Here is a 57,671-nt window from a genome sequence, read left to right as displayed (position 1 = left end):
GCGATGATGCGGTTTTTGATATGACGCTCGAAGACTTCCGACAGCGCCTGAACGCGCGCTTCGTTCGGCGTATTGCCTGCAGACATCCCGTTAGAGACATACAGGTTGCCGACGATATTCATCGGGATATAGACGGTTTCGCCATCGGACTGACGGGTGAACGGCAGGCCGCAAACGCCGCGTTGGTCATTGCCTGACTGCAGATCGACCAGCATGCTGGCGGTCAACTGATCGTCAGGATCGTAAAATGCGCGCAGACGAGGATCCAGCAGACCTTCCGGCACCTCGTCATCGTCGGTCAGCGGGAACCATTTCTCATTGGGGTAGTGGACGAACGCTCCGTTAGCGAGGGTATCGCCCAACCAAAAGTCAGCAAAAAAGTAGTTGGTGGACAGACGCTCGAAATATTCGCCAAGCGCGGAGGCCAGCGCCGCTTTTTTGGTCGCCCCTTTGCCGTTGGTGAAACACAGCGAGCACGCTTTATCACGGATATGTACTGACCATACGTGCGGTACGGGATTCAGCCATGAGGCCTCTTCAATATCAAATCCGAGGTCGAGCAATTTCTGCTGGAAGCGAGCGATGGAATCTTCCAGGGCGGCATCTTTGCCGGGAATAAATGTTTGAGTCATGGCGATCACTTTTATCGTACGTAAAGCGCGCAATGATACGGCTTTTAGATGACCGGCGCTATCTTCATCGTCTGGCTATCCGTACTGACCTCTGATAACTGTGCAGGCGTTAACCATGCAGGCATTTGACTGGCATCGTATGGCGCTGCGGATAACGGTGTTGAACAGCCGGGACAGGTCCGGTTGGTTATGCCGGAAACCCACGGGCAAATCATTCTCTACGATGATCGGACCCGGACGCCAAAGCCGGTCTGGCCATTTTCCCGCCGCCCCACAACGCAAGCTCGTCACCCTTGTGCGCGACGATAAATATGCCGGCGTAGGTTGTAGCGCAGTTCTTAAGCTCCGCGCCGGGGATAAACAATTATCTCCACGCTGCGCAACTGCAGAATGGTCGCGGGCCAGCAGGGCGAAAAGCGTCACCTGACAGCAATTATGTCGGTTTTATGACGTCAAGCTGGCAGATTCTTTTGTGTGAGCGAGGCCGCATTTTCCCGACGCTCAGTTTTAGCCATTGCGGTGCGTGTCACTGAATGATAAAACCGATAGCCACAGGAATAACTTATGCCCGCGACGGTTCGCGGGTAAATAACATAGCAAGTGGTGAGGGGAAATGGCTCAGGTCTATAACTTCAGTTCAGGCCCGGCAATGCTGCCGGCGGAAGTACTCAAACTGGCGCAAAAGGAACTGTGCGACTGGAACGGTTTGGGGACGTCGGTGATGGAAATCAGCCACCGTGGTAAAGAGTTCATTAAGGTGGCTGAAGAAGCGGAACAGGATTTTCGCTCCCTGCTCAATATTCCTTCCAATTATAAAGTTTTATTCTGCCACGGCGGCGGTCGCGGACAGTTTGCCGGTATCCCGCTGAACCTGCTTGGCGATAAAACCGTTGCCGACTACGTCGATGCGGGCTACTGGGCGGCCAGTGCGGTAAAAGAAGCGCATAAATACTGCACGCCGAACGTGATCGACGCCAAAATCACCGTTGACGGCCTGCGCGCGGTTAAGCCGATGAGCGAATGGCAGCTGACTCCGGGGGCTGCCTACCTGCACTACTGCCCGAACGAAACCATTGACGGTATTGCCATTGAAGAAGCGCCAAACTTTGGCGACGATGTGGTCGTCACGGCGGATTTGTCATCGACGATTTTATCCCGTGAAATTGATGTTAGCCGCTATGGCGTGATCTACGCGGGCGCGCAGAAAAACATCGGTCCTGCTGGCCTGACGCTGATTATTGTGCGCGAAGATCTGCTGGGTAAAGCCAGCGTAGCCTGCCCATCGATTCTGGATTACTCCATTCTGTCCGCCAATGACTCCATGTTTAACACGCCGCCGACATTTGCCTGGTACCTGTCAGGTCTGGTGTTTAAATGGCTGAAAGAGCAGGGCGGGGTTGCCGCTATGGATAAAATCAACCAGCAGAAAGCCGACCTGCTCTATAGCACCATCGATAACAGCGCTTTCTATCGCAATGATGTCGCTGCGGCGAACCGCTCGCGCATGAACGTCCCGTTCCAGTTGGCCGATAGCGCGCTGGATAAACTGTTCCTTGAAGAGTCCTTTGCCGCCGGTCTGCATGCGCTGAAAGGCCACCGCGTAGTGGGCGGCATGCGTGCCTCTATCTATAACGCGATGCCGCTGGCGGGCGTGCAGGCACTGACCGACTTTATGCAGGATTTTGAACGCCGCCACGGCTAATCACCCTCCTGCTTTTCATCCCCGCAGCGGGTCTGCGGGGTTTTTATTCTGTTTGTTTGAGAGTTTAGTTTGATGGAATCCCTGACGTTACAACCCATTGCGCGAGTCGATGGCACCGTGAACCTGCCTGGGTCAAAAAGTGTCTCTAACCGCGCTTTGCTGCTGGCGGCTTTGGCCCGTGGCACCACGGTGCTGACCAACCTGCTGGACAGCGACGATGTACGCCATATGCTGAATGCCCTGAGCGCCCTGGGAGTTCATTACGTTCTGTCTGCTGACCGTACCCGCTGTGAAGTGACCGGCAACGGTGGGCCGCTGCTGGTCGGTAGCGCGTTGGAGCTGTTCCTGGGTAACGCAGGGACCGCCATGCGTCCGCTGGCGGCCGCGCTGTGTCTGGGTAGCAACGATATCGTGCTGACCGGCGAACCGCGAATGAAAGAGCGCCCGATTGGCCATCTGGTCGACGCCCTGCGCCAGGGCGGCGCGCAGATTGATTATCTGGAGCAGGAAAATTATCCGCCTCTGCGCCTGCGCGGCGGCTTTACCGGCGGCGAAGTGGAAGTGGACGGCAGCGTCTCCAGCCAGTTCCTCACCGCGCTGCTGATGGCTGCGCCGCTGGCACCGCAGGACACGACCATCGCCATTAAAGGCGAGCTGGTGTCTAAACCCTATATCGACATCACGCTCCATCTGATGAAAACCTTTGGCGTTGATGTTGAAAACCACAACTACCAACGCTTTGTCGTCCGCGGCAATCAGCAGTACCAGTCGCCGGGCGATTACCTGGTGGAAGGCGATGCTTCCTCAGCCTCTTATTTCCTTGCCGCCGGCGCCATCAAAGGTGGGACGGTCAAAGTCACCGGTATCGGCCGCAACAGCGTACAGGGCGATATCCGTTTTGCCGACGTACTGGAAAAAATGGGCGCAACCGTCACCTGGGGCGAGGATTTCATTGCCTGCACGCATGGCGAACTGAACGCTATCGATATGGATATGAACCATATTCCGGATGCGGCGATGACTATCGCCACCGCGGCTCTGTTTGCAAAAGGCACCACCACGCTGCGCAACATTTATAACTGGCGCGTGAAAGAGACCGACCGTCTGTTTGCTATGGCGACGGAGCTGCGTAAAGTGGGAGCAGAGGTTGAAGAGGGGGAGGATTACATTCGCATCACCCCGCCTGCGAAGCTCCGCTTTGCTGAAATCGGCACCTATAACGATCACCGTATGGCAATGTGCTTCTCGCTGGTGGCGCTTTCCGACACGCCGGTAACCATTCTCGACCCGAAATGTACGGCGAAAACTTTCCCGGATTACTTCGAGCAGCTGGCGCGGATCAGCACGCTGGCGTAACGTTCGCCTGCGCATAAAAGTAAAACGAAAAAGTAAAATATTGTCATCTTCCGGGCTGACGTTCCGTCAGCCCGCTATAATTGCGCAATTCTTCTGCGTTTCATTTCTGGTAGTCCGTAATTTGCAAGCAATGCTCACTTTCCGGCGTAGAGATGCGTATAATGCGCGGCGTTTACATTCTATGCGCCTTGCTGAAGGAGAAAAAGATGACGGCAAATATTCCGGTAATCACCATTGATGGGCCTGGCGGTGCAGGTAAAGGCACCTTGTGCAAGGCAATGGCGGAAGCGCTGGGCTGGCATCTGCTGGATTCCGGGGCCATCTATCGCGTTCTGGCTCTTGCGGCGCTGCATCATCATGTTGATGTCGGATCGGAAGAGGCGCTGGTACCGCTAGCGGCGCACCTGGACGTGCGTTTTATCTCCACCGACGGCAGTCTGGAAATCATTCTTGAAGGCGAAGACGTCAGCGCCGCCATTCGTACCCAGGAAGTGGCCAATACCGCATCGAAAGTCGCCGCGTTTCCCCGCGTGCGTGAAGCGTTGCTGCGTCGCCAGCGTGGATTCCGTGAAGTCCCGGGTCTGATCGCCGACGGACGCGATATGGGAACCGTCGTCTTCCCGGATGCCCCCGTCAAAATTTTCCTTGACGCCTCTTCGGAAGAACGTGCTCAGCGTCGCATGCTTCAGTTGCAGGAGAAGGGGTTTAGTGTTAACTTTGATCGCCTTTTATCCGAGATAAAAGAGCGCGATGACCGCGATCGTAACCGCGCCGTCGCCCCACTTGTTCCCGCAGAAGATGCATTAGTTCTGGATTCAACCAGTTTAACTATTGAGCAAGTGATTGAAAAAGCGCTACAATATGCGCGCCAAAAACTGGCACTCGCGTAATCGCGACCGATTTAGCAGTACCCCCGCAGCAATGGAGTGTTAGCGGGTATGTTAAACAACCCCATCCGGCACGGAGCCAGGTGGACGTTAAATATGAAACCTGAAGATTAAACATGACTGAATCTTTTGCTCAACTATTTGAAGAATCCTTAAAAACAATCGAAACCCGTCCGGGTTCCATCGTTCGTGGTGTTGTTGTTGCTATCGACAAAGATATCGTACTGGTTGACGCCGGTCTGAAATCTGAGTCCGCCATTCCGGCAGAGCAGTTCAAAAACGCCCAGGGCGAGCTGGAAATCCAGGTTGGTGACGAAGTTGACGTTGCTCTGGATGCAGTAGAAGACGGCTTCGGTGAAACCCTGCTGTCCCGTGAAAAAGCTAAACGTCACGAAGCTTGGATCACGCTGGAAAAAGCTTACGAAGAAGCTGAAACTGTAGTCGGTGTTATCAACGGCAAAGTTAAAGGTGGCTTCACTGTTGAGCTGAATGGTATTCGCGCGTTCCTGCCAGGTTCCCTGGTTGACGTTCGTCCGGTTCGCGACACTCTGCACCTGGAAGGCAAAGAGCTTGAGTTCAAAGTTATCAAGCTTGACCAGAAGCGTAACAACGTTGTTGTATCCCGTCGTGCCGTTATCGAATCCGAAAACAGCGCAGAACGCGATCAGCTGCTGGAAAACCTGCAGGAAGGCATGGAAGTCAAAGGTATCGTTAAGAACCTCACTGACTACGGCGCATTCGTTGATCTGGGCGGCGTTGACGGCCTGCTGCACATCACCGACATGGCGTGGAAACGCGTTAAGCACCCGAGCGAAATCGTAAACGTTGGCGACGAAATCACTGTTAAAGTGCTGAAGTTCGACCGCGAGCGTACTCGTGTATCTCTGGGCCTGAAACAGCTGGGCGAAGATCCGTGGGTAGCTATCGCTAAGCGTTATCCGGAAGGTACCAAACTGACCGGTCGCGTGACCAACCTGACCGACTACGGCTGCTTCGTTGAAATCGAAGAAGGCGTTGAAGGCCTGGTTCACGTTTCCGAAATGGACTGGACCAACAAAAACATCCACCCGTCCAAAGTTGTTAACGTTGGCGACGTAGTGGAAGTGATGGTTCTGGATATCGACGAAGAACGTCGTCGTATCTCCCTGGGTCTGAAGCAGTGCAAAAACAACCCGTGGCAGCAGTTTGCGGAAACCCACAACAAGGGCGACCGTGTTGAAGGTAAAATCAAGTCTATCACTGACTTCGGTATCTTCATCGGCCTGGACGGCGGCATCGACGGCCTGGTTCACCTGTCTGACATCTCCTGGAACGTTGCAGGCGAAGAAGCAGTTCGTGAATACAAAAAAGGCGACGAAATCGCAGCAGTTGTTCTGCAGGTTGACGCAGAGCGTGAGCGTATCTCTCTGGGCGTTAAACAGCTCGCAGAAGATCCGTTCAACAACTGGGTTGCACTGAACAAGAAAGGCGCAATCGTAAACGGTAAAGTCACTGCAGTTGACGCTAAAGGCGCAACCGTAGAACTGGCTGACGGCGTTGAAGGTTACCTGCGCGCTTCTGAAGCTTCCCGTGACCGCGTTGAAGATGCGACTCTGGTTCTGAGCGTTGGCGACGACGTTGAAGCTAAATTCACCGGCGTTGATCGTAAAAACCGCGCAATCAGCCTGTCTGTTCGTGCTAAAGACGAAGCTGATGAGAAAGATGCCATCGCAACTGTTAACAAACAGGAAGATGCAAACTTCTCTAACAACGCAATGGCTGAAGCTTTCAAAGCAGCTAAAGGCGAGTAATCTTAGTCATTCAGGTTACAACAACCTGAATTACGACGAGTTTACTTGACAGATTGCAGGATTCGTCCTGTAATCAAGCACAAAGGGCGGCTACGGCCGCCCTTGTTTAAAGCAGTTAGCTAATTTTGCCTTGAAGGAAACCGGAGGAATAATGACCAAGTCAGAATTGATAGAAAGACTTGCCAGCCAGCAATCTCACATTCCCGCGAAAGCGGTCGAAGATGCTGTTAAAGAAATGCTGGAACATATGGCCTCAACGCTTGCTCAAGGTGAGCGCATTGAAATCCGCGGTTTCGGCAGTTTCTCTTTGCATTATCGAGCTCCTCGCACCGGGCGTAACCCGAAGACTGGCGATAAAGTTGAGCTGGAAGGTAAGTACGTTCCGCACTTTAAGCCTGGGAAAGAATTACGCGACCGCGCCAATATTTACGAAGAGTAAGTTGCGCAGAGCCGCGACAACGTACTCCGATGATAAAAAAAGCACCTCTGCGGTGCTTTTTTTATGCCCCCAGTTTGCCCTGCCTCGCAGTAGCGCCCCCGTTTTGCAGCAACATCGCAGGTTTTGCGCAAGCCGCAATCCACATCTGCCCGCCGACCGCTGACGACCTTTCGCTTTCGCGCAATACTCTCCGTCAACAGGGAGGGGGACATGCGTTTATCACAGCTTGCCGGGTGCGCGGTTATCGGGATCTGCCCACTGCTGTTGTTACCCGACCTGCCCACGCTGCCCGCCGTTCAGATGATTATCGCTGGCGCGATCCTGATAGCGTTTTACCGCTGGAGTCCATCACGTTACCTGGCGTTGACCATGCTGTTTTTTGCCTGGGGTGTGCTGAGCGCGCGTCAGGTGCTGTGGCCGATGCAGGTGCTACCCGGCGGTAACCGGCAGGTTGAAATCCAGTTGACGGCAGTCGAAGGAGAGATGACCTATCAGGGAAATATTCTCCGTTTAAACGGGCAGAGACTATGGCCGGCACCAGCGGTGACTCTGTACGGTAATGCGCTGCCCGACCCGCCATGTGCCGGGCAGCGCTGGAAGATGACCGCTCGTCTTCGCCCGGTCCATAGTCAGCTCAACGAAGGGGGCTTTGACGGCCAGCGTTTTGCCCTGGCACAACATCGTGCGTTAACCGGGCGCTTTACGTCGGCTGAAGCGCTGGACCCGACGTGCAGTTACCGCGCACGCTATCTGGCATCGCTGGCGCGCACTCTTGACGCTTTTTCCTGGCAATCGGTGATACTCGGGCTCGGCATGGGAGAGAGGCTGGTTGTCCCGGGGGATATCAAACGGCTGATGCAGGAAACCGGCACATCGCATCTGATGGCGATCTCGGGGTTGCATATTGCGTTAGGCGCCATACTCGGCGGACTGGTGGTTCGCGGCCTGCAATTCTTTTTCCCGTGCCGGTGGATTGGCTGGAGAATGCCGCTACTTGTCGGTCTGGCCTGCGCGCTATTTTACGCCTGGCTGACCGGTATGCAGCCGCCTGCGCTGCGGACCTGCGTGGCCCTGATCTGCGTGGCGGGCCTACGGCTGTCAGCCAAACGCTGGTCGTCCTGGCAGATCTGGCTCTGTTGTATTGGCGCTATCTTATTCGCCGATCCGCTGGCGGTGTTGTCTGATAGTCTGTGGCTGTCTATCTTTGCCGTCGCGACGTTGATTTTCTGGTACCAGATGGCACCGTTGCAGCTGCGCGCCAGCTGGCCATGGCGCGAAGTGCTCGCGTTAGGCCATCTGCAGCTTGGGCTGATGTTTCTGCTATTGCCGATTCAGATTCTCCTTTTCCACGGCATCAGCCTGACTTCCTGGGGGGCAAACCTGATTGCCGTGCCGTTGGTCACCTTCGCAGTGGTTCCCTTGATCCTGCTGGCGATGCTGCTGCATCTCAGCGGGCCTGCGGTGGTTGAAATGGCGGTGTGGTGGCTGGCGGACCGTCTGCTGGCGGCATTATTCTGGTTTTTGCGTCTGCTGCCGCAGGGGTGGCTCAGCCTGGATTTTCGCTGGGCGGCGTTAAGCGTATTGCCCTGGCTGCTACTCCTGGTGTGGCGTTTTCACGCCTGGCGTTCGCTACCGGCACTTTGTCTCAGCAGCACGGTGCTGCTGAGCTGGCCTTTCTGGCGCCACGAAGTGAAAGATGAATGGCGGGTCACGATGCTGGACGTCGGACAGGGGCTGGCCATGGTCATCGAACGGGAGGGGGCGGCAATCTTGTATGATACGGGACTGGCCTGGTCCGATGGCGATAGCGGTCAGCAGATTATTATTCCCTGGCTACGCTGGCATAACCTGCGCCCGGAGGGCGTGTTGTTGAGCCATGAGCACCTTGACCACCGCGGTGGCCTCAATTCGCTGCTGAAGGCCTGGCCCGGGCTCTGGATCCGCAGCCCGCTGGGCTGGCAGGGGCATCTTCCCTGTCAGCGAGGTGAAAGCTGGCAATGGCGTGGATTGACTTTTCGCGTGCTCTGGCCGCTGGTGGGCTCCAGCATGACCGGTAATAATCGCTCCTGCGTGGTCCGTATTGATGACGGAAAACAGAGCGTTCTGTTGACCGGAGATATTGAAATTCCGGCGGAAAGGGCAATGATGAGCCGCTACTGGCAGCATCTTGCGTCTACACTTATCCAGGTTCCGCACCACGGGAGTCAGACCTCTTCTTCGGTTGCATTATTGCAGCGGGTCGGCGGCGCGGCGGCGCTGGCTTCAGCCTCGCGATATAATGTCTGGCGGATGCCGGCGGCTAAAGTGGCGCTGCGCTACCGACAGCAGGGCTATCGGTGGTTTGATACGCCGCATCAGGGGCAAGTTACGGTTATTTTTTCTCCAGAAGGTTGGCAAATCCAAAGCTTACGAGATCAACTTTTACCGCGTTGGTATCATCAGTGGTTTGGCGAGACCGTGGATAACGGGTAGAATATGCGGCTATTTCAACATAAGCTGGTTTATTGAATGCAGAATGATAAAGATCTCTCCACGTGGCAGACCTTCCGCCGCCTCTGGCCGCTTATTGCGCCATTTAAAACCGGACTGATCGTCGCGGCCGTTGCGTTAGTCTTTAACGCCGCTAGTGATACCTTCATGCTATCGCTTCTTAAACCGTTACTGGATGATGGTTTTGGTAAAACGGATCGCTCAGTGCTGCTATGGATGCCGCTGGTGGTGATTGGGCTGATGTTGCTGCGTGGCGTCACCAGCTATATTTCGAGCTACTGTATCTCGTGGGTTTCAGGCAAAGTCGTCATGACCATGCGCCGCCGACTGTTCAGCCACATGATGGGGATGCCCGTCTCCTTCTTCGATAAACAGTCCACGGGTACCTTGCTGTCACGCATTACCTATGATTCCGAACAGGTTGCGTCATCCTCTTCCAGCGCGCTGATTACCGTTGTACGCGAAGGCGCTTCGATCATCGGCCTGTTTGTGATGATGTTCTACTACAGCTGGCAGTTGTCGCTGATTCTGATAGTCCTGGCCCCCATCGTCTCCGTGGCGATTCGCGTGGTATCGAAGCGTTTTCGTAATATCAGCAAGAATATGCAGAACACCATGGGTCAGGTGACCACCAGCGCAGAGCAAATGCTGAAAGGGCATAAAGAAGTGCTGATGTTTGGCGGCCAGGAGGTAGAAACCAAACGTTTTGATAAGGTCAGCAACAAAATGCGCTTGCAGGGGATGAAAATGGTCTCCGCGTCGTCTATTTCTGACCCGGTTATTCAGCTGATTGCGTCACTGGCGCTGGCATTTGTCCTCTATGCCGCCAGCTTCCCGAGCGTCATGGAAACGTTGACTGCCGGTACCATCACCGTGGTCTTCTCTTCGATGATTGCGTTGATGCGTCCGCTGAAATCGCTGACTAACGTCAATGCTCAGTTCCAGCGCGGGATGGCCGCCTGCCAGACGCTGTTTGCGATTCTTGATTCCGAACAGGAAAAAGACGAAGGCAGGCTGGTTCTCGATCGCGCGAAGGGCAACCTGGAATTTAAAGACGTCACCTTTACCTATCCGGGCCGCGAAACGCCGGCGTTGCGAAATATCAACCTCCACATCCAGGAAGGCAAAACGGTCGCCCTGGTCGGACGTTCGGGGTCGGGTAAATCGACCATCGCCAGCCTGATTACGCGCTTTTATGATATCGATAATGGCCAGATTCTGCTCGATGGCCACGAGCTGCGTGAATACACCCTGGCATCGCTGCGCAACCAGGTCGCGCTGGTATCGCAAAACGTTCATCTGTTCAACGATACTGTGGCGAATAATATTGCCTATGCGCGCGAGGAAGAGTACAGCCGCGAGCAGATCGAAGAGGCGGCGCGTATGGCCTATGCGATGGACTTTATCAGCAAAATGGATAATGGCCTCGATACCGTTATCGGTGAGAACGGCGTACTGCTCTCCGGCGGACAGCGTCAGCGTATTGCCATCGCGCGTGCGCTGCTGCGTAACAGCCCGATTCTGATTCTGGATGAAGCGACATCGGCGCTGGATACCGAGTCGGAACGCGCTATCCAGGCGGCCCTCGACGAGCTACAGAAAAACCGGACTTCGCTGGTTATTGCCCACCGTTTGTCCACCATCGAACAAGCCGATGAAATTGTGGTTGTGGAAGATGGCCATATTGTCGAGCGCGGTAGCCATGCCGACCTGCTGGAACACCGCGGCGTGTACGCTCAGCTACATAAAATGCAGTTTGGCCAATGATTGCGCGTATCTGGTCCGGTGAGTCGCCGGTATGGCGGCTCTTGCTGCCGCTCTCCTGGCTTTATGGCCTGGTGAGCGGGCTGATTCGCCTCAGCTATCGGCTGGGGCTGAAGAAAGCCTGGCGAGCACCGGTTCCGGTGGCGGTAGTGGGCAACCTCACCGCCGGAGGCAACGGCAAAACGCCGGTGGTCATCTGGCTGGTGGAGCAGCTCCGGCAGCGCGGTATTCGCGTTGGCGTTGTCTCCCGCGGTTATGGAGGGAAAGTGGCGAGCTATCCATTATTGCTCAGCAAGCAGACCAGTACGGCGGAAGCCGGCGATGAACCGGTACTTATTTTTCAACGAACCGGCGCGCCGGTTGCGGTTTCGCCGGAGCGCCGTGAGGCGGTACAGGCACTGCTTCATGCGCATGATTTGCAGCTCATCATCACCGATGATGGTCTGCAGCACTACAAACTGGCACGGGACAAAGAAATTGTCGTGATTGATGGCGAGCGCCGTTTTGGCAATGGCTGGTGGCTCCCGGCCGGGCCGATGCGTGAACGCGCGTCGCGTTTACGCAGCGTCGATGCCATCATTGTGAACGGCGGCGTCGCGCAGGCCGGGGAAATCCCTATGCGCCTGCAGCCTGGACTGGCGATAAATTTACGCAGCGGCGAACGGCGAGACGTGGCCTCTTTCGACAATGTCGTTGCCATGGCCGGAATCGGCCATCCCCCGCGCTTTTTCGCCACCCTCGAAAGCTGCGGCGTCCTGCCGGTAAAAACCGTCGCGCTTGCCGATCACCAGGCATTAACGCAGGCAAGCGTTTCCGCCCTTGCAAACCCGCAGCAAACGCTGCTGATGACCGAGAAAGACGCGGTGAAATGTCGTGGGTTTGCCGAAGCAAACTGGTGGTATTTACCTGTCGACGCCATAATGACGGATGAACGCGCACAGCAGCTGCTGACGGAACTGGTGACGCTGGCGCAACGTTAGTTCTGCCACGCTCGCTTCAATAACGCGGTGCCGGAGTCCTTGACGGAGAACCTGCATGTCGGTATTACAACTTTCGCTTAAAGAAGCCCGCCATCTCCATCTTGCGGCGCAGGGATTGCTGAAGAAGCCCCGGCGTCGTGCCCGCGCCAGCGATATTCTGCAAACTATTCAGCAGATGTCATTGCTACAAATCGATACCATTAACGTCGTTGCCCGCAGCCCCTATCTTGTGCTTTTTAGCCGGCTTGGCCGCTATCCGCAAAGCTGGCTGGAGGAGGCCCTGCGCAGCGGGGAGCTGATGGAATACTGGGCCCATGAAGCTTGCTTCCTGCCCCGCAGCGACTTTGCCCTGGTACGCCACCGCATGCTGACGCCCGATAAGATGGGCTGGAAATATCACAAAGCGTGGATGACTGAACACGCTGATGATATTCAGCTGCTGTTGGAGCATATCGCGCAGAATGGTCCGGTTCGTTCGGCCGACTTTGAACATCCGCGCAAAGGCGCCAGCGGCTGGTGGGAATGGAAGCCGCACAAGCGCCATCTGGAAGGCTTGTTTACCGCCGGCAAAGTGATGGTGGTGGAGCGGCGCAATTTTCAGCGGGTGTACGATCTGACGCATCGCGTCATGCCGCACTGGGACGACGGGCGCGATGCGCTGACGCAGTCGCAGGCGGAAGCGTTAATGCTGCGCAACAGCGCCCGGAGTCTCGGCATTTTTCGCCCTCAGTGGCTGGCGGATTACTATCGGCTCCGCCAGCCCGCTTTACCGGCGCTGCTGGCGAGCTGGCAGGAGGAGGGCGTGGTGGTCCCGGTGCAGGTCGAGGAGCTGGGCGAAATGTGGCTCCACCGCGAGGCGCTCGGGCAGCTGGAGGCGGCGCCCGGCGGTAAACTCGCCGCCAGCCACAGCGCGGTGCTTTCGCCTTTTGACCCGGTAGTCTGGGACCGTAAGCGCGCTGAGCAACTATTCAGTTTCAGCTATCGCCTCGAGTGCTACACGCCCGCGCCGAAGCGTCAGTATGGCTACTTTGTCCTGCCGCTGCTGCACCAGGGAAGACTGGTGGGCAGAATGGACAGCAAGGTGCATCGGAAAACCGGGGTTCTGGAGGTCTTTTCGCTGTGGCTTGAAGAGGGGGTCAAGGTTACCCCGGGGCTGGAGAGAGGGCTGCATCAGGCGATAGAAGAGTTTGCTATCTGGCAGTCGGTACAGCGCATAACCTTCGGTCGTCTGCCGCCGGGGCTTTTCACCGACCGTCAGCAGGGCTGGGAGATTTCCCCGGTCTGAACAACGTCACCCCCGCTCAGCCTTTGCCGCAAACGGATCCCTGAGTTTGCCATCATGTGATATGCTGCTGCGGAATCTATTCGGTCCATCAGGAGGAATCATGGATCACCGTTTACTAGAAATCATCGCCTGTCCTGTCTGCAACGGTAAACTCTACTACAGCCAGGATAAGCAAGAGCTGATTTGCAAAATTGACAGTCTGGCCTTTCCTTTCCGTGAAGGCATTCCCGTCTTGCTGGAGACCGAAGCCCGCGCATTAGCCGTGGGAGAGAGCCATTCATGAGTTTCGTGGTCATCATTCCTGCCCGTTTTGCTTCCACGCGTTTGCCGGGCAAGCCCCTACAGGATATTAACGGTAAGTCGATGATCGTTCATGTTCTGGAGCGCGCGCGCGAATCCGGGGCAGAGCGCATTATTGTCGCGACGGATCATGATGATGTTGCGCGTGCGGTAGAAGCTGCCGGCGGTGAAGTGTGTATGACGCGTGCGGACCATCAATCCGGGACCGAGCGTCTGGCCGAAGTTGTTGAAAAATGCGGCTTCAGTGATGACACGATCATCGTCAATATCCAGGGCGATGAGCCGATGATTCCGCCGGCGATCGTCCGCCAGGTGGCTGAAAATCTGGCGGCCAATACTTGCGGCATGGCAACGCTCGCCGTTGCGATTCACGATGCTCAGGAAGCATTTAATCCGAACGCCGTGAAGGTGGTGATGGATGCGCAGGGCTATGCGCTCTACTTCTCCCGCGCCACCATTCCGTGGGATCGCGATCGCTTTGCACAGTCGCGCGAGACCATTGGCGATTCACTGCTACGTCATATCGGTATTTACGGTTATCGCGCCGGCTTTATCCGTCGCTATGTCAGCTGGGCGCCGAGTCCGCTGGAGCAGATCGAAATGCTGGAGCAGCTGCGGGTGCTGTGGTATGGCGAAAAAATCCATGTCGCGGTAGCCGAAGTTGTCCCGGGGACTGGTGTTGATACGCCGGAAGATCTGGAGCGCGTGCGCGCGGAGCTGCGTTAATTCGTTCATCCCCTCCGCCGTGAGGGGATATCCTCAAGCTGTTTTTCCATACCTTTTCCCTCAATTTTTTGATCTCGCCTGATGACATCCCTGCGACTGGCGCTCATTATTAAAACCAGTAGTATTCACAGGGGTAATCAGAAATGGAACAGCTGCGAACCGAACTTAGCCATCTGCTGGGAGAGAAACTGAGCCGCGTGGAGTGTATCAGCGAGAAACCCGCCTCGGCGCTGTGGTCGCTTTATGATGCGCAGGGAAACCCGCTACCGCTGCTGGCGAGAAGTTTTACCACCCCGGGCATTGCCCGCCAGCTGGCGTGGAAAATCTCCACGCTGGCGCGCAGCGGTACCGCGCGCATGCCGGTGGTCTACGGGGTGCTGACGCATGAAGAGCATCCTGGCCCGGACGTGTTGTTGATTGAGCGACTGCGCGGGGTCTCTGCGGAAGCGCCGGCCCGTACGCCGGAACGCTGGGAGCAACTGCAGGAACAGATCGTGGAGGCTCTTCTGGCGTGGCACCGGCACGATAGCGGCGGCTGCGTCGGCATGGTGGACAGCACCCAGGAAAACCTGTGGCCGTACTGGTACCGCCAGCGGGTTGAGATGCTGTGGAGCACCCTTAATCTGTACCAGGATACCGGCCTGACGATGCAGGATAAACGGATTCTGTTCCGCGCCCGCGAGTGCCTCCCGGATTTATTGAAAGATTTTAATGATAACTGTGTGCTGGTACACGGCAGCTTTACGCTGCGCAGTATGCTGAAAGATGCGCGTAGCGATCAGCTGCTGGCGATGGTCGGGCCGGGGATGATGCTGTGGGCGCCGCGAGAATATGAACTGTTTCGCCTGTCGGACGGCGGGCAGGCGGAGCAGTTGCTGTGGCACTATCTGCGCCGCGCGCCAGTGGCCGAATCCTTCCTGTGGCGACGCTGGCTCTATCTGCTGTGGGATGAGGTGGATAGCCTCGTCAATACCGGGCGCTTTGACCGCGCCCGGTTTGACCTGGCCGCGAAATCAATCCTGCCCTGGCTCGCCTGAGGTGCCCTTTAACCATTGCCAGATGCGCCCCAGCGTTTCGTAGCCGACGCGATCGCTGTGCATCAGCCAGACCGGGGAAGGGATCGCCCGTTCCCACGGGTTGAGCGGCGAGGCGATCGCCAGTTGGTTGGCGGGCGCAGGCAGCGGGTTTAGCCCGACATGTTGGAAGAAAATCATCGCCCGCGGTAAATGCGATGCGGAAGTCACCAGCAGGAACGGCGCATCGCCGATGGTCTGTTTCACCGCTTCGGCTTCCTCTTCGGTATCTTTCGGTTTATCCAGAACGATAATTTCGCTGCGCGGTATCCCCAGACTCTCTGCAACTCTGGCGCCGGCTTCTGCCGTGCTGACGGGATTGGTTTTCGCCGCTGCGCCGGTAAAGATGAGTTTTGCGCCCGGGTTCTCATACCACAGGCGGATCCCCTCCGTCAGCCGCGGCAGGCTGTTGTTGATAAGATTTGAACTGGGCGCCCAGTCCGGGTTCCAGGTGTAGCCCCCACCAAGTACGACGACGTACTGCACGCGCTTTGCATCCCGCCACGTCGGGTATTTATCTTCAATGGGTTTGAGCAAACTATCGGCGACCGGTTGCAGGCTCAACAACAGCAACAGCAGCCAGCCGAGGCTGACGCAGAGCTTGCCGCTGCGCTGGAAACGGCTAAACCACAGTAGCGCGATGCCGACCGCCATCAGCAACAGCAGCAGGGGAAGCGGCAACATCATGCCGCCTGAAACCTTTTTCAGTGTAAAAAGCATGCCAGATGGCTCCTTTTTTAACCATATAACCAAAGTTATGTCCGGATCTTATAACAGATCGCTTCATTCTCAGCGTGGGTATGACAAAATAGCGGCTTTGTGTTGGCAGGTGGATCCGTCCGTGAAAGATCGTAATTTCGATGACATGGCTGAAAAGTTTTCGCGCAATATTTACGGTACCACCAAGGGCGAACTGCGTCAGGCCATTCTGTGGCAGGATCTGCAACCGCTGTTAAGCCAGCTGGGGCCAGGGCCGCTTCGGGTTCTTGACGCCGGCGGCGGCGAAGGGCAAACGGCGGTAAAAGTCGCGGAAATGGGCCACCATGTGACGCTATGCGATCTTTCGGCTGAAATGGTGGCGCGCGCCCGGCAGGCTGCTGCCGATAAAGGTGTGATCGACAACATGCATTTTGTACAATGCGCCGCACAGGATATTGCGCAGCATTTGGAAAGCCCGGTCGATCTGATACTGTTTCATGCGGTGCTGGAGTGGGTGGCCGAGCCGCAGGAGATGCTGCGAACGCTGTGGTCGGTTTTACGACCCGGCGGTGCGTTATCGTTAATGTTCTACAATGCTAACGGTCTGTTGATGCATAACATGGTCGTCGGGAACTTCGACTACGTACAACTCGGCATGCCGAAAAAGAAAAAACGCACGCTGTCGCCGGACTATCCGCGTTCCCCGCAACAGGTTTATGGCTGGCTGGAAGAGCAGGGCTGGCGCATTACCGGTAAAACCGGCGTGCGGGTGTTTCATGATTATCTGCGTGAAAAACGCAAACAGCGCGACGATTTTGCGGCGCTGCTGGAGCTGGAGACGCGCTACTGTCGCCAGGAGCCGTATATCAGCCTGGGTCGCTACATTCATGTCACAGCGCTTAAGCCGCAGATGCAAGGATAAACTATGAGTGAATTTTCCCAGACAGTCCCCGAACTGGTTGCCTGGGCCAGAAAAAATGATTTTTCTATTTCGCTGCCGGTAGACAGACTCTCGTTTCTGCTGGCGGTTGCTACGCTGAACGGCGAGCGGCTCGAAGGGGAAATGACCGAGGGAGAACTGGTGGATGCGTTCCGCCACGTCAGTGATGCGTTTGAGCAGACCAGCGAAACCATCAGCCAGCGCGCCAATAATGCGATCAACGATATGGTGCGCCAACGTCTGCTGAACCGCTTTACCAGCGAAATCACGGAAGGCAATGCGATTTATCGCCTGACGCCGTTGGGCATCGGTATTACCGATTACTATATTCGCCAACGCGAATTTTCTACGCTGCGTCTGTCGATGCAGCTGTCGATCGTTGCCGGCGAGCTCAAGCGCGCAGCCGACTCGGCGGAAGAGGGCGGCGATGAGTTCCACTGGCATCGCAACGTCTTTGCGCCGCTGAAATACTCGGTTGCTGAGATTTTTGACAGTATCGATCTGACGCAGCGCATCATGGATGAGCAGCAGCAGCTGGTCAAAGATGATATCGCTCAGCTGTTGAACAAAGACTGGCGCGCGGCTATCTCCAGCTGCGAGCTGCTGCTGTCGGAAACGTCCGGCACCCTGCGCGAGCTACAGGATACCCTGGATGCCGCAGGCGATAAGCTACAGGCTAACCTGCTGAGAATTCAGGATGCGACAATTTCGCGCGACGACCTGCATTTTGTCGACCGTTTAGTCTTCGATCTGCAAAGTAAACTGGACCGTATCGTCAGCTGGGGCCAGCAGGCGATTGACCTGTGGATCGGCTACGATCGCCACGTGCACAAATTTATCCGTACCGCTATCGATATGGATAAAAACCGCGTCTTCGCCCAGCGTCTGCGTCAGTCGATCCAGACCTACTTTGACGCCCCGTGGGCGTTGACTCACGCCAGCGCCGATCGTCTGCTGGATATGCGTGATGAAGAGATGGCGCTGCGTGACGAAGAGGTTACCGGGGAGCTCCCGGCGGATCTGGAATACGAAGAGTTTAACGAAATTCGCGAACAGCTCGCCGCGCTGATTGAAGCGCAACTGGTGGTTTACAAAGACAAAGGCGTCCCGCTGGATCTCGGTCTGGTGGTGCGCGAATATCTGGCGCAGTATCCGCGAGCTCGCCATTTTGATGTGGCGCGAATCGTCGTCGATCAGGCGGTACGCCTGGGCGTCGCACAAGCAGATTTCACCGGACTGCCGGCAAAATGGCAGCCGATTAATGATTACGGAGCCAAGGTACAGGCGCATGTCATCGACAAATATTGAACAAGTGATGCCAGTTAAACTGGCGCTGGCGTTGGGCAATCCGTTATTTCCGGCGCTGGACAGCGCCCTGCGAGCAGGTCGTCATATCGGCCTGGACGAACTGGATAATCACGCATTTTTGATGGATTTCCAGGATTACCTGGAAGAGTTTTACGCGCGTTATAACGTTGAGCTGATTCGCGCGCCGGAAGGTTTTTTCTATCTGCGCCCGCGCTCCACGACGCTGATTCCGCGCTCGGTGCTCTCCGAACTGGATATGATGGTCGGCAAAATTCTTTGCTATCTCTATCTCAGCCCGGAACGCCTGGCCAACGAAGGGATTTTTACCCAGCAGGAGCTCTACGATGAGCTACTGACCCTGGCGGACGAAGCTAAACTGCTGAAGCTGGTGAACAACCGTTCTGCCGGGTCCGATCTCGACCGCCAGAAGCTGCAGGAGAAAATGCGCGCATCGCTCAACCGTCTGCGCCGCCTGGGCATGGTCTGGTTTATGGGCCATGACAGCAGCAAATTCCGTATTACCGAGTCGGTCTTCCGCTTTGGCGCTGACGTGCGCGTCGGCGACGATCCGCGTGAGGCGCAGCTGCGCATGATTCGCGACGGTGAAGCGATGGCGCTGGAAAACCATCTGCAGCTCAATGATGAGAACGAAGAGAATCAGCCGGATAGCGGGGAGGAAGAGTAATGATTGAACGCGGTAAATTTCGCTCGCTGACGCTGGTTAACTGGAACGGTTTTTTTGCCCGCACCTTTGATCTGGATGAGCTGGTCACCACGCTGTCCGGGGGCAACGGCGCCGGGAAATCGACCACCATGGCGGCTTTCGTCACGGCACTGATTCCGGATCTGACTCTGCTGCACTTCCGTAACACCACAGAAGCGGGCGCCACCAGCGGTTCGCGCGATAAAGGCCTGCACGGTAAGCTGCGGGCCGGGGTATGTTATTCGGTACTGGATGTGGTCAACTCGCATCACCAGCGGGTGGTTGTGGGCGTGCGTCTGCAGCAGATTGCCGGTCGCGATCGTAAAGTGGATATCAAGCCGTTTGCGATTCAGGGGCTGCCGACGTCCATTCAGCCGACCCAGCTGCTGACGGAAACCCTTAACGAGCGCCAGGCGCGCGTGCTGAGCCTCAACGAGCTGAAAGACAAGCTTGAAGAGATGGAAGGGGTGCAGTTTAAGCAGTTCAACTCGATAACCGACTATCACTCGCTGATGTTCGATCTGGGCGTGGTGGCTCGTCGTCTGCGTTCGGCGGCAGACCGCAGTAAATACTATCGCCTGATTGAAGCCTCGCTGTACGGCGGGATCTCCAACACCATCACCCGCTCGCTGCGCGATTACCTGCTGCCGGAAAACGGCGGCGTGCGTAAAGCGTTCCAGGATATGGAAGCCGCGCTGCGTGAAAACCGCATGACGCTCGAAGCCATTCGCGTCACCCAGTCCGATCGCGACCTGTTTAAACATCTGATCAGCGAAGCGACGAACTATGTCGCGGCGGACTATATGCGTCACGCCAACGAACGTCGCGTGCATCTGGATAAAGCGCTGGAGTATCGTCGCGATCTCTTTACCTCGCGGGCGCAGCTGGCGGCAGAGCAGTATAAGCATGTCGATATGGCCCGCGAACTGCAGGAACATAACGGCGCCGAAGGCGATCTGGAAGCCGATTATCAGGCGGCCAGCGATCATCTGAATCTGGTACAAACCGCGCTGCGCCAGCAGGAAAAAATCGAGCGCTATGAAGCGGATCTCGATGAACTGCAGATTCGCCTTGAAGAGCAGAATGAAGTCGTCGCCGAAGCGACCGATCGACAGGAAGAGAACGAGGCCCGCGCCGAGGCCGCTGAACTGGAAGTGGATGAGCTGAAAAGCCAGCTCGCCGACTATCAGCAGGCACTGGACGTACAGCAGACCCGCGCCATTCAGTACAACCAGGCGCTGCAGGCGCTGGAGCGGGCGAAGGCGCTGTGTCATTTGCCGGATTTAACGCCGGAAAGCGCCGATGAATGGCTGGAAACATTCCAGGCTAAAGAGCAAGAAGCGACGGAAAAAATGCTGTCGCTGGAACAAAAAATGAGCGTGGCGCAGACCGCGCACGGCCAGTTTGAGCAGGCATATCAGCTGGTGGCGGCCATCAACGGTCCGCTGGCGCGTAATGAGGCCTGGGACGTGGCGCGCGAGCTGTTGCGCGATGGCGTCAACCAGCGTCACCTTGCCGATCAGGCGCACGGGCTGCGTAGCCGTCTGACTGAGCTGGAACAGCGTCTGCGCGAGCAGCAGGACGCCGAACGCCAGCTGAGCGAATTCTGCAAGCGTCAGGGCAAACGCTACGATATTGACGATCTGGAAGCGCTGCATCAGGAGCTGGAAGCGCGCATCGCCTCCCTGTCCGATAGCGTCTCTTCCGCCAGCGAACAGCGCATGAATCTGCGTCAGGAGCTGGAGCAGCTGCAGTCGCGCACCCAGTCTCTGCTGCGTCGGGCGCCAATCTGGCTGGCCGCGCAAAACAGCCTCAACCAGCTGTGCGAGCAGAGCGGCGAGCAGTTTGAATCAAGCCAGGATGTCACCGAATATCTCCAGCAACTGCTGGAGCGCGAGCGTGAAGCCATCGTCGAACGTGACGAAGTGGGTGCCCGTAAACGCGCCATCGACGAAGAGATCGAACGCCTCAGCCAGCCGGGTGGGTCTGAAGATCCGCGCCTTAACGCGCTGGCGGAACGTTTTGGCGGCGTACTGCTGTCGGAAATTTATGACGATGTCAGCCTTGAGGACGCCCCGTACTTCTCCGCGCTGTATGGCCCGTCGCGTCACGCGATCGTGGTACCCAATCTGGCGCAGATCGCCGAACAGCTGGAAGGGCTGGAAGATTGCCCGGAAGATCTCTATCTGATCGAAGGCGATCCGCAATCCTTCGATGACAGCGTCTTCAGCGTCGATGAGCTGGAAAAAGCGGTGGTCGTTAAAGTGGCCGATCGCCAGTGGCGCTACTCGCGCTTCCCGACGCTGCCGCTGTTTGGCCGCGCCGCGCGCGAAAGCCGCGTTGAAACGCTGCATGCGGAGCGGGAAAGTTTATCAGAGCGTTTTGCGACCCTTTCTTTCGACGTGCAGAAAACGCAGCGCCAGCACCAGGCCTTCAGCCGTTTTATCGGCAACCATCTGGCCGTCGCGTTTGAAGACGATCCGGAAGAAGAGATCCGTAAGCTCAACAGCCGCCGCGGCGAGCTGGAGCGCGCCCTTAACACGCACGAAAGCGATAACCAGCAGAACCGGGTGCAGTATGAGCAGGCGAAAGAGGGGGTTTCCGCCCTCAACCGCCTGTTGCCGCGCCTTAATCTGCTGGCGGACGATACGCTGGCCGATCGCGTTGACGAAATTCAGGAACGGCTGGATGAAGCCCAGGAAGCGGCGCGCTTTATTCAGCAGCATGGCAATCAGCTGGCGAAGCTGGAGCCGATGGTTTCAGTCCTGCAAAGCGACCCGGAACAGTTCGAACAGCTGAAAGAAGATTACGCTTACTCCCAGCAAACGCAGCGCGATGCGCGCCAGCAGGCGTTTGCGCTGAGCGAAGTGGTGCAGCGTCGTGCCCACTTCAGCTATTCCGATTCGGCGGAAATGCTCAGCGGCAACAGCGATCTCAATGAAAAACTGCGCCAGCGTCTGGAGCAGGCGGAGGCTGAACGTAGCCGCGCCCGCGACGCGATGCGTACCCATTCTGCGCAGCTGAACCAGTACAATCAGGTGCTGGCGTCGCTGAAAAGCTCCTTTGATACCAAAAAAGAGCTGCTGAGCGATCTGTACAAAGAGCTGCAGGATATCGGCGTACGCGCCGACAGCGGTGCGGAAGAGCGTGCCCGTGCGCGCCGCGATCAGCTGCATACGCAGTTAAGCAACAACCGCTCGCGCCGGAATCAGCTGGAAAAAGCGCTGACCTTCTGTGAAGCCGAAATGGACAACCTGACTCGCAGGCTGCGTAAGCTTGAGCGCGACTACTGCGAAATGCGCGAGCAGGTGGTGAGCGCCAAGGCGGGCTGGTGTGCGGTCATGCGGCTGGTGAAAGACAACGGCGTCGAACGGCGTCTGCATCGCCGCGAGCTGGCCTATCTCTCTGCGGATGAACTGCGTTCGATGTCGGATAAAGCGCTCGGTGCGCTGCGTCTGGCCGTAGCGGATAACGAACATCTGCGCGATGTGCTGCGTGTCTCCGAGGATCCGAAGCGTCCGGAACGTAAAATTCAGTTCTTTGTCGCCGTTTACCAGCATCTGCGCGAGCGTATCCGTCAGGATATTATCCGCACCGACGACCCGGTAGAAGCGATTGAACAGATGGAAATCGAACTGAGCCGTCTGACGGAAGAGTTGACCAACCGTGAGCAGAAGTTGGCTATCAGTTCCCGCAGCGTGGCCAATATTATTCGCAAAACGATCCAGCGCGAGCAGAACCGTATCCGGATGCTTAACCAGGGGCTGCAAAGCGTCTCCTTCGGCCAGGTCAACAGCGTGCGTTTGAATGTCAACGTGCGGGAAACCCACTCGACGCTGCTTGATGTGCTGTCCGAACAGCACGAGCAGCATCAGGATCTGTTTAACAGCAACCGCCTGAGCTTCTCGGAAGCGCTGGCGAAGCTGTACCAGCGTCTGAACCCGCAGATCGATATGGGGCAACGCACCCCGCAGACCATTGGCGAAGAGCTGCTCGACTACCGCAACTATCTGGAGATGGAAGTGGAAGTGAACCGCGGCTCCGACGGCTGGCTGCGCGCAGAATCTGGTGCGCTGTCTACCGGGGAAGCTATCGGTACCGGGATGTCGATACTGGTGATGGTGGTGCAGAGCTGGGAAGATGAGTCTCGTCGCCTGCGCGGCAAAGACCTGTCACCGTGCCGTCTGCTGTTCCTCGATGAAGCGGCGCGTCTCGATGCCCGTTCTATCGCCACGCTGTTTGAACTCTGTGAACGTCTGGAGATGCAGCTGATCATCGCGGCGCCGGAAAACATCAGCCCGGAAAAAGGCACCACCTACAAGTTAGTGCGTAAAGTGTTTAATAACCACGAACACGTCCATGTGGTCGGGCTGCGCGGTTTTGCCGCCCAGTTGCCGGAAACGCTGCCTGGAACGGCGGATGCCTCTTAGCGGTCATCGATCGATAGAGAAAAGGGCGACTTGATGTCGCCCTTTTTGTTAGCGAATCGGTTAAGTTAACGTTTTATAATCTTTAAACTTCTTTACATTTGGGGAGGCAAAAGCTTTTGCGCCTCTATATACTGAGAGTAAAACCCGTTTTTACGGGCAGCAATGTGACAACAGGGGGCAAGGGATGTTGCTAAAGAAACGCTATGGTCGTCAATTGTCAGCGCTGAGTTTAAGCCTGGCTTTGGCATTTGCTCCGCTGTTCAATGTCCAGGCCGAAGAGCCTGAGATCGTACCCACCGACAGTTCCGCGACGACAGGAGAACTGTCGTCCGCGCTTATCCAGAGCGAGGGGCAGTCCGCGACGGTGGCGAAAATGGCCGGTGAGCAGCCGCTGGCAGCAGGCGCCGCAGAAAAAAGCCGCGCCGCGATAATGGCGCAGTTGCCGGCTGGCTATCAGCCCGTGTTTATGAATCCGCTGGTATCGCTCTATGCGGCCAGAGAGATGAAACCGATGTGGGAGAACCGCGAGGCGGTTCAGGCCTTCCAGCAGCAGCTGGCTGAGGTCGCCATCGCCGGTTTTCAGCCGCAATTTACCGTCTGGGTCAGCCTGCTGACCGATCCGGCGGTGAACGGCATGGCTCGCGATATCGTGCTGTCTGACGCCATGATGGGCTACCTGCATTTTATCAGCGGCATTCCGGTGCAGGGGAATCGCTGGCTGTACGGTACCAAACCGTACACGATGGCGACGCCGCCGCTGTCGGTGATCAATCAGTGGCAGCTGGCGCTGGATAATGGCTCTCTGGTGCCGTTTATTGCCGGGCTGGCGCCGAAGCATCCGCAATATGAGGCGATGCACCGGGCGCTGCTGGCGCTGGTGGCCGATTCCCGCCCGTGGCCGCAGCTGACCAGCAACGCGTCGCTGCGTCCGGGAGAGTGGAGTAACGACGTTGGCGCGCTGCGCGAAATTTTACAGCGCAACGGTATGCTCAATGATTCCTCGAAGATTGCGCTGCCGGGGGATGTCGTGAGTCCGTCAGCCGGGAAGAAGAGCAAAACCGCGGCGCGCGGCGTTTACGATCGTCAGCTTGTTGAGGGCGTTAAGCGCTTCCAGGCCTGGCAGGGGCTGGGCGCCGATGGCGTGATTGGTCAATCCACCCGCGACTGGCTCAATGTTTCTGCGGCCCAGCGTGCGGGCGTACTGGCGTTGAACATTCAGCGCTTGCGTTTGCTGCCGGGAAAACTGTCTACCGGCATTATGGTCAATATTCCAGCCTTTTCGTTGGTCTATTACCAGGATGGCAGCCAGGTGCTGGCATCGCGAGTGATTGTGGGGCGGCCGGATCGCAAAACGCCGATGATGAGCAGCGCGCTAAACAACGTGGTGGTTAACCCGCCGTGGAACGTGCCGCCGACGCTGGCGCGCAAAGATATCCTGCCGAAGGTACGCAATGACCCTAGCTATCTTGAGCAGCATGGTTACACGGTGATGCGCGGCTGGAACAGCAAAGAGGCTATCGATCCGTACCGGGTTGACTGGTCGACAATCACCGAAAACAACCTGCCGTTCCGTTTTCAGCAGGCGCCTGGCGGGCGTAACTCATTGGGGCGCTATAAGTTTAATATGCCCAGCTCCGATGCTATCTATCTGCACGATACGCCGAACCACAATCTGTTCCAGAAAGACGTGCGGGCCTTAAGTTCCGGCTGCGTGCGGGTCAACAAAGCCTCGGAGCTGGCGAATATGCTGCTGCAGGATGCCGGCTGGAACGATACGCGGATTTCCGATGCGCTCAAGCAGGGCGATACCCGCTATGTCAATATCCGCCAGAATATCCCGGTTAATCTCTATTATTTGACTGCCTTCGTAGGAGATGATGGACGTACACAATATCGAACAGATATTTACAATTACGATCTCACCGCGCGATCTGGCGCACAAATCCTTGCGAAAGCTGAACAATTAATCAGGTAAATGAAGTAGTTCAACGGATCCCGTTGTCCTAACTTTTGGTGAAAACAGGCCCTGATCCTCTACAGGGCCTGTATTTACTGGGGTTAGGCTACCTTGACGTTGGCAATAATGCCCGGTAAGGTGCCTTTCGTGCGCCAGAAGTGCATATATTCGATTCATTTACTTGTAGACCTGATTATCATGGACAAATTTGACGCTAATCGCCGCAAATTGCTGGCGTTAGGTGGGGCTGCGCTCGGTGCTGCCGCCATTCTGCCTGCGCCGGCATTTGCCACCCTCTCGACCCCCCGACCGCGTATTCTGACGCTGAATAACCTGCATACTGGTGAATCACTCAAGGCGGAGTTTTTCGATGGCAGAGGCTATATTCAGGATGAATTAGCAAGACTTAACCATTTTTTCCGTGATTTCCGCGCGAATAAAATAAAGTCCATCGATCCGAGTTTGTTCGATCACCTTTATCGTCTGCAGGGATTGCTCGGCACCAATAAACCTGTCCAGCTCATCTCGGGCTATCGTTCCCTCGATACCAATGAAGAGCTTCGCGCCCGAAGCCGCGGTGTGGCGAAACATAGCTATCACACTAAAGGACAGGCCATGGATTTCCACATAGAAGGCATTTCGTTAAGCAATGTTCGCAAAGCGGCGTTATCTATGGGCGCAGGTGGTGTAGGATACTACCCACGTAGCAACTTTGTGCATATTGATACCGGTCCGGTAAGGCACTGGTAACGAAAGGAGCATCATGAACTATCGTATTATTCCGGTTACCGCGTTCGCTCAGAACTGTTCTTTAATCTGGTGCGAACAAACCCGGCTTGCCGCGCTGGTCGATCCCGGCGGTGACGCTGAGCGAATCAAACAGGAAGTCACGGCAGCAGGCGTCAGCCTGATGCAGATTTTGCTCACACACGGTCATCTCGATCACGTCGGTGCGGCGGCGGAACTGGCGCAACACTATGGCGTGCCGATTATCGGACCGGAAAAAGAAGATGAGTTCTGGCTGGAAGGTCTGCCGGCGCAAAGCCGGATGTTTGGGCTGGAGGATTGCCAGCCCTTACAACCGGACCGCTGGCTCAATGAAGGCGACGTCGTCAGCGTGGGGAATATTGCGCTGCAGGTGCTGCACTGTCCTGGGCATACGCCAGGGCACGTGGTCTTTTTTGACGAGGCTTCCCGGCTGCTGATTTCCGGCGATGTGATTTTCAAAGGTGGCGTTGGGCGCAGCGATTTCCCGCGCGGCGATCACGGTCAGCTGATTGAGGCGATTAAACGTAAATTATTGCCTTTGGGTGATGATGTGACGTTTATTCCCGGTCACGGGCCGATGTCGACGCTGGGCTATGAGCGGCTGCACAACCCTTTCCTGCAGGATGAAATGCCCGTCTGGTAATAACCTTCACGGGAGATAAAAAGGCCGCGCAAGCGGCCTTTTTTGTCGGCTGGCGAGATTACAGCACGGCGACGATTGCTTCACACAGCGGCGCCATGTTATCTGGCGTCATGCCCGCAACGTTAATACGCCCGGAGGCCACGGCGTAGACCCCGAACTCTTCACGCAGACGCATCACCTGCTCTTTGGTCAGGCCGCTAAACGAGAACATCCCGTTTTGCTTAATGATGAAAGAGAAGTCGCGGCTGGCCCCTTTTTCCTGCAGGGTATTGACGAACAGCAGACGCATGCGCTGAATACGCTGGCGCATATCGGTCAGCTCTTGTTCCCAGATAGCGCGCAGCGCGTCGTTGCTGAGAATTGTCGCCACCACCGACGCACCGTGTGCCGGCGGGTTGGAGTAGTTCGCACGAATCGTCGACTTCATCTGAGTAAAGGCGCGGTCAACGGTCTCGGCATCCGCAGCAACCAGCGTGCAGGCACCCACGCGCTCGTTGTACAGGCCGAAGTTCTTCGAGTAGGAGCTCGCGACCAGCAGCTCTTTATGCAGCGCAACGAACGCGCGCAGACCTTCGGCATCTTCTTCCAGACCGCGGGCAAAGCCCTGGTAGGCGAAGTCGAACAGCGGCAGCCAGCCTTTTTCAACGGACAGTTGCGCCAGCTGTTGCCACTGCTCCAGCGTCGGATCGATACCGGTTGGGTTATGGCAGCAGCCGTGGAACAGCACCACGTCGCCCGCCTGCGCTTCATTGAGGCTTGCCAGCATACCGTCGAAGTCGAGGGCGTGGTTGGCCGCATCGTAATAGGCATATTCGCGAACATCGAGGCCTGCGGAATTAAAGACGCTTTTGTGGTTCGGCCAGCTCGGGTTGCTTACCCAGACGCGCTTAACGGCGGTGTTCTTCGCCAGGAAGTCAGCGGCAACGCGCAGGGCGCCGGTACCGCCAGGGGTCTGGGCAGTGCGCGCGCGCTTATCGCTGACGATTGCGCTTCCTTTACCGAACAGCAGTTCCTGGGTGCAGCGGCCAAATTCCGCAATACCGTCGATACCCAGATAGTTTTTGGTGGTTTCATTTTCCAGCAGATACTGTTCTGCTTTTTTAACGCTGGTCAGGACCGGGGTTTTACCCGTTTCATCTTTGTAAACACCAATCCCGAGGTTAATTTTAGTCGGGCGGTCATCGGCACGAAACAGATCGGCCAGGCCTAAAATGGGGTCGGCAGGGGCGGCAGTAATGTTCTCAAACATGACGAGGTTCCATTGTGATTACTGAAGGGAATTTCGCTATCAGGGTAACGGGAGATCTGCAAATTGCCAACCGTTTGCGACAAAAAGCGAGAAGGTTTTCGAAAGTTACGATCTTTATCTTAGTAATGTAGAAAAGCAGGACCGAAGTCCTGCTTTTTAGGCATATCACGAAGGGGTGTAGTGATTAGAACTGGTAAACGATACCAACTGCAGCCTGGTCATCGGTGGCCACTTTAGCTGCTTTGGTATAGCTGTTGTCGTCCAGCAGGTTGAATTTGTATGCTGCGTAGACGTTCATGTTCTTGTTGAAGTAGTACCAGCTACCCACTTCGATGTATTTAACCAGGTCAGCATCGCCGCCGCCGAAGCCGGTACGACCCTGCAGGTTTTTACCTTTAGTCTGAACGTAGCCGATGGACGGACGCAGACCGAAGTCGAACTGATACTGAGCCACGGCTTCGATGTTCTGAGTTTTACCAGCGAAGAAGTTCGCCTGGTTTTCCGGGGTCATGTTGTAGGTCTGAGAGTACATGACTGCTGCGTAGACGTTGTTCGCATCGTACTTAGCGGAGGTTGCCCATGCTTCAGCTTTGTTGCCGTTGCCGTCAGCTTTCTGCGCGACGCTACGGTTGGAGCCAGAGTAACCTGCGGACAGCGCGATACCGTTGCCAAATGCATAGGTCGCAGAGGTGCTGACGCCGTCGCCGTTCTGTTTCTGGATTGCACGGCTGCTGTCGTTTTTACCCTGGTACTGCAGTGCGAAGCTCAGACCGTCAACCAGACCGAAGAAATCAGAGTTACGGTAGGTTGCCACGCCGTTGGTACGGCCGGTCATGTAGTTGTCGGTGTAGTTCCAGCCGTCGCCGCCCCACTCAACCAGCATATCGGTTGCGGATTCAACGTCGTAGATAGCGCCATAGTTACGGCCGTAGTCGAATGAACCGTAATCGCCCGCTTTCAGACCCGCGAAGGCCAGACGAGTTTTGGTCGGCTGGGAACCTTCAACGTTGGACGCATCCATGTTGTATTCCCACTGGCCGTAACCGGTCAGCTGATCGTTGATCTGGGTTTCGCCTTTCAGACCGATACGTGCATAGGTGGTGTCGCTGTTGTTGGTGTTACCATTGGTGGTCCAGACGTGCTCACCAACCATTTTCCCGTAGAAGTCCAGTTTGTTGCCGTTTTTGTTATAAATTTCTGCAGCGTTAGCTGCGCCGGCTACCAGCAGGGCAGGGATTACCACTGCCAGAATATTGCGCTTCATCATTATTTATTACCCTCATTAATATTTTTATATGAACACTCGCCACTGCCGTCAATAATTTCCGTCAATAAAAATTTACAGAACTATTGATGATAGTTTGGTGCCTGAAGGCATCTTTCCATCCGCGCCAGCGTTTCGCTAGCCGGAAAATGCTACCAATGTCGCATATGAGTAACAAAAAGAAATAGTATGTAACTAAATATGTATTTTTGGGAACTTTGTGAACTCAGTCAAAATTCCGTTCCACTTTGCTCGTAAAACAAACAGACCATATATATCTATATGAATTAATTATGATTAATTTAGATAAAGACGCATTTGTACATTTTATGTCTGCATTTCGCTTTTTTTTCGCTCAGCATTTGTCTTTGCATCTTGTGCTGCGACAGGTTAAAAAATGAACAAAATTATCAGGCGCTTCGTCGGTGAATGAACATAAGGTGCGGTTTATCGTGCGGGAAGAGGTCGTAATAGTGAGTAACATAAATGTGAACCGGAAGGGTTGATGTTTAAATTTATTGATGTTCGTTAACAAAATCTGACATAAAAAAAGGCCAGCTTACGCTGGCCTTCGGCAATGATAAGAAAAATTAATCAGAATGTGGCGCTGCGCGGAGTACGCGGGAACGGGATCACATCACGCACGTTTTGTACGCCGGTGACATAGGCGATCAGACGTTCGAAGCCCAGACCGAAGCCGGAGTGCGGTACGGTGCCGTAACGACGCAGGTCGCGGTACCACCAGTAGTCTTCTTTATTCAGCCCCATTTCCGCCATACGCGCGTCAAGCACATCCAGGCGTTCTTCACGCTGAGAGCCGCCGATGATTTCACCGATACCCGGCGCCAGAACGTCCATTGCGGCGACGGTTTTACCGTCTTCGTTAAGGCGCATATAGAACGCCTTAATATCTTTCGGATAGTTTTTCACCACCACCGGCGCTTTGAAGTGCTCTTCCGCCAGGTAGCGTTCGTGCTCGGAGGAGAGATCTACGCCCCAGTAAACCGGGTTTTCAAACTGCTTACCGCAGTTTTCGAGGATGGTTACCGCGTCGGTATAATCAACCTGGGCAAAATCGGCAGACACGAAACGCTCAAGGCGATCGATCGCATCTTTATCCACGCGCTCGGCGAAGAATTTCATATCGTCCGCACGTTCTACCAGTACCGCCTTGAAGACGTATTTCAGCATGGCTTCCGCGAGGCCGGCGACATCGTTCAGGTTGGCAAACGCGACTTCCGGTTCCAGCATCCAGAACTCCGCAAGGTGGCGGCTGGTATTGGAGTTTTCGGCACGGAAGGTTGGGCCAAAGGTGTAGATTTTAGACAGCGCACAGGCATAGGTTTCGCCGTTCAGCTGGCCGGATACGGTCAGGAACGACTCTTTACCGAAGAAGTCTTTATCGAAATCCACTTTGCCCTGATCGTTACGCGGCAGGTTTTCCAGATCCAGCGTGGAGACGCGGAACATTTCACCCGCGCCTTCGGTATCAGAAGCGGTGATAAGCGGCGTGGAAACCCAGAAGAAGCCCTGCTCGTCAAAGAAGCGATGCAGCGCTTGCGCCAGGGTATGACGCACGCGAGCGACCGCGCCAATCAGGTTAGTGCGCGGGCGCAGGTGCGCCACTTCACGCAGATACTCGATGCTGTGACGCTTAGCGGCCATCGGATAGGTATCCGGATCTTCTACCCAGCCGGTCACTTCAACGTGACTGGCCTGGATTTCAAAACTTTGGCCCTGACCTTGAGATGCCACGATTTTACCCGTAATGACGACCGAGCAGCCGGTGGTCAGGCGCAGCACTTCCTGATTGTAATTGGGCAGAGAATTATTAATAACGGCCTGTACAGGATCAAAGCAGGAACCGTCATAGACGGCCAGGAAGGAAAAGCCAGCTTTTGAATCTCGGCGGGTACGTACCCATCCGCGCACGGTGACTTCGCTGTCAACGGCAACACGGCCCTGGAGTACGTCGGCTACAGGCACAACGCTCATAATAGTCTCTCTATTCGTAGTCCAATAAAAAAATCTGTTTCCCCCGATAATGGGGGATATCTATGTTACCTGTCATCTTCCATCAGACAAGCAGATTTCGCACCATCAAGGGGAGTTTTCGGAAATAAATAAACAACAAGGAGCCAGAACGGCTCCTTGTAGCGATAAATGTGGTGATTAACTGGCCTTTTTCACCGGCGGAAGGTCAAAGGCTTTACGCAAGGCCCGGACAAAGGCCTTGTCGTGGCAGATGGTTTTCCCCGGACTGTCGGAGAGTTTCGCGACCGGCTTACCGTTACATTCCACCAGCTTTATCACGATGTTTAGCGGTTTAACCTGCGGGATATCGCAGGTTAAACGGGTGCCAATACCGAAGCTCAGATTGACCCGCGAAGAGAAGTGGCGATAGAGATCGACGGCTTTCGCCAGATCGAGGTTATCGGAAAAGACCAGCACTTTACTCATGGGATCGATTCCCAGCTTCTGGTAATGGGCGATGGCTTTTTCGCCCCATTCTACCGGGTCGCCGGAATCGTGGCGCAGCCCCTGGTAGCGGCTGGCAAATTCCGGGCCGAAATCCCGCAGGAAGGCGTCCATAGTAATGCAGTCGGTGAGGGCGATGCCGAGCCGGTCAGGATACTCTTCCAGCCAGGCTGCCAGCGCTGCGCGCTGGCTGTTGGCTAAACTGGGGCTGATTTGCTGATGCGCCTGGAACCATTCATGCGCCTGGGTGCCCATTGGCGTCAGATGAAGCCGACGAGCCAGATCGTAGTTGCTGGTACCGATAAACCACGGTTCCTGCTGCAGACGTTTGACGATGGCCTGCTGTACTTCGCGCGAGAAGCGGCGGCGGGTGCCGAAGTCCATCAGGCGGAAGCGGCTGAGATCGAGATCGGCGGTGATTTGCGCAAAACCGGCCAGCTTGTGTTCGAGGGTTTCCAGCGCTAAATCGACGCCGATTTCCGGCGAGCGGTAATGATGGACCAGCTCACTAATCACCGCCAGCAGCGGAACTTCCCACATGATGACTTCACGCCACGGGCCGGACAGGCGAATATTCAACTTGCCATTGTCGTTGGTGACGGTGACCTGGCCCGGGTCGTAGCGGAAGTCGCGCAGCCAGTCGAGATAGTCATGGGAAAAGAACGGCAGGGTAGACAACCAGTGATATTCATCGTCCTGCAGCTTCAGGTCGCGCATGGTTTCAACCTGCTCGCGAATTGCGTCGGCATAGATACCGAGCAGATCGTCCCCGCGGCAGCGGAACTCCGCCGCAACGTGTACATCGCCGTAGCGGTGGAAGACAGCCTGTTGCATATGCAGCTTGTAGGCGTCCGTATCGAGCAGCGAGTGCAGTACAGGAGAAGTGAATTGTGTCATGGTGCGCAGTAGCGTCCTCTCACTGGAGCGTTTCCATCAAAAACCGAAGCAGAAAAAAGGAGGCGGAGTATACCCTTATTACCCGACTCTGTCCCGCAGTGACGGCCGATGGCGACGCTGACGGTCATTTGCGAGGCCTAGTTTAATATATTGAACAGGGATCACACCACAAGCTTTGCACCGGGTCGAGCGCATTTCGTGCCTCTTGTGTTATCAATATGTAGCAATTTTCGTGTTTAGCGTTGAAAAGATGAAGATTCTGCATAGCGCGATCTACGCAACAGGAATAGACTGGGTTTGACACTTTACGGAACATGCTAAAGGTTTTTTATGACACAACAGCCCCAAGCCAAATACCGCCACGACTACCGTGCGCCGGATTATCTCATTAGCGATATCGATTTGACCTTTGACCTGGATGCCGGGAAAACCGTGGTTACGGCTGAGAGCAAAGTCTCCCGTCACGCGGCGGCGTCCGATGTGCCGTTGCGTCTGGATGGCGAAGACCTGACGTTGGTCTCCCTGCTGGTGGATGGCCAGCCGTGGAACAACTATAAAGAAGAAAATAACCAGCTGGCGATCGGCGGATTGCCGGAACATTTCACCCTGACCATCGTCAATGAAATCAGCCCGGCGGCGAATACCGCCCTGGAAGGCCTCTATCAGTCTGGCGAAGCCCTGTGCACCCAGTGCGAGGCGGAAGGCTTCCGTCATATTACCTGGTATCTGGATCGTCCGGATGTGCTGGCCCGCTTCACCACTAAAATTATCGCCGACAAAGCGAAATATCCGTTCCTGCTCTCCAACGGCAACCGCGTGGCGCAGGGCGAGCTGGAAAATGGTCGTCACTGGATCCAGTGGCAGGACCCGTTCCCGAAACCGTGCTATCTGTTTGCGCTGGTCGCCGGTGACTTCGACGTATTGCGCGATACCTTCAAAACCCGTTCCGGGCGTGAAGTGGCGCTGGAGCTGTTCGTTGACCGCGGCAATCTCGACCGCGCGCCGTGGGCGATGACCTCGCTGAAAAACTCGATGAAATGGGACGAAACCCGTTTTGGCCTCGAGTACGATCTCGACATCTATATGATTGTCGCCGTCGACTTCTTTAATATGGGGGCGATGGAAAACAAAGGGCTGAACGTCTTTAACTCCAAATATGTACTGGCCCGCACCGATACCGCCACCGATAAAGATTATCTCGATATTGAACGCGTCATCGGCCACGAATACTTCCATAACTGGACCGGCAACCGCGTGACCTGCCGCGACTGGTTCCAGCTGAGCCTGAAAGAAGGGCTGACCGTGTTCCGCGATCAGGAGTTCAGCTCCGATCTCGGTTCGCGCGCCGTGAACCGGATTAACAACGTGCGCACCATGCGCGGTCTGCAGTTCGCCGAGGACGCCAGCCCGATGGCCCATCCGATTCGCCCGGATAGCGTCATCGAGATGAATAACTTCTATACCCTGACGGTGTATGAGAAGGGCGCCGAAGTGATCCGCATGCTCCATACGCTGCTGGGCGAAGCCAATTTCCAGAAAGGGATGCAGCTGTACTTCGAACGCCACGACGGCAGCGCCGCCACCTGCGACGATTTTGTTCAGGCGATGGAAGATGCCTCTAACGTCGACCTGTCGCATTTCCGCCGCTGGTACAGCCAGTCCGGCACGCCGGTGGTGAGCGTCCATGATGACTACAACCCGGAAACCGAACAGTACACGTTGACCATCAGCCAGCGCACGCCGCCGACCGCGGAACAGCCGGAGAAACAGCCGCTGCACATTCCGTTCGAGATAGAACTGTATGATAACGAAGGTAAGGTGATCCCGCTGCAGAAGGGGGGGCATCCGGTGCATCACGTGCTGAATGTGACCCAGGCCGAGCAGACCTTTGTCTTCGACAACGTCTACTTCCAGCCGGTACCGGCGCTGCTATGCGAATTTTCCGCTCCGGTGAAGCTGGAGTATAAATGGAGCGACCAGCAGCTCACCTTCCTGATGCGCCACGCGCGCAACGACTTCTCCCGCTGGGATGCCGCGCAGAGCCTGCTGGCAACCTACATCAGGCTGAACGTCAACCGCCATCAGCAGGGTCAGCCGCTGTCGCTGCCGATTCATGTGGCCGACGCATTCCGCGCGATCCTGCTGGATGAGAAGATTGACCCGGCGCTGGCGGCTGAAATTCTGACATTGCCTTCCGCCAATGAAATCGCTGAGCTGTTTGCCATCATCGACCCGATCGCCATTGCCGCGGTCCGTGAAGCGCTGACCCGCACGCTGGCGAAAGAGCTGGCGGACGAGTTCCTCGCGGTTTACAACGCCAACAAGCTGGCGAGCTATCGCGTGGAACACGCCGATATCGGCAAGCGTTCACTGCGCAATACCTGTCTGCGCTATCTGGCGTTCGGCGACGTTGCGCTGGCGAATAAGCTGGTCGTCGCCCAGTATCATCAGGCTGACAATATGACCGATGCGCTGGCCGCTCTGTCGGCCGCGGTCGCCGCGCAGCTGCCTTGCCGCGATGCCCTGATGCAGGAGTATGACGACAAATGGCATCAGGACGGTCTGGTGATGGATAAATGGTTTATCCTGCAGTCCACCAGCCCGGCGGACAATGTTCTGGAGACGGTACGCGGCCTGCTGAATCACCGCTCGTTTAGTATCAGCAACCCGAACCGTGTACGTTCGCTGATTGGCGCGTTTGCCGGCAGTAACCCGGCGGCATTCCACGCCGAAGATGGCAGCGGATATCAGTTCATGGTGGAGATGCTGACCGAGCTCAACAGCCGCAACCCGCAGGTGGCCTCCCGCTTGATTGAGCCGTTGATTCGCCTGAAACGCTACGATGCTAAACGCCAGGCGCTGATGCGCGCGGCGCTGGAGCAGCTGAAAGGTCTGGAGAATCTCTCCGGAGATCTGTTTGAGAAAATCAGTAAGGCTTTGGCATAAGGCGATACCATTCCCGGATAACGGCGAGGATGCGCCTTATCCGGGCTATCAACAACCTCAGATGGTAGCCGCCCCGGTAAGCGCAGCGGGATTAACCGTGGCTCAATAAGCGCGGCGCCGATTCGCTCTTACCACGTTTCATCACTCTGTTCAGTACTTCGGCTTCCAGTTCAGCCAGTCTGGCCGAACCGGTACGCCGCGGCCGCGGAATATCGACGGCGACATCAAGGCCAATTTTCCCTTCTTCAATCAACAGCACCCGGTCCGCCATGGCCACCGCCTCACTGACATCATGGGTGACCAGCAGTACGGTAAAACCGTATTCTTCCCACAGCGAGACGATCAGATCCTGCATCTCCAGGCGGGTTAACGCATCGAGCGCGCCCAGCGGTTCATCGAGTAGCAGCAGGCGAGGGCGATGAATCAGCGCGCGGGCCAGCGCAACGCGCTGTTTTTGTCCGCCGGAGAGCGCCGCCGGCCAGTCACCGGCGCGGTTTTCCAGACCAACGCTGGCCAGCGCCTGCAGGGCGGCATCACGCCACTGGCCCTTCAGCCCAAGACCGACATTGTCGATCACCGATTTCCACGGCAGCAGCCGCGAGTCCTGGAACATCATGCGGCTGTCATCCTGAACCTGCGCCAGCGGCGTTGAACCGGCCAGCAGCTCGCCGCCGTTAGGTTTTTCGAGCCCCGCCAGCAGACGCAGCAGGGTACTTTTGCCGCCGCCGCTGCGCCCGACCACCGCGACAAACTGCCCGGTCGGAATATGTAAATCCAGTGCGTTAAGAATGGTATTTTCGCCGTAGCGTTTGGTCACGCCGTTAAGCAACAGCGGGATCCCTGGGTTCAGACGGGCAGTCGTCATGCGTTGGCCTCCTGAAGATGATAAGCCGGGTTCCAGCGTAGCCACGCGCGTTCCAGCAGCTGCGCGCTGACGTCGGCCAGTTTGCCAAGAATGGCGTAAAGAATAATGGCGACAACCACCACATCCGTTTGTAAAAACTCCCGCGCATTCATCGCCAGATAGCCGATGCCGGCGTTAGCGGAGATGGTTTCGGCGACAATCAGCGTTAACCACATCAGCCCGAGAGCGAAGCGGATGCCGACCATTATCGAGGGCAGGGCCCCCGGCAGAATCACATGGCGGAACAGGGCGAAGCCGGACAGACCATAGCTACGCGCCATTTCCACCAGCCCGCGATCGATATTGCGGATGCCGTGCCAGGTATTGATGTAGATAGGGAACATGGTCCCCAGCGCGACGAGGAAGATTTTGGCGCTTTCATCAATGCCAAACCATAAAATAACCAGCGGAATCAACGCCAGATGCGGGACGTTGCGCAGCATCTGAATCGAGGTATCCAGCAGCCGCTCCCCCCAACGCGACAGGCCGCTTATCAGGCCCAGCACCAGCCCGATGGAGCCGCCGATGGCGAAGCCCAGCAGAGCGCGCCATGAACTGATGGCCAGGTGTTGCCACAGTTCGCCGCTGGCAGAAAGCGTCCAGAAGGCCTTGAGTACCCCTTCCGGAGAGGGAAGGATGCGGGTGGATAGCCAGCCGACGGAAGAGGCGAGCTGCCAGATGATGACGGTTCCCACCGGCAGAAGCCAGGGGGCGACCCGCAGCAGCAGTTTTTGCGCGGACGTAGCCATGATGTACTCCTTAGCTTTGTGCGACTTTGCGCGGAATAAACTCGTTGGCCACTGCCTCGCCCTGCAGGCGCAGAGGCTGCGGCTGAGGAATCGACGGGATAGTGATATCCAGCAGCGGGAACAGCAGTTCGCCGACGCGATAAGCCTCTTCAAGATGCGGATAGCCGGAGAAGATAAAGCTATCGATACCCAGCGCCGCATATTCATTGATTCGTTTGGCTACGGTAGGCGCATCGCCGACCAGAGCGGTTCCCGCCCCTCCACGCGCCAGCCCGACGCCAGCCCACAGGTTAGGGCTGATTTCAAGCTTGTCGCGCCGACCGTTGTGCAACGCGGCCATCCGCTGCTGTCCGACGGAATCGGTTTTGGCAAACGCGGCCTGCGCCCGGGCAATGGTATCGTCATCAAGATGCGAGATGAGGCTTTCGGCCGCTTCCCAGGCTTCTTCATTGGTTTCCCGCACAATGACATGCAGACGAATACCGAAGCGAACCGTACGACCGTGACGGGCGGCTTTTTCACGCACCTGGGCGATTTTTTCCGCAACCTGCTCCGGCGGTTCTCCCCAGGTGAGATAGAGATCGACCTGTCCGGCGGCGAGCTCCTGCGCCACATCGGACGAACCGCCAAAGTAGAGCGGCGGACGCGGCTGCTGCAGGGGCGGAAACAGCAGTTTCGCGCCGCGCACCCGCTGGTGTTTTCCATCGAAGGTGACGGTTTCGCCTTCCATCAGGCGGCGCCAGATATGAGTAAATTCAGCCGAGGCTTCGTAACGTTCGGTATGGTCGAGGAAAACCCCATCGCCGGCAAGCTCCTGCGGGTCGCTGCCGGTCACCAGGTTAAACAATGCCCGGCCGTTGGACAGGCGGTCGAGCGTCGCGGCCTGGCGGGCGGCGACCGTCGGGGAGGTGACGCTCGGGCGCAGGGCGACAAGAAATTTCAGGCGCTGGGTGACGGGAATCATCGAAGCGGCAACCAGCCACGCATCTTCGCAGGAGCGCCCGGTCGGGATCAGCACGCCGGTAAAACCGAGGCGGTCCGCGGTTTGCGCAATTTGTTGCAGGTAGCCGTAATCAACCGGGCGGGCGCCTTCTTCGGTTCCCAGGTAGCGACCATCACCGTGGGTCGGTAAAAACCAGAACATATTCAGACTCATGATTTCGCTCCTTGTGCGGTTGCGGGCTGCCAGATGCGGGTACGGATATCGACTTTTTTCGGCACCAGTTTGTTCTCGTAGAACAGATCGGCGGTTTGCTGCTGCCGGGCGGCGGTTTCGCGACTGACCGGAGTAATGGTGGTCGGCGGCCGGTGGTCCAGATAACTGGCGATCACCGCTTCAGGGAGTCCCATCGTTTTTGCCAGCAGGGTAATACTTTGCGGGCGTTGGCTCAGCGTCAGGGCATCCGCCTGGCTGAAGGTGTCGAGCACGCCGCTAATAAAGGCGCCATTTTTCTCCGCATAGGGGCGCGAAGCCAGATAGAAAGAGCCGGTTTGTTTCAGATCGGTTCCGTCTTTGAGCACCCTGGCGCTCGCTTGTTGCAGAGCGGCGGAATAGTAGGGATCCCAGATAGCCCAGGCATCAACATTGCCCTGTTGAAATGCCGCGCGGGCGTCCGCGGGGGCAAGATAAACGGGTTGAATATCGCTGAATTTCAGGCCCGCCTGCTGTAGTGCTCTGAGCAGCAGGTTGTGGGAGCTGGAGCCTTTCTGAAACGCGACTTTGCGCCCCTTCAGTTCAGCGACGGTTTTGATCGGGCTGTTTTCCGCGACCAGAATCACTTCCGCTTTTGGCTTCGGCGGTTCCGCGCCGACATAAACCAGATCGGCTCCGGCTGCCTGGGCGAAAATCGGTGGGATATCACCAGTACTGCCCAGATCGATACTGCCGACGTTTAGCGCCTCAAGCATTTGCGGGCCGGCGGGAAATTCTATCCACGAGATTTTGGTGTTTGGGTAGCGCTTTTCCAGCAGCTGATGGCTTTTGGCCAGCACCATACTGACGCTGCCTTTTTGGTAGCCGATGCGCAGCGCATCCGGCGCGGATTGTGCCGCCTGGCTCAGGGCCGATAGCGTCAGCAACCCACTCAGCGCGAGGGTTTTGAGAAGGTTACGCATGTTCCACCCCATGGAGAGTCTTGAGCGCGGGAGCGCGGCTGGTCGGACGGTGCAGCGCCTGCCAGAAGGTCTCCAGCGCCAGATCGAGTCGCCCCTGCAGATTAGGGGTAAACTGCGGTTTATGTTGATAGTCGGTGACCTGACTATCGTCAGCGAACACGCCGTGCAGAATCTCCTGCGCTTTGAGGGCGTTGAGCACCGGTTTTAGTGCATAATCCACCGCCAGCATGTGGGCAATTGTGCCGCCGGTCGCCAGCGGCAGGACGATTTTCCCCTCCAGCGCCCGTTCCGGGAGCAGGTCGAGCAGCGTCTTCAGCGCGCCGGAAAAAGAGGCCTTATACACCGGGGTGGCGATGATAAGCCCATCGGCGCCGGCCAGCTGTTCGTTCAGCGTATGTAACGCCGGATTATCGAAGCGAGCGTACAGCAGGTCTTCCGGAGCAAAATTTTGCAGATGCCAGTGGCAGACTTCAACGTCTGCCGCGGAGAGCGTCTCTCTGGCATATTCCAGAAGTGCGCTGGAACGGGAAGGGTAACGCGGACTGCCCGCAAGTGTAATAACACGCATCTTCTCTCTCCTTATAACCAAATGTTTGCATTTATCTATAATTGATAACATTTGCTGGCAGTGTGACAGAGCCGATTTATTTCCCTAAATGATTTTTCCACCCTTGTTTTGTCAAAAATTGCATAATGCGGGGGGAGAAAAGTAAACGTTTGCGTTGGATGCGAGATTTTTTGTCGCAGGTCAATTCCCTTTCCGGCGTCGATCGAACATAATACGCCCCCGGTTTGCACACCGGGAATCCAGGAGAGTTCATGTACTACCCCTTCGTTCGTAAAGCCCTTTTTCAGCTCGATCCTGAGCGCGCTCATGAAGTTACTTTTCAACAATTACGTCGTGTATCAGGTACGCCGCTGGAAATGCTGGTCCGTCAGAAGGTGCCGTCCAAACCGGTCACCTGTATGGGACTCACGTTTAAAAACCCGCTGGGTCTGGCCGCTGGGCTGGACAAGAACGGCGAGTGCATTGATGCGCTCGGCGCCATGGGGTTTGGCGCCATTGAAATCGGTACCGTAACGCCGCGTCCGCAGCCGGGGAACGATAAGCCGAGGATCTTCCGCCTGGTGGATGCTGAAGGTTTGATCAACCGCATGGGCTTTAATAACCACGGTGTTGATAACCTGGTTGAGAACGTAAAAAAGGCGCATTTTGACGGTATTCTCGGTATTAATATCGGTAAGAATAAAGATACGCCGGTTGAGCAGGGTAAAGATGATTATCTGATTTGTATGGAAAAAGTCTATCCATATGCCGGGTATATCGCCATTAATATCTCCTCACCGAATACCCCGGGCCTGCGCACCTTACAATACGGCGATGCCCTCGATGACTTACTCTCTGGTATTAAAAATAAGCAGCTTGAGCTGCAGCAAAAACATCAAAAATATGTCCCTGTCGCGGTGAAGATCGCCCCGGATCTTTCTCTTGAGGAATTGATCCAGGTGGCCGACAGTTTAGTTCGGCATAATATTGATGGCGTCATTGCCACCAATACTACCCTCGATCGTTCGCTGGTCCAGGGAATGAAATTCTGTGATGAAACGGGTGGCCTCAGCGGTCGTCCATTGCAATTAAAGAGTACGGAAATTATCCGTATGCTGGCGACAGAATTAAATGGTCGTTTGCCCATTATCGGAGTCGGAGGGATTGACTCGGTGATCGCGGCACGGGAAAAAATCGCTGCCGGTGCAAGCCTCGTCCAGATTTATTCCGGATTTATTTTTAAAGGCCCTCCGCTGATTAAAGAAATTGTTACCCATATCTAATCTTTTCCCCCTCTGATCCCCCCAGGGCTTTATTTCCGGCCCTGGTTGTTTTATATTCCTTCACTGTTGCTTATTTAGACATTTTAGTCTTTTCTTAATTTTGGAAATTATTCTGTTGCAGGCTGCCATTGCATTACAGATGCACGGGAAAGAGGACGGGGAAACGATGCGAATTAAACCTGACGATAACTGGCGTTGGTATTACGATGAAGAGCACGATCGCATGATGCTCGATTTGGCCAATGGTATGTTGTTCCGTTCGCGGTTTGCGCGTCGGATGTTGACGCCCGATGCCTTCGCGCCTTCCGGATTCTGTGTTGACGATGCCGCGCTGTATTTCTCTTTTGAAGAAAAATGTCGCGATATTGAGTTATCTAAAGAGCAGCGCGCGGAATTAGTTCTCAACGCGCTGGTCGCCATTCGCTTCCTGAAACCGCAAATGCCAAAAAGCTGGCATTTCACAACGCATGAAATCTCCTGGCAGCCCGCCACCGGCGATGCCGCCAGCGCCTGGCTCAGCGATAGCGGACAGCAGGTGAATCTGCTGGTGATTGAACCGGGCGAAAATGCCGCGCTCTGCCTGCTGGCGCAGCCAGGGGTAACGGTCGCCGGGCGAGTCATGCAGCTGGGGGATGTGATTAAAATCATGAACGACAGGCTGCAACCGGCACAGGGTATGACCAGCTACAGCCTGGGTCAGGCGGTTTAAAACGCGCTAAGGCACCAGCCGTAAGGCCGTTTTCGGTATACAGCTACAGCACAGAATCGTACCATCGTCAGCGACCGCGTTTTTCTTCAACGGGCTGACCTCGCCTTCTTCCAGTCTGATGCGGCAACTGCCGCAAATGCCCGCCCGACAAGAGTAGGGGATGCGAATGCCTTTTTGCTCCAGCTGTTCCAGCAATACCTGCTGATTATTGCCGCTAAACCGCTGTCTCTGCCATTCAATTTCAATCACGGCATCCGGCTGCGAGACGACCTCTGGATTCTCGTCGCTTTCGCCTGCGCCGTAGGCTTTTGCCGGGCCGCGAGTCAGCACTTCCACTTCATCGCCCACGCGCACTACGCCGCTGTTGCGGGCAATCAGGTTTTGCCCAAAATCGACATCGCCATTATCCAGCGCGGTACGGAACCGTTGCAGGGTGGCCAGCGGTTCGCCGGAGGGATGCTTTTGCCCCCGCTCCGGACTGACGGTGGTCAGCACGCAGCGGCTGCAGGGTTTTGCCACATCAAAAACCACCTCGCCAATGCGAATCACTTTCCAGGTATCCTCTTCCCAGGCCGCCGCGCCGGTCACCACCAGGTTAGGGCGAAACTGCTCCATTCGCACGCTGGCCGGACAGCGCTTTTGCAGATCGCGCAGCGAGGCTTCGTTGGCCAGCAGGTAGGGGAAACCATCGGCAAAGGTGAGTGGGACCGCATCATGGCGTTTCACCCGGCGGGTGAGGTGAGGGCCTAACCAGCGGAGCTGAACATCGCGGTTAAAGAAACCGCTGAGCCACTGGTTGACCGCGGGCGGAGCAATCAGCGCGGTGAAGTGATTGCCCCAGACTTCGGTCGGCGCTCCCTGCGGCGAAAAATCGCTGAAGCGCACTATCGCGCTGCTGCCGTCTACCGCCGTCAGATGAATACCGTCGTGCAACGGGGACGGCGTAAACTTCACCATCTGCGGAAACTGGCGGGCAGTAATAAAGGTGCCATCGGTTTCCGTCACCATAAAGGCGCGATCGCAGGCCAGGCCGCTAATATCGGCAAACGCGTGCGTCAGACCAATTCCACGCATGGATTTGACGGGATGAATAAAAAGTCGCGATAGCGTTATCATGCGCTGCCTCTGGGCTTAAAAATAAGCCTTTAACTTTATGACATGAGGCGCATATTGGCTATAATGCGCAACAATTTTCTTTTAGTAAAAGTGACGATATGAATTCTCTGTTTGCCAGTACGGCTCGTGGCCTTGAAGAGCTGTTAAAAACTGAACTGGAAGCACTTGGCGCGGTGGACTGCCAGGTAGTCCAGGGCGGGGTCCATTTTCAGGGAGATACGCGCCTGCTGTATCAAAGCCTGATGTGGAGCCGACTGGCTTCGCGCATCATGCTGCCGCTGGGCCAGTGCAGCGTGTATAGCGACCTGGATCTGTACCTCGGGGTGCAGGCCATTCCATGGACGGAGATTTTCACCCCTGACGCCACCTTTGCCGTGCATTTTAGCGGACTGAACGATGAGATTCGCAACAGTCAGTACGGGGCGTTAAAGGTTAAAGATGCGATCGTCGACAGCTTTACGCGTAAAAATCTGCCGCGGCCCAACGTCGATCGTGAAAATCCCGATCTGCGGATTAATGTCTGGCTGAATAAAGAAACGGCGCATATTTCACTCGATCTCAGCGGCGAAGGTCTGCATCTGCGCGGCTACCGCGACGGCACCGGTATGGCGCCTGTCAAAGAGACGCTCGCGTCGGCTATCGTTATGCGCTCAGGCTGGGTTCCGGGAACGCCGCTGCTCGATCCGATGTGCGGTTCCGGTACGCTGCTGATTGAAGCCGCCATGCTGGCGACCGATCGCGCACCGGGCCTGCATCGCGGTCACTGGGGTTTCAACGGCTGGCTGCAGCACGATGACGCGGTCTGGAAAGAGGTGAAGGCCGAAGCGCAAACCCGCGCGCGTAAAGGGCTGGCGGCCTATGAGTCGCGTTTCTATGGTTCTGACGTCGATACCCGGGTCATTGAACGCGCGCGCAGCAACGCCCGTCGCGCGGGCGTCGGCGAACTGATTACATTTGAAGCGAAAGATGTTGCCCAACTCAGCAACCCGCTGCCAAAAGGCCCGTACGGCACCGTTATCAGCAACCCGCCGTACGGCGAACGTCTTGAAAGCGAGCCGGCGCTGATTGCCCTGCATAGCCTGCTTGGGCGGACGATGAAAACCCAGTTCGGCGGCTGGAATCTGTCGCTGTTCAGCGCTTCGCCGGAGCTTCTTAGCTGTCTGCAATTGCGCGCGGACAAGCAGTTTAAAGCCAAGAATGGCCCGCTGGACTGCGTACAGAAGAACTACCACCTGGCGGAAAACGACGGCAGCGGCGCGGTCTCCCTGGCGGAAGACTTCGCTAACCGTCTGCGCAAAAACCTGAAGAAATACGAGAAATGGGCACGTCAGGAAGGGATCGAGTGTTACCGCCTGTATGATGCCGATCTGCCGGAGTATAACGTCGCGATCGACCGCTACGGCGAGTGGGTTGTGGTACAGGAGTATGCGCCGCCGAAAACGGTGGATGCGCATAAAGCGCGTCAACGTCTGTTCGATGTTATCGCCGCGACGATCTCCGTGCTCGGCATTGCGCCGAACAAACTGGTGCTGAAAACCCGCGAGCGGCAGAAAGGCAAAAACCAGTATCAGAAAATGGCCGAGAAGGGCGATTTCCTTGAGGTTCAGGAGTATAACGCGCGTCTGTGGGTCAACCTGACCGACTATCTGGATACCGGTCTGTTCCTTGACCACCGTATTGCGCGTCGTATGTTGGGCCAGATGAGCAAAGGGAAAGACTTCCTCAACCTCTTTTCCTATACCGGCAGCGCCAGCGTTCATGCCGGCCTCGGCGGGGCGCGTTCGACGACCACCGTCGATATGTCGCGTACTTATCTCGAATGGGCCGAACGTAACCTGCGCCTCAACGGCTTAACCGGGCGCGCGCATCGCCTGATGCAGGCTGACGTGCTGAGCTGGCTGCGCGATAGCGATGAACAGTTCGATCTGATCTTTATCGATCCGCCAACGTTCTCTAACTCAAAACGCATGGAAGATGCCTTCGACGTGCAGCGCGATCACCTGCGTCTGATGACGGATCTCAAACGTCTGCTGCGTAAAGGCGGCACCATTATGTTCTCGAATAACAAACGCGGTTTCCGTATGGATCATGACGGGCTGGCGCAGCTGGGGCTGAAAGCGCAAGAAATTAGCCAAAAAACGCTGTCTCAGGATTTCGCCCGTAACCGTCAGATCCACAACTGCTGGCTGATTACCGCAGCCTGAAAGGAATAAAGAATGTCATTGATTAGTATGCATGGTGCCTGGCTCTCCTTCAGCGACTCTCCGTTGCTGGATAATGCCGAGTTGCATATCGAAGATAACGAACGCGTCTGCCTGGTCGGGCGCAATGGCGCGGGTAAATCCACCCTGATGAAAATCCTTAACCGGGAGCAGGGGCTGGATGACGGGCGCATTATTTATGAGCAGGATCTGGTTGTCGCGCGACTGCAGCAGGATCCGCCGCGTAACGTGACCGGCACCGTCTATGATTTCGTTGCGGAAGGCATCGCCGAGCAGGCGGCCTACCTCAAAGGCTATCACGATGTTTCACAGCTGGTGATGACCGATCCGAGCGACAAGAACCTGAATGAACTGGCGCGTCTGCAGGAGCAGCTGGATAATTTAGGGCTGTGGCAGCTCGACAGCCGTATCAACGAAGTGCTGGAGCAGCTTAATCTCGATGCCAACGCCGAGCTCTCCTCACTCTCCGGCGGCTGGCTGCGTAAAGCGGCGCTCGGCCGTGCTCTGGTCAGCGGGCCGCGCGTGCTGCTGCTCGATGAACCGACCAACCACCTTGATATTGAAACCATTGACTGGCTGGAAGGTTTCCTCAAGACCTTCAAAGGGACCATTATTTTCATCTCGCACGACCGTTCCTTTATTCGCAATATGGCGACGCGAATTGTCGATCTCGATCGCGGCAAGCTGGTGACCTATCCGGGGAACTACGATCAGTATCTGCTGGATAAAGAAGAAGCGCTGCGCGTGGAAGAGCTCCAGAATGCGGAGTTCGATCGCAAACTGGCGCAGGAAGAGGTGTGGATCCGTCAGGGGATCAAAGCGCGTCGTACCCGTAACGAAGGGCGTGTGCGGGCCCTGAAAGCCATGCGCCGCGAACGTGGCGAGCGCCGTGAAGTGATGGGCAGCGCCAGGATGCAGGTCGAAGAGGCCGCACGCTCGGGCAAGATTGTCTTCGAAATGGAGGACGTCAACTACCAGGTTGATGGCAAGGTGCTGGTTAAGGATTTCAGCGCCCAGATCCAGCGCGGTGACAAAATTGCCCTGATTGGCCCGAACGGCTGCGGGAAAACCACGCTGCTGAAATTGATGCTGGGTCAGCTGAAAGCGGATAGCGGACGTATTCACGTCGGGACTAAGCTGGAAGTGGCCTATTTCGACCAGCACCGCGCGGAGCTTGACCCGGATAAAACGGTGATGGACAACCTTGCGGAAGGCAAGCAGGAAGTGATGGTCAACGGCAAGCCGCGCCACGTTCTGGGCTACCTGCAGGACTTTATGTTCCATCCGAAACGCGCGATGACCCCGGTGCGCGCGCTGTCCGGCGGCGAGCGTAACCGTCTGCTGCTGGCGCGTCTGTTCCTGAAGCCCAGCAACCTGCTGATCCTCGATGAGCCGACAAACGATCTGGATGTCGAAACCCTCGAACTGCTGGAAGAGCTGGTTGACGGCTATCAGGGCACCGTGATGCTGGTCAGCCACGACCGTCAATTCGTCGATAACACCGTCACCGAGTGCTGGATCTTCGAAGGGGAAGGGCGCATCGGGCAATATGTCGGCGGCTACCACGACGCCCGCGGTCAGCAGGCGCAGTATCTGGCGCAAAAGCAGCAGACTACCAAAAAGACGGTAGAAGTTAGCCAACAGAAAGCAGAAAGTGTCAAACGAGCGTCAGGCAAACTAAGCTATAACCTGCAGCGCGAACTGGAACAGTTGCCGCAACGGCTCGAAGAACTGGAAACCCGGCTGCAAACTCTGCAGGAGCAGGTTGCCGACCCTTCTTTCTTTGGCCAGTCACACGACCATACGCAGCAGGTGCTGGCACAGCTGGCCGAAGCGGAACAGGCGCTGGAAACGGCCTTTGAACGCTGGGAATATCTCGAAGGATTAAAAAACGGCGCATAAGCTGAGGAGTTTTCATGTGCGATAATCATCATGCTGCGCGGCATATTCTGTGCCCACAATGTGATTTGCTGGTGGCTTTGCCGCAGCTGGAGCATCGCCAGAAAGCCGTGTGCCCGCGCTGCGGTACGACGCTGACAACTTCATGGGACGCGCCCCGGCAGCGTCCCACAGCCTATGCGCTGGTGGCGTTGTTTATGCTGCTGCTGGCCAACCTGTTCCCCTTTGTGTATATGCGGGTGAGCGGTCTCAGTAGCGAAATCAAGCTGCTGGAAATCCCCGACGTGCTGTTTAGCGAAGATTACGCCAGCCTCGGCACCTTCTTTGTACTCTTTGTACAGCTGGTGCCGGCTTTTTGTCTGGTCACCATTCTGCTACTGGTCAACCGTATTCGTATGCCGCGCGCGCTGAAGGCGTTTCTGGCGCGCATTCTGTTTCATCTCAAAACCTGGGGAATGGCAGAGATTTTTCTCGCCGGTGTGCTGGTGAGTTTCGTCAAGCTGATGGCATATGGCGATATCGGCGTCGGCTTAAGCTTTATCCCCTGGTGTTTGTTCTGCCTGCTGCAACTGCGTGCGCTGCAGTGCGTAGACCGACGCTGGTTGTGGGACGATATTGCCCCGATGCCGGCGGTGAGGCAGCCGCTGAAGGTCGGCGTGACGGGGCTCCGCCAGGGCCTACGTTCATGCTCGTGCTGTACCGCGGTTTTAGCTGTTGATGAAGCCGTTTGCCCTCGCTGTCAGACTAAAGGCACCGCGCGACGCAAACACAGCCTGCAGTGGACGATGGCCCTGCTGCTGACCTCGTGCATTCTTTATCTGCCCGCCAATATCATGCCCATCATGATTACCGATTTGCTGGGCGATAAATTGCCGTCAACGATCATGGCGGGGGTGATCCTGCTGTGGAGTGAAGGGTCGTATCCGGTGGCGCTGGTGATATTTATCGCCAGTATTATGGTGCCGACGCTGAAAATGCTCGCCATTGCCTGGCTGTGCTGGAACGCCAACGGTAACGGGCAGCGCGATTCCGAGCGTATGCACCTGATTTACGAAATTGTGGAGTTTGTTGGCCGCTGGTCAATGATTGATGTTTTTGTCATCGCGGTGCTCTCGGCGCTGGTGCGCATGGGAGGGTTGATGAGTATCTATCCTGCGATAGGGGCGGTGATGTTTGCGCTCGTTGTTGTCATGACAATGTTCTCAGCCATGACCTTTGACCCTCGTTTGTTGTGGGACCGTGAACCAGATTCAAGCCATGAGGAAAGGCAGCAGCATGGAAAATAAGAGCGGAGAAGCGAAAGTGCAAAAGGTGAAGAACTGGTCACCCGTGTGGATCTTCCCCATCGTCACTGTGCTAATCGGCGCGTGGATTCTTTTTTATCACTACAGCCATCAAGGACCGGAGGTGACGCTGATCACCACCAATGCTGAAGGGATTGAAGGGGGTAAAACCCGGATTAAAAGCCGCAGCGTGGATGTCGGGGTAGTCGAGAGCGCCACGCTGACCGACGATTTGACGCACGTAGAGATTAAAGCCCGGCTGAACGCCGGCATGAAGAAACTGTTGCATGAAGATTCGGTATTTTGGGTCGTCAAACCGCAGGTAGGACGTGAAGGGATCAGTGGACTCGGCACGCTGTTGTCCGGGGCCTACATTGAACTGCAGCCGGGGACGAAAGGTGGGGAACCCGCCCGTTTCCCGCTGCTGGATTCTCCGCCGCTGGCTTCGCCGGATGCCAAAGGGATCCGTATCCTGCTGGAGAGTAATAAAGCGGGTCAACTGTCGCCTGGCGACCCGGTACTCTTCCGCGGCTATCGCGTTGGTTCGGTGGAAACCAGCTCCTTTGATGCGCAAAAGCGCAGCATCACCTATCAGCTGTTTATCAATGCGCCCAACGATCGTCTGGTCACAACCAACGTTCGCTTCTGGAAAGACAGCGGCATTGCGGTCGATCTCTCTTCGTCCGGGATGCGCGTGGAGATGGGATCGCTGGCGACCCTGTTCGGCGGCGGCGTCAGCTTTGATATCCCGGAAGGTCTGGATATGGGAGAACCGGTGGCGAACAAAACGGGCTACCATCTCTTCGACGATCAGAAGAGCATTCAGGATTCCGTCTTTACCCAGCATATTGATTACGTCATGTTCTTTAAAGACTCCGTGCGCGGCCTGCAGCCGGGGGCGCCGGTCGAGTTCCGTGGAATCCGCTTAGGTACCGTCGGTAAAGTGCCGTTCTTTATTCCAGGACTGTATCAGCACCTGAACGAAGACTATCGCATCCCGGTGGAAGTCCGTATTGAACCAGAACGGCTGATCAGTCAGCTCGGCGGCGATCTCGATATCCGTACGCATATTGATGATCTGATTAACCGCGGCCTGCGGGGATCGCTGAAAACAGGCAACCTGGTGACCGGCGCGCTGTACATCGATCTCGATTTCTATCCGAAAGCGCCTGCGCGCGGCAAGATCCGGGAGTTTGGAACCTATCCGATCATTCCAACAATCAGCGGTGGTCTGGCGCAGATCCAGCAGCGCCTGATGGACGCGCTGGATAAGATTAACAACCTGCCGATAAATCCGCTGCTGGAGCAAGCGACCACCACGCTGGCGCAAAGTGAAAAAACGATGCAGCACGTTCAGACCACGCTGGATAGCCTGAACAAGATAGCGGCAAGCCCGTCAATGCAGCAGCTTCCTGCCGATATGCAGAATACGCTGCGCGAATTGAACCGCAGCATGCAGGGCTTCCAGCCCGGTTCGGCGGCATACAATAAGATGGTGGCAGATATGCAGCGCCTGGATCAGGTTCTTCGCGAACTGCAGCCGGTACTGAAAACGCTCAATGATAAGAGCAACGCGCTTGTATTTGAGGCGAAGGATAAAAAAGATCCTCAGCCGAAGGGAGCGAAATAATGAAAAAATGGTTAATCGTGGCTGCGGCCTGTGCGCTGGCGGCTTGCAGCAGTGGGGAGAATAAAACCTACTATCAGCTTCCGGTTGGACAAAGCGGCGCGCAAAGCACCGCCCACCAAAGCAAAAACCTGCTGTGGGTTGAACAGGTCAGTATCCCGGATTATCTGGCGGGCAACGGTGTGGTCTATCAGACCAGCGACGTGCAGTATGTCATAGCCAGTAACAATCTGTGGGCCAGCCCGCTCGATCAGCAGCTGCGTACTACGCTGGTGGCGAATCTGAGTGCGCAACTCCCGGGTTGGGTAGTTGCTTCGCAGCCTCTCGGCAGCGATCAGGATACGCTCAACGTGGCGGTCAATGGCTTTCATGGCCGTTACGATGGGCGGGTCATCGTCAGCGGCGAGTGGCTGCTGAAGCATCAGGGACAGTTGATTAAGCGCCCGTTTAACATTGAGCTTAAGCAGCAGCAGGATGGCTATGATGCCATGGTGAAGACCCTGGCTCAGGCCTGGTCTCAGGAAGCCACGGCAATTGCCAGCGAATTGAATCGCCTGCCATAAGTAAAATGAATGAAAATGAAGCGCCGCGGTGGACTGAAAAACCACCGCGGTTTTTTATTTGTCTCGTCAGGTCGTTACTTGTGCCGGTTCACATTTTTTGTACAAATGAATTTTCATGTAGCTCACAATTATGACAATGGCGTGAATTTTGCGCATTGACGTTGCCCCTGATTCGCGGTATTCGTTAACCGTGGTTGCATATTTAGTGACCACTGTTTTCTTTTCCACCAGATCAAATAATGAGGGAAACGAGGCATGAAGAGACAAAAACGAGATCGCCTGGAACGGGCACATCAACGTGGATACCAGGCCGGGATAACCGGAAGATCGAAAGAAATGTGTCCCTACCAGACCTTGAACCAAAGGTCCTACTGGCTAGGAGGCTGGCGAGAAGCCATGGAGGACAGGGTACAAACTGCCTGACTGTCTCTTTAAAAAAAGAAGCCTCCGCATAGCGGGGGCTTCGCCTTTTTCAAGCTATCGCTGCTTATCAGAATGCAGACGTATCCTGGAACAGACCCACTTTCAGATCGGTTGCGGTGTAGATCAGACGATCGTCAACCAGCACTTCACCATCCGCCAGGCCCATAATCAAACGGCGGTTTATCACACGTTTGAAATGAATGCGGTAGGTCACTTTTTTTGCCGTTGGCAGCACCTGGCCTGTGAGTTTAACTTCACCTACGCCTAACGCACGCCCTTTACCCTCGCCGCCTAACCAGCCGAGGTAGAAGCCAACCAACTGCCACATGGCATCCAGTCCCAGACAGCCAGGCATAACCGGATCGCCGATAAAGTGGCAACCGAAGAACCACAGGTCCGGGTTAATATCGAGTTCTGCTTCAACATAACCTTTATCGTAGTTACCACCGGTCTCGGTCATTTTGATGACGCGGTCCATCATCAGCATATTCGGCGCAGGTAACTGTGGGCCTTTTGCGCCAAACAGTTCACCACGGCCAGAGGCAAGAAGGTCTTCTTTCGTATAGGATTCGCGTTTATCTACCATGTTTTCAGTAAGCCTTATTTTGAGTTCGGGACGCAGGATAGCTAACACGTGTAAGCTGAACAAGTCCGATCAGTTGGAACCTGAACCGCCTAACCAGCGTAGCGGCCACGGAAAACGATGACGACTCTCTTGCTGCGTCGCCTGCGCGATCCGTTCCTGAATGGTTTGCCGTAAAGTTTGCCCTTCGCCATCCCATAGCAGCTGGGTCAGAACAGGCAGCGCTTCCGTGACATCTTCCACCGCCCAGATGAAAAACTGCTCGTCAGCGACGGCCTGCCGGAGTTCTGCCGCCAGACTCAGGTGGCGGATATTTGCCGCAGGAATAATCACCCCTTGCTTACCGGTTAATCCGCGCTGCTGACAAATGGTGAAAAAGCCTTCGATCTTCTCATTAAGGCCGCCTACCGGCTGCACGCGACCAAACTGATCGACGGAACCCGTAATGGCAATGCTCTGATTAATCGGCACGCCAGCGAGAGCGCTGATCAGCGCGCACAGTTCGGCCATCGAGGCGCTGTCGCCATCGACTTCACTGTAGGACTGTTCAAAGGTCAGCGAAGCCGTGAAGGGGAGCTGCTGTTCGAGTTCCAGCTCGGACATCAGGAACGCCTGCATGATCATCATGCCTTTGGCATGAATGTTGCCGCCCAGCTCCGCCTTACGTTCAACGTCGATAAACTCACCGTCGCCGATATGCACGACGCAGCTGATGCGCGACGGTTCGCCAAACGGACGCGGATGTCCGGGGAATTCGATGACCGACAAGGCGTTAATCTGGCCGATGCATTCGCCTTCGGTCTCAATCATTATCTGTTCTTGCAGGATTTCATCCTGAATCCGTTCGGCGAGGTAGCCTTCACGCCACTCGCGACGAGCCAGCATGGTTTGCATCTCTTCTGCGGTGATTTGGCCACCTTCGCAAAACGCCGCAGCCTCGCGCAGCTGGCGGGCTATCCACAGCGGGCACAGCGGTAATGTCTCCTGATCGCCGGTATAACGCGCGGCTTCCTCAATCAGCAGGGGCCAGGCGTCAGCGGCCAGTCCCGGTAGTCCGAGCTGCTGCGCATTTTTGCCTACCCACTGACACCACAGCTTGAGCGTGTCGGCATCGGCAATCTGGATATTCTCTTCGTATTCACTGTAAATCGCCTGGGCGGAGAGTTCGGGCTCCATCTCCTGGAAATCGGCCAATGAATCACGTTCACCCACCAGAATCACCTTCAGGCTGAGCGGCATAGAGGGAATCGCGACCGGCAGAGGACGCGACTCATCAATGGACAACCAGTCAAAGCGCTGGCGAGTGACCATACTTTTCAGGCGCATCCACAGCAGCGGCTGAGCCAGTAACGCACGCAAAGAGATAATCAGCACGCCGCCGTTGGCGCGGTGTACCAGACCTGGCTGGAGAGTGATTTCGCCGTTAAATTGCCGTACGCAGCCAAAGAGCTGCTCTGCTTCTGCCCAGTCGGTAGATTCAACCGGCGCGGAGCTGGCAAAATTATCATCGGCAGCTTTAGCCGGGGTGAGGGTGACGTTGCCGCCATTAACCTGATAGCGCACACCGTAGAGCGGTGCGGCAGGTTCATGTAAGGTTCGCGTTTCCGTCGCCAGCCACTGCAGGTATTCCGGTTCTTCCGGGGCCTTCACCAGCATGAATGGCGAAATGGTCGGAGTCACCAGAAGCTGCTCCAGACCATAGAATAAACGGGGCTGCAGTTCGCCGGAGAGGCCATCTTCTGCCTGGGATAAATCGGCTTGTGCAAACAGCGCCTGATAACTTTCCGTATCAGGAGCAAGGTCGTTTCGGGTAAGTTTCGTAATGGTCAAAGTCGCTGTTTTTTAGTCAGATGTAAAACGCGCGATTATACCTTATGCTGCGTCTGAGCACACGGGGGATTGCGTCTGCCGTGGTGATTACCGGGTTACCTGCATCACGAATGATGATTTATTCTCAGCACATTGGGAAAAAACTGATATCCTGAAATGAGTTACACGGTCACATTGAGATCGCAATGAAATATCAACAACTGGAAAATCTTGAAAGCGGCTGGAAATGGAAATATCTGGTAAAAAAACACCGGGAAGGTGAGTTGATTACCCGCTACATTGAAGCCAGCGCAGCGAAAGCCGCGGTCGATGTCTTACTGACGCTCGAAAATGAACCTGTTCTGGTGCATACCTGGATTGAGCAGCATATGAATCCGGAGTTAATGAACCGGATGAAGCAGACAATCCGCGCGCGTCGGAAACGGCACTTCAACGCGGAGCATCTGCATACGCGTAAAAAATCGATCGACCTGGAGTTTATCGTCTGGCAGCGTCTTGCGGGACTCGCGCAGCGGCGTGGGAAAACCCTGTCTGAAACCATCGTACAGTTGATTGAAGACGCGGAGCATAAAGAGAAGTACGCCAGTAAAATGTCCAGCCTGAAGCACGATTTGCAGGTGCTGCTGGGAAAAGAATAGCTGCAGAGGACAGGGCAAAGTGGTACTGGGCCTGGCTCTGTGTTGATATCCGAATTCAGGCCAAAAAAAACCCCGCAAAGCGGGGTTTTTTATCGGTAGTAAAACTTAAGCCTGCGGCTGAGTTACTACGTCTTTGTAACCTTTAACTTCGATCTCTACGCGACGATCTGGACCCAGGCAGTCGATCAGTGCAGCGCGAGCTTTCACGTTGTTACAGGTAGCGCCAGTAACCGGGTTGGATTTACCCATGCCACGTGCGGAGATTTTGCCAGCCGGGATACCTTTAGACACCAAGTAGTCAACAACGGACTGAGCACGTTTCTCAGACAGCTGCTGGTTGTAAGCGTCAGAACCGATACGGTCGGTGTAGCCCAGAACCACTGCGGAACCGTCTTTCGGATCCATGTTGCTCAGCTGGGTGTACAGCTGATCCAGAGCCTGTCGACCTTCTGGTTTCAGGGTAGCTTTATTGAAGTTGAACAGAACGTCAGACTTCAGAGTGAAGTGCTTAGTCGTCACTTCCGGAGCCGGAGCCGGAGCTGGTGCAACAACCGGAGCCGGTGCTTCATCCTGACCGAAACGGTAAGAAACACCCAGGCTCAGCATGCCGTTGTCAGGACGAGTACCAACGGTACCTGCGTCACCGATGTTGTTAACCCACTGGTATTCCAGACGGGTAGCGATGTCACGAGTCACAGCCCACTCTAAACCACCAGCAAATACCGGGGATACGCCAGTGTCGTGTTCGCTGCGGGAAACGCCGGTAGAAGCGTAGTTACCTTTAGAATCTGCACGCCAGACCATACCACCCAGACGGGTGTAGATGTCCAGATCGTCAGTGATCGGGTAACCCAGTTTAGCAGTCAGCTGAACGCCCTGAGCTTTGAAAGCGCCGTTGTCTACGCTGCCTTTATAAGCCATACGGCCCAGCCAGTCGTAACCCATTTCAAAACCGAGGTACGGGTTAACCTGATAACCACCGAACGCACCAGCGCCCAGCTGATCGTTACGGGTCGGGCCATTGTTGTTCTGGAAACCGTTACCGTAGAAACCGGTATCGTGATACTGGGACCAGCCCAGTTTACCACCTGCATACCAGGTGTTATCTTTCGGTGCGGCCTGCGCTACGGTAGCGAAGCCAGCCAGTGCCACTGCAATCGCGATAGCTGTCTTTTTCATTTTTTGCGCCTCATTATCATCCAAAATTCGCCATGAAGTTACAAAAGACCTCACGGTTAAATCCTTCACCCGGGGCGTGACTTGTTGTTAACTATGCTGATACATGCAGCGTAAGCCGATCACCCCTGGCGATGTAAAGTCTACAACTTAGTTCGAAACTTACAAGTGTGAACTCCGTCAGGCATATGAAAAAAAAGGGTTGTGTACACAACATTTAACAAATATGGTTGATTTTCAATCAGCGGATAAAGCCGCGAAACCGCATCAGACAGGCATTCCGCTACAAATCACCCTTTTTCGAAAAGGGTATTGCTGTAAGCAAAAAAAATTCCAGGATTAATCCTAATTTGGCTTAATGGTACAAATTAGAGTGAATTTTTAGCCCGCTGAGTTGTCTCCCTGCCTGGTTCGTATTTCCAACCGGCCGCATGATAAACCCCATTGCGTGACCCTCTTGCGCGGCGATAACCAGGCGTTCATGCTCTTCCGCCGTCAGCTCATCGGCCAGCCAGCCAATCACCACGCTGTAATTCCCTGTGCGCAGCGCACGGATCATCGATTCGACGGTATTGTAAGGGGAGAGCTGATTAATCTGCATAACCTTCGACAGCGGTAATCCGGAAGACTGAACCCATTCGCGACTCAATTTCTGCTTCGGCGTCAGCCAGAGCTGCCAGCGAGACTGCTGGCCGAGTTGCTGCAATAAAGGTAGCAGCAGTAATTGCGTCATCATCGGTTGATCTTCACGGTAGACAATTTCACTGATCAGCCCGCTGGCCGGTTGTTCGGCGACGTCATGTGAGGGGCGACGTACTGAAGCAGAAGTCAGTGATGAACGATTTGCGTAAGCTGAAGTAAACATAGTCTATCCCGCCTGTGGGTTGCTGTATGAATATACAGTATATCCGACAGGGGAAAAGATCAACCTCATTTATCACTTCGTTGGTTGAAAATTGTACATGGTTTTTGTCAATTCCGCGCCAGACCGTTCTGGTGGGGAGTGAGGAAGATCGATTTTTATCGCCAATCGTCACGGCGGCAGCCGTGCGCCAGGTTCATAGGTCGAATCACATCGCGCAGATTTGCCACGTGGATAGCCAAACTATTCACCAGCATTTCAGTAAGCAGGGCTGGCGTATTTATTACTTATATATTGAGTATTTTCGCCCGACTGTTTTCTGAAAGCACCTCGCAAAACGATGATTAAATCTTGAACAGCGTCAAAATCATCTTGCTGCAATATACGAAGTCACTTACTTTCTATATTAACGGATCCGTTCACAAATAATCTTCTATTTACATGATTAACAAAGGAATAATCATGAAGAAAATTTCATCTTTACGGTTCCATCAATTCCAGGAATGTTTATCTCCACTCGGTAAAATAAGCTGTCGCCCGCTCTTTGGCGGCTATAGCCTTGCCATCGACGATACCGTTTTTGCTATGGTCGCCGAGGGCGAAATCTATCTTAAAATTTGTGAGCAGAGCGCGGAATATCGTGTGGTGCATGCCACCCCTCTTTTGACGATGCGGAAAAATGGTCGCCCGGTCTTGCTGAAATATTATCAGGTTGACGAGACTCTCTGGCGTGATAGCAAAACGCTTTTCAATCTATCGGCGTCCTCATTACAAAGCGCACGTAATGAAAAGCGACGACAACGCGCTTCCGGAAGATTAAAAGATCTCCCGAATATCAGTTTTCATATGGAACTGCTGCTAATTAACGCGGGGGTGAGCGATGAAAAAATGCTGCGTCAGTTTGGTGCGGAGAAAGTCTGGCTGAAATTGCGGGAGTCGAACAAAGCGCTCACGTTGAATGTTCTCTATGCGCTGGAAGGGGCGATTGCCGGAGTGCATTCCGCAGCGCTCCCGACGCAGCGGCGTCAGGAGCTTAAGGTATGGGCCGGCACCCAGCACAAAAAAATCGATGCTTACTCGGGTTGAACCGCAACCTGCTTTTGCAATCTGCAGATTTCCGGCAACAGCGCCAGCAGCAGACCAATTTGCTGAAGCACCAGCGGTTCTTTGCTGTCTGCCCGGGGCTCAAGGTGTTGGATCCGGGTCTGCAAACTATTAAGCGCCTGCTGCACCCGCTGTTCGTCGGCGGGCGTGTGGTGCAGCGCATCATCAACGTAGCAGACGGCATCATCAAGCAGGGCCAGAATTTCCGCAGTCGTGAGTTTTTCCCGGTGCGCGCCGAGCGCGGAAATATAGCTGGTAAAGGTATGGTTCAGGCACAGTAAACGGAATGCCGTTTCGCGCATGGCTGCGTTTGCCCGCGGTTCCGTCGACAG

At 55.7% G+C, this 57,671-nt stretch carries 47 protein-coding genes (2 of these 47 running past the window's edge); 30 read left to right on the top strand and 17 right to left on the bottom strand.

Going from position 1 to position 57,671, the window contains the following annotated elements:
- Positions 1 to 632: the 5' portion of a 30S ribosomal protein S12 methylthiotransferase accessory factor YcaO gene (ycaO, locus tag Electrica_RS16735; RefSeq protein WP_131048326.1), read on the bottom strand. Its footprint begins 1,129 nt before the window's first position; 632 of the gene's 1,761 nt are visible here — the first part of the coding sequence; its start codon is at positions 630 to 632; its stop codon lies off the left edge, out of view.
- 613 nt (positions 633 to 1,245) lie between these two features.
- On the opposite strand from ycaO, the gene serC reads away from it, so the two are divergent.
- From serC to Electrica_RS16675, 12 genes are all read left to right on the top strand, one after another.
- The gene (gene serC / locus Electrica_RS16730; protein ID WP_131048327.1) at positions 1,246 to 2,334 is read left to right on the top strand and encodes a 3-phosphoserine/phosphohydroxythreonine transaminase; all 1,089 of its coding nucleotides are present in this window, start codon (positions 1,246 to 1,248) and stop codon (positions 2,332 to 2,334) included.
- A 72-nt stretch (positions 2,335 to 2,406) separates the two neighbouring features.
- Positions 2,407 to 3,690 (top strand): 3-phosphoshikimate 1-carboxyvinyltransferase, encoded by a 1,284-nt coding sequence (aroA, locus tag Electrica_RS16725; protein WP_141964999.1) that lies wholly within the window; start codon positions 2,407 to 2,409, stop codon positions 3,688 to 3,690.
- Positions 3,691 to 3,896: 206 nt separating this feature from the next.
- Complete coding sequence (cmk, locus tag Electrica_RS16720) at positions 3,897 to 4,580, top strand: (d)CMP kinase (RefSeq protein WP_131048329.1); 684 nt, start codon at positions 3,897 to 3,899, stop codon at positions 4,578 to 4,580.
- Between the two features lie 113 nt (positions 4,581 to 4,693).
- Positions 4,694 to 6,367 (top strand): 30S ribosomal protein S1, encoded by a 1,674-nt coding sequence (rpsA, locus tag Electrica_RS16715; RefSeq protein WP_004860074.1) that lies wholly within the window; start codon positions 4,694 to 4,696, stop codon positions 6,365 to 6,367.
- Between the two features lie 151 nt (positions 6,368 to 6,518).
- Positions 6,519 to 6,806, top strand: coding sequence for an integration host factor subunit beta (gene ihfB / locus Electrica_RS16710; protein WP_004100704.1), 288 nt, complete (start codon positions 6,519 to 6,521; stop codon positions 6,804 to 6,806).
- Between the two features lie 210 nt (positions 6,807 to 7,016).
- Positions 7,017 to 9,278, top strand: coding sequence for a ComEC family protein (locus Electrica_RS16705; protein WP_141964998.1), 2,262 nt, complete (start codon positions 7,017 to 7,019; stop codon positions 9,276 to 9,278).
- A gap of 36 nt (positions 9,279 to 9,314) precedes the next feature.
- The gene (gene msbA, locus Electrica_RS16700; RefSeq protein ID WP_141964997.1) at positions 9,315 to 11,063 is read left to right on the top strand and encodes a lipid A ABC transporter ATP-binding protein/permease MsbA; all 1,749 of its coding nucleotides are present in this window, start codon (positions 9,315 to 9,317) and stop codon (positions 11,061 to 11,063) included.
- Positions 11,060 to 12,040: a tetraacyldisaccharide 4'-kinase gene (gene lpxK, locus Electrica_RS16695; RefSeq protein ID WP_141964996.1), complete on the top strand. Its 981-nt coding sequence runs from the start codon at positions 11,060 to 11,062 to the stop codon at positions 12,038 to 12,040. Before msbA ends, lpxK begins: the two co-directional genes overlap by 4 nt.
- A gap of 55 nt (positions 12,041 to 12,095) precedes the next feature.
- Positions 12,096 to 13,325 (top strand): winged helix-turn-helix domain-containing protein, encoded by a 1,230-nt coding sequence (locus Electrica_RS16690; RefSeq protein ID WP_141964995.1) that lies wholly within the window; start codon positions 12,096 to 12,098, stop codon positions 13,323 to 13,325.
- Positions 13,326 to 13,425: 100 nt separating this feature from the next.
- Positions 13,426 to 13,608: a Trm112 family protein gene (locus Electrica_RS16685; protein ID WP_004860086.1), complete on the top strand. Its 183-nt coding sequence runs from the start codon at positions 13,426 to 13,428 to the stop codon at positions 13,606 to 13,608.
- On the top strand, positions 13,605 to 14,351 hold the full coding sequence (kdsB, locus tag Electrica_RS16680; protein WP_141964994.1) for a 3-deoxy-manno-octulosonate cytidylyltransferase: 747 nt from the start codon (positions 13,605 to 13,607) through the stop codon (positions 14,349 to 14,351). Before Electrica_RS16685 ends, kdsB begins: the two co-directional genes overlap by 4 nt.
- A gap of 143 nt (positions 14,352 to 14,494) precedes the next feature.
- Positions 14,495 to 15,388, top strand: a complete 894-nt coding sequence (locus Electrica_RS16675) for a YcbJ family phosphotransferase (RefSeq protein ID WP_100685485.1) — start codon at positions 14,495 to 14,497, stop codon at positions 15,386 to 15,388.
- On the opposite strand, the gene elyC is transcribed toward Electrica_RS16675, so the two are convergent.
- Positions 15,365 to 16,144: an envelope biogenesis factor ElyC gene (elyC, locus tag Electrica_RS16670; protein ID WP_100685486.1), complete on the bottom strand. Its 780-nt coding sequence runs from the start codon at positions 16,142 to 16,144 to the stop codon at positions 15,365 to 15,367. The two genes, Electrica_RS16675 and elyC, sit on opposite strands and share 24 nt — an antisense overlap.
- Positions 16,145 to 16,265: 121 nt before the next feature.
- Between elyC and cmoM the strand changes: the two genes are divergently transcribed.
- From cmoM to Electrica_RS16635, 7 genes are all read left to right on the top strand, one after another.
- The gene (cmoM, locus tag Electrica_RS16665; protein WP_131048334.1) at positions 16,266 to 17,045 is read left to right on the top strand and encodes a tRNA uridine 5-oxyacetic acid(34) methyltransferase CmoM; all 780 of its coding nucleotides are present in this window, start codon (positions 16,266 to 16,268) and stop codon (positions 17,043 to 17,045) included.
- 3 nt (positions 17,046 to 17,048) lie between these two features.
- Positions 17,049 to 18,371 carry a chromosome partition protein MukF gene (mukF, locus tag Electrica_RS16660; RefSeq protein ID WP_004860096.1) on the top strand — a complete coding sequence of 441 codons (1,323 nt, stop codon included), beginning with the start codon at positions 17,049 to 17,051 and terminating at the stop codon, positions 18,369 to 18,371.
- On the top strand, positions 18,352 to 19,056 hold the full coding sequence (gene mukE / locus Electrica_RS16655) for a chromosome partition protein MukE (RefSeq protein ID WP_141964993.1): 705 nt from the start codon (positions 18,352 to 18,354) through the stop codon (positions 19,054 to 19,056). The genes mukF and mukE overlap by 20 nt, the downstream gene beginning before the upstream one ends.
- Complete coding sequence (mukB, locus tag Electrica_RS16650) at positions 19,056 to 23,504, top strand: chromosome partition protein MukB (RefSeq protein ID WP_141964992.1); 4,449 nt, start codon at positions 19,056 to 19,058, stop codon at positions 23,502 to 23,504. Before mukE ends, mukB begins: the two co-directional genes overlap by 1 nt.
- Positions 23,505 to 23,688: 184 nt before the next feature.
- Positions 23,689 to 25,479 carry a L,D-transpeptidase gene (gene ldtD, locus Electrica_RS16645; protein ID WP_141964991.1) on the top strand — a complete coding sequence of 597 codons (1,791 nt, stop codon included), beginning with the start codon at positions 23,689 to 23,691 and terminating at the stop codon, positions 25,477 to 25,479.
- Between the two features lie 180 nt (positions 25,480 to 25,659).
- Entirely contained in the window at positions 25,660 to 26,211 is a 552-nt protein-coding gene (locus Electrica_RS16640; RefSeq protein WP_100685494.1) for a YcbK family protein, read from the top strand.
- Positions 26,212 to 26,224: 13 nt separating this feature from the next.
- Positions 26,225 to 26,872, top strand: coding sequence for an MBL fold metallo-hydrolase (locus Electrica_RS16635; protein WP_131048337.1), 648 nt, complete (start codon positions 26,225 to 26,227; stop codon positions 26,870 to 26,872).
- A gap of 58 nt (positions 26,873 to 26,930) precedes the next feature.
- Here Electrica_RS16635 and Electrica_RS16630 read toward each other — a convergent pair whose 3' ends face one another.
- From Electrica_RS16630 to pncB, 4 genes are all read right to left on the bottom strand, one after another.
- Positions 26,931 to 28,121 carry an amino acid aminotransferase gene (locus tag Electrica_RS16630; protein ID WP_141964990.1) on the bottom strand — a complete coding sequence of 397 codons (1,191 nt, stop codon included), beginning with the start codon at positions 28,119 to 28,121 and terminating at the stop codon, positions 26,931 to 26,933.
- Between the two features lie 184 nt (positions 28,122 to 28,305).
- Complete coding sequence (locus Electrica_RS16625; RefSeq protein WP_141964989.1) at positions 28,306 to 29,388, bottom strand: porin; 1,083 nt, start codon at positions 29,386 to 29,388, stop codon at positions 28,306 to 28,308.
- A 591-nt stretch (positions 29,389 to 29,979) separates the two neighbouring features.
- The gene (gene asnS / locus Electrica_RS16620) at positions 29,980 to 31,380 is read right to left on the bottom strand and encodes an asparagine--tRNA ligase (RefSeq protein ID WP_141964988.1); all 1,401 of its coding nucleotides are present in this window, start codon (positions 31,378 to 31,380) and stop codon (positions 29,980 to 29,982) included.
- A gap of 177 nt (positions 31,381 to 31,557) precedes the next feature.
- Positions 31,558 to 32,760, bottom strand: coding sequence for a nicotinate phosphoribosyltransferase (gene pncB, locus Electrica_RS16615; RefSeq protein WP_100685601.1), 1,203 nt, complete (start codon positions 32,758 to 32,760; stop codon positions 31,558 to 31,560).
- A 330-nt stretch (positions 32,761 to 33,090) separates the two neighbouring features.
- Here pncB and pepN point away from each other — a divergent pair, with 330 nt between their 5' ends.
- Positions 33,091 to 35,706: an aminopeptidase N gene (gene pepN / locus Electrica_RS16610; RefSeq protein ID WP_141964987.1), complete on the top strand. Its 2,616-nt coding sequence runs from the start codon at positions 33,091 to 33,093 to the stop codon at positions 35,704 to 35,706.
- Between the two features lie 91 nt (positions 35,707 to 35,797).
- On the opposite strand, the gene ssuB is transcribed toward pepN, so the two are convergent.
- Genes ssuB through ssuE form a run of 5 tightly spaced genes read right to left on the bottom strand, consistent with a single transcriptional unit; the run spans position 35,798 to position 40,042 of the window.
- Positions 35,798 to 36,571, bottom strand: a complete 774-nt coding sequence (ssuB, locus tag Electrica_RS16605) for an aliphatic sulfonates ABC transporter ATP-binding protein (protein WP_100685603.1) — start codon at positions 36,569 to 36,571, stop codon at positions 35,798 to 35,800.
- The gene (gene ssuC, locus Electrica_RS16600) at positions 36,568 to 37,359 is read right to left on the bottom strand and encodes an aliphatic sulfonate ABC transporter permease SsuC (protein ID WP_141964986.1); all 792 of its coding nucleotides are present in this window, start codon (positions 37,357 to 37,359) and stop codon (positions 36,568 to 36,570) included. Before ssuC ends, ssuB begins: the two co-directional genes overlap by 4 nt.
- Before the next feature lie 10 nt (positions 37,360 to 37,369).
- Positions 37,370 to 38,515, bottom strand: coding sequence for an FMNH2-dependent alkanesulfonate monooxygenase (gene ssuD / locus Electrica_RS16595; RefSeq protein ID WP_131048343.1), 1,146 nt, complete (start codon positions 38,513 to 38,515; stop codon positions 37,370 to 37,372).
- Positions 38,512 to 39,474, bottom strand: a complete 963-nt coding sequence (locus Electrica_RS16590) for a sulfonate ABC transporter substrate-binding protein (RefSeq protein ID WP_141964985.1) — start codon at positions 39,472 to 39,474, stop codon at positions 38,512 to 38,514. Before Electrica_RS16590 ends, ssuD begins: the two co-directional genes overlap by 4 nt.
- The gene (gene ssuE / locus Electrica_RS16585; RefSeq protein WP_100685607.1) at positions 39,467 to 40,042 is read right to left on the bottom strand and encodes an NADPH-dependent FMN reductase; all 576 of its coding nucleotides are present in this window, start codon (positions 40,040 to 40,042) and stop codon (positions 39,467 to 39,469) included. The genes Electrica_RS16590 and ssuE overlap by 8 nt, the downstream gene beginning before the upstream one ends.
- Before the next feature lie 251 nt (positions 40,043 to 40,293).
- Between ssuE and pyrD the strand changes: the two genes are divergently transcribed.
- Both pyrD and zapC read left to right on the top strand, forming a co-directional pair.
- Positions 40,294 to 41,304: a quinone-dependent dihydroorotate dehydrogenase gene (pyrD, locus tag Electrica_RS16580; RefSeq protein ID WP_100685608.1), complete on the top strand. Its 1,011-nt coding sequence runs from the start codon at positions 40,294 to 40,296 to the stop codon at positions 41,302 to 41,304.
- A gap of 166 nt (positions 41,305 to 41,470) precedes the next feature.
- Positions 41,471 to 42,013 carry a cell division protein ZapC gene (zapC, locus tag Electrica_RS16575; RefSeq protein WP_100685639.1) on the top strand — a complete coding sequence of 181 codons (543 nt, stop codon included), beginning with the start codon at positions 41,471 to 41,473 and terminating at the stop codon, positions 42,011 to 42,013.
- Between the two features lie 6 nt (positions 42,014 to 42,019).
- Here zapC and Electrica_RS16570 read toward each other — a convergent pair whose 3' ends face one another.
- Positions 42,020 to 43,129, bottom strand: coding sequence for a YcbX family protein (locus Electrica_RS16570; RefSeq protein ID WP_141964984.1), 1,110 nt, complete (start codon positions 43,127 to 43,129; stop codon positions 42,020 to 42,022).
- A gap of 98 nt (positions 43,130 to 43,227) precedes the next feature.
- On the opposite strand from Electrica_RS16570, the gene rlmKL reads away from it, so the two are divergent.
- The 6 genes from rlmKL (at position 43,228) to rmf (ending at position 51,146) form a co-directional block, all read left to right on the top strand.
- Positions 43,228 to 45,333: a bifunctional 23S rRNA (guanine(2069)-N(7))-methyltransferase RlmK/23S rRNA (guanine(2445)-N(2))-methyltransferase RlmL gene (gene rlmKL, locus Electrica_RS16565; protein WP_100685610.1), complete on the top strand. Its 2,106-nt coding sequence runs from the start codon at positions 43,228 to 43,230 to the stop codon at positions 45,331 to 45,333.
- 12 nt (positions 45,334 to 45,345) lie between these two features.
- Positions 45,346 to 47,253 (top strand): ABC transporter ATP-binding protein, encoded by a 1,908-nt coding sequence (locus Electrica_RS16560; protein WP_100685611.1) that lies wholly within the window; start codon positions 45,346 to 45,348, stop codon positions 47,251 to 47,253.
- A 14-nt stretch (positions 47,254 to 47,267) separates the two neighbouring features.
- Entirely contained in the window at positions 47,268 to 48,536 is a 1,269-nt protein-coding gene (gene pqiA / locus Electrica_RS16555; RefSeq protein ID WP_100685612.1) for a membrane integrity-associated transporter subunit PqiA, read from the top strand.
- The gene (gene pqiB, locus Electrica_RS16550) at positions 48,526 to 50,163 is read left to right on the top strand and encodes an intermembrane transport protein PqiB (RefSeq protein ID WP_100685613.1); all 1,638 of its coding nucleotides are present in this window, start codon (positions 48,526 to 48,528) and stop codon (positions 50,161 to 50,163) included. Before pqiA ends, pqiB begins: the two co-directional genes overlap by 11 nt.
- Positions 50,163 to 50,723: a membrane integrity-associated transporter subunit PqiC gene (gene pqiC / locus Electrica_RS16545; protein WP_131048347.1), complete on the top strand. Its 561-nt coding sequence runs from the start codon at positions 50,163 to 50,165 to the stop codon at positions 50,721 to 50,723. The genes pqiB and pqiC overlap by 1 nt, the downstream gene beginning before the upstream one ends.
- 255 nt (positions 50,724 to 50,978) lie before the next feature.
- Positions 50,979 to 51,146: a ribosome modulation factor gene (gene rmf, locus Electrica_RS16540; protein ID WP_004871568.1), complete on the top strand. Its 168-nt coding sequence runs from the start codon at positions 50,979 to 50,981 to the stop codon at positions 51,144 to 51,146.
- Between the two features lie 67 nt (positions 51,147 to 51,213).
- On the opposite strand, the gene fabA is transcribed toward rmf, so the two are convergent.
- Both fabA and Electrica_RS16530 read right to left on the bottom strand, forming a co-directional pair.
- Positions 51,214 to 51,732 carry a bifunctional 3-hydroxydecanoyl-ACP dehydratase/trans-2-decenoyl-ACP isomerase gene (gene fabA / locus Electrica_RS16535; protein ID WP_100685616.1) on the bottom strand — a complete coding sequence of 173 codons (519 nt, stop codon included), beginning with the start codon at positions 51,730 to 51,732 and terminating at the stop codon, positions 51,214 to 51,216.
- 69 nt (positions 51,733 to 51,801) lie between these two features.
- Positions 51,802 to 53,559: an AAA family ATPase gene (locus Electrica_RS16530; protein ID WP_141964983.1), complete on the bottom strand. Its 1,758-nt coding sequence runs from the start codon at positions 53,557 to 53,559 to the stop codon at positions 51,802 to 51,804.
- A 185-nt stretch (positions 53,560 to 53,744) separates the two neighbouring features.
- Between Electrica_RS16530 and matP the strand changes: the two genes are divergently transcribed.
- The gene (gene matP, locus Electrica_RS16525; protein ID WP_004860155.1) at positions 53,745 to 54,197 is read left to right on the top strand and encodes a macrodomain Ter protein MatP; all 453 of its coding nucleotides are present in this window, start codon (positions 53,745 to 53,747) and stop codon (positions 54,195 to 54,197) included.
- A gap of 105 nt (positions 54,198 to 54,302) precedes the next feature.
- Here the strand turns inward: matP and ompA are convergent, their stop codons facing one another.
- Both ompA and sulA read right to left on the bottom strand, forming a co-directional pair.
- Entirely contained in the window at positions 54,303 to 55,376 is a 1,074-nt protein-coding gene (gene ompA / locus Electrica_RS16520; RefSeq protein WP_100685640.1) for a porin OmpA, read from the bottom strand.
- A gap of 352 nt (positions 55,377 to 55,728) precedes the next feature.
- A complete protein-coding gene (gene sulA, locus Electrica_RS16515; protein ID WP_100685619.1) occupies positions 55,729 to 56,238 on the bottom strand; it encodes an SOS-induced cell division inhibitor SulA in 510 nt (169 codons plus the stop codon).
- 459 nt (positions 56,239 to 56,697) lie between these two features.
- Between sulA and Electrica_RS16510 the strand changes: the two genes are divergently transcribed.
- Entirely contained in the window at positions 56,698 to 57,321 is a 624-nt protein-coding gene (locus Electrica_RS16510; protein ID WP_100685620.1) for a TfoX/Sxy family DNA transformation protein, read from the top strand.
- Here the strand turns inward: Electrica_RS16510 and yccS are convergent.
- On the bottom strand, positions 57,309 to 57,671 hold the 3' end of the coding sequence (gene yccS, locus Electrica_RS16505; RefSeq protein ID WP_100685621.1) for a YccS family putative transporter. Its footprint extends 1,773 nt past the window's final position; 363 of the gene's 2,136 nt are visible here — the last part of the coding sequence; its start codon lies beyond the right edge, outside the window; the stop codon is at positions 57,309 to 57,311. The two genes, Electrica_RS16510 and yccS, sit on opposite strands and share 13 nt — an antisense overlap.

The organism is Klebsiella electrica, assembly GCF_006711645.1.
Lineage (GTDB): Bacteria > Pseudomonadota > Gammaproteobacteria > Enterobacterales > Enterobacteriaceae > Klebsiella > Klebsiella electrica.
This window is presented reverse-complemented; position numbering and strand designations above follow the sequence as displayed.

Coding starts and splice junctions, on each gene's coding strand:
- serC (WP_131048327.1), top strand. CDS start 1,246: ATGGCTCAGGTCTATAACTTCAGTTCAGGCCCGGCAATGCTGCCGGCG.
- aroA (WP_141964999.1), top strand. CDS start 2,407: ATGGAATCCCTGACGTTACAACCCATTGCGCGAGTCGATGGCACCGTG.
- cmk (WP_131048329.1), top strand. CDS start 3,897: ATGACGGCAAATATTCCGGTAATCACCATTGATGGGCCTGGCGGTGCA.
- rpsA (WP_004860074.1), top strand. CDS start 4,694: ATGACTGAATCTTTTGCTCAACTATTTGAAGAATCCTTAAAAACAATC.
- ihfB (WP_004100704.1), top strand. CDS start 6,519: ATGACCAAGTCAGAATTGATAGAAAGACTTGCCAGCCAGCAATCTCAC.
- Electrica_RS16705 (WP_141964998.1), top strand. CDS start 7,017: ATGCGTTTATCACAGCTTGCCGGGTGCGCGGTTATCGGGATCTGCCCA.
- msbA (WP_141964997.1), top strand. CDS start 9,315: ATGCAGAATGATAAAGATCTCTCCACGTGGCAGACCTTCCGCCGCCTC.
- lpxK (WP_141964996.1), top strand. CDS start 11,060: ATGATTGCGCGTATCTGGTCCGGTGAGTCGCCGGTATGGCGGCTCTTG.
- Electrica_RS16690 (WP_141964995.1), top strand. CDS start 12,096: ATGTCGGTATTACAACTTTCGCTTAAAGAAGCCCGCCATCTCCATCTT.
- Electrica_RS16685 (WP_004860086.1), top strand. CDS start 13,426: ATGGATCACCGTTTACTAGAAATCATCGCCTGTCCTGTCTGCAACGGT.
- kdsB (WP_141964994.1), top strand. CDS start 13,605: ATGAGTTTCGTGGTCATCATTCCTGCCCGTTTTGCTTCCACGCGTTTG.
- Electrica_RS16675 (WP_100685485.1), top strand. CDS start 14,495: ATGGAACAGCTGCGAACCGAACTTAGCCATCTGCTGGGAGAGAAACTG.
- elyC (WP_100685486.1), bottom strand. CDS start 16,144: ATGCTTTTTACACTGAAAAAGGTTTCAGGCGGCATGATGTTGCCGCTT.
- mukF (WP_004860096.1), top strand. CDS start 17,049: ATGAGTGAATTTTCCCAGACAGTCCCCGAACTGGTTGCCTGGGCCAGA.
- mukE (WP_141964993.1), top strand. CDS start 18,352: ATGTCATCGACAAATATTGAACAAGTGATGCCAGTTAAACTGGCGCTG.
- mukB (WP_141964992.1), top strand. CDS start 19,056: ATGATTGAACGCGGTAAATTTCGCTCGCTGACGCTGGTTAACTGGAAC.
- ldtD (WP_141964991.1), top strand. CDS start 23,689: ATGTTGCTAAAGAAACGCTATGGTCGTCAATTGTCAGCGCTGAGTTTA.
- Electrica_RS16640 (WP_100685494.1), top strand. CDS start 25,660: ATGGACAAATTTGACGCTAATCGCCGCAAATTGCTGGCGTTAGGTGGG.
- Electrica_RS16635 (WP_131048337.1), top strand. CDS start 26,225: ATGAACTATCGTATTATTCCGGTTACCGCGTTCGCTCAGAACTGTTCT.
- Electrica_RS16630 (WP_141964990.1), bottom strand. CDS start 28,121: ATGTTTGAGAACATTACTGCCGCCCCTGCCGACCCCATTTTAGGCCTG.
- Electrica_RS16625 (WP_141964989.1), bottom strand. CDS start 29,388: ATGATGAAGCGCAATATTCTGGCAGTGGTAATCCCTGCCCTGCTGGTA.
- asnS (WP_141964988.1), bottom strand. CDS start 31,380: ATGAGCGTTGTGCCTGTAGCCGACGTACTCCAGGGCCGTGTTGCCGTT.
- pncB (WP_100685601.1), bottom strand. CDS start 32,760: ATGACACAATTCACTTCTCCTGTACTGCACTCGCTGCTCGATACGGAC.
- pepN (WP_141964987.1), top strand. CDS start 33,091: ATGACACAACAGCCCCAAGCCAAATACCGCCACGACTACCGTGCGCCG.
- ssuB (WP_100685603.1), bottom strand. CDS start 36,571: ATGACGACTGCCCGTCTGAACCCAGGGATCCCGCTGTTGCTTAACGGC.
- ssuC (WP_141964986.1), bottom strand. CDS start 37,359: ATGGCTACGTCCGCGCAAAAACTGCTGCTGCGGGTCGCCCCCTGGCTT.
- ssuD (WP_131048343.1), bottom strand. CDS start 38,515: ATGAGTCTGAATATGTTCTGGTTTTTACCGACCCACGGTGATGGTCGC.
- Electrica_RS16590 (WP_141964985.1), bottom strand. CDS start 39,474: ATGCGTAACCTTCTCAAAACCCTCGCGCTGAGTGGGTTGCTGACGCTA.
- ssuE (WP_100685607.1), bottom strand. CDS start 40,042: ATGCGTGTTATTACACTTGCGGGCAGTCCGCGTTACCCTTCCCGTTCC.
- pyrD (WP_100685608.1), top strand. CDS start 40,294: ATGTACTACCCCTTCGTTCGTAAAGCCCTTTTTCAGCTCGATCCTGAG.
- zapC (WP_100685639.1), top strand. CDS start 41,471: ATGCGAATTAAACCTGACGATAACTGGCGTTGGTATTACGATGAAGAG.
- Electrica_RS16570 (WP_141964984.1), bottom strand. CDS start 43,129: ATGATAACGCTATCGCGACTTTTTATTCATCCCGTCAAATCCATGCGT.
- rlmKL (WP_100685610.1), top strand. CDS start 43,228: ATGAATTCTCTGTTTGCCAGTACGGCTCGTGGCCTTGAAGAGCTGTTA.
- Electrica_RS16560 (WP_100685611.1), top strand. CDS start 45,346: ATGTCATTGATTAGTATGCATGGTGCCTGGCTCTCCTTCAGCGACTCT.
- pqiA (WP_100685612.1), top strand. CDS start 47,268: ATGTGCGATAATCATCATGCTGCGCGGCATATTCTGTGCCCACAATGT.
- pqiB (WP_100685613.1), top strand. CDS start 48,526: ATGGAAAATAAGAGCGGAGAAGCGAAAGTGCAAAAGGTGAAGAACTGG.
- pqiC (WP_131048347.1), top strand. CDS start 50,163: ATGAAAAAATGGTTAATCGTGGCTGCGGCCTGTGCGCTGGCGGCTTGC.
- rmf (WP_004871568.1), top strand. CDS start 50,979: ATGAAGAGACAAAAACGAGATCGCCTGGAACGGGCACATCAACGTGGA.
- fabA (WP_100685616.1), bottom strand. CDS start 51,732: ATGGTAGATAAACGCGAATCCTATACGAAAGAAGACCTTCTTGCCTCT.
- matP (WP_004860155.1), top strand. CDS start 53,745: ATGAAATATCAACAACTGGAAAATCTTGAAAGCGGCTGGAAATGGAAA.
- ompA (WP_100685640.1), bottom strand. CDS start 55,376: ATGAAAAAGACAGCTATCGCGATTGCAGTGGCACTGGCTGGCTTCGCT.
- sulA (WP_100685619.1), bottom strand. CDS start 56,238: ATGTTTACTTCAGCTTACGCAAATCGTTCATCACTGACTTCTGCTTCA.
- Electrica_RS16510 (WP_100685620.1), top strand. CDS start 56,698: ATGAAGAAAATTTCATCTTTACGGTTCCATCAATTCCAGGAATGTTTA.